The organism is Roseobacter sp. TSBP12 (assembly GCF_009129705.1).
GTDB lineage: Bacteria > Pseudomonadota > Alphaproteobacteria > Rhodobacterales > Rhodobacteraceae > Celeribacter > Celeribacter baekdonensis_A.
This window is the reverse complement of the sequence record NZ_PYIB01000004.1, coordinates 169828-227498: the sequence shown is the minus strand read 5'-3', so window position 1 is coordinate 227498 and position 57671 is coordinate 169828. Positions and strand designations below refer to the sequence as shown.

The window sequence follows — 57671 nt, the reverse complement described above, 5'->3', positions numbered from 1 at the left end:
CTGCGTGATGGTCGGGTGACATTGGACACTCAGTTTTCTGTCTCAACCCGGGCCAAAAGCATTGGCGGCTCCACCATGTTTCTCAACGAAACCGATCGTCCCAGTGTCGAAGACCTGATCCAGGGCATCATCGTGCTGTCGGGCAACGACGCCTGTGTCGTGGTGGCAGAGGGGCTTGGCGGTACCGAGGACAATTTCGCCCGCCTGATGAATGACCGCGCCAAGGCGCTTGGCATGAACAATTCGACCTTTGCCAATGCCTCCGGCTGGCCCAACCCAAATCAACGGATGTCAATGCAGGATCTGGGTACGCTGGCGATCCGCTTGATCACCGAATTTCCGGAATATTACGGCTATTTTGGTCAGTTGGAATTCCCCTATGACAACCGCGCGCCGCAAAACCGACACAACCGCAACCCGCTGTTGAAACTTGGCATTGGTGCAGACGGGCTGAAAACCGGCCACACCGAGGAGGCCGGATATGGTCTGGTCGGCTCGGCCACGCAAGGTACACGCCGGGTGGTGTTTGTGCTCTCGGGGCTCGACTCGATGGCGGATCGGGCGCAGGAATCTGAGCGTGTCGTCAACTGGGCCTTTCGCCAATTCGCCGAAAAACCCATTGCCGAAAAGGGCCATGAATTTGCCAAGGCGCAGGTCTGGATGGGTGATGACACCGAGGTCGGTTTGGTCGCGGGCGAAGATATTTCGGTGCTCCTGCCCGGCTCCCAACTTGAGGACGGCAGCGCAAAGGTGGTCTACACTGGCCCATTTGAGGCCCCGATCACCCAAGGCGATGTTTTGGCCGAGCTGGTGATCGCACGCCAGGACCTGCCCGAAGCGCGCATTCCCTTGATCGCAGACCGCTCCATCGCGCGCGGCGGGTTGGTCCCGCGCTTGCGCACCGCCTTCGTGGTGCTTAAGGACAAGTTGGAGGGACAAACGGGATTGGCCGTGTCCGAATAGACGAACCAACACCGACAGGAGCGCCATGTTCATCAGTTTCGAGGGCATCGACGGGTCCGGCAAGTCCACCCAAGCCCGGCTTTTGGCCGAGACTCTGCGCGCGGCGGGCTTTGACGTGATCCACACCCGCGAACCGGGCGGCTCCAAAGGTGCCGAAGAAATCCGCGCGCTGGTGCTCGAAGGCGACCCGGATCGTTGGTCGGCGGAGACCGAAATTTTGCTCTTCACCGCGGCGCGCCGCGATCACATGGAAAAAACCATCCTCCCCGCGCTGAACGCCGGACAGGTGGTGATCTGTGATCGCTTCGCCGATTCCACCCGCGTGTTCCAAGGCGTCACCCGTGGCGATCTTCAGGCCAAGGTCAACCGTTTGCATGACGAGATGATCGGGATCGAACCGGACATGACCCTGTTGTTTGATATGGACCCCGCCCTTGGATTGGCCCGTGCCAAGGGCCGCCAAACCGTCGAAGAGCGGTTTGAAGATTTCGGTCAGGATTTTCAGGAAAAATGCCGCGCCGCGTTTTTGGCACTGGCGCAGACCTACCCACGCTTCACCGTGATTGACGCCGGACGCGACATTGACGTGGTGGCGCGCGAGGTGGCCGATCTGGTCACCACCCGCCTGAGCGCAGGCACGCCACAACAGGCCCAGCCATGAGAGCCCCCGTTGGCGAGATCGAAGAACTGCCCGAGGCCGATTGCGCCCCCGGAGCGCCGCATCCGCGCAAAACCACGACGCTGTTTGGTCAAGCCCATGCCGAGGCCGCTTTCCTTGAGGCTTTCACCTCGCATCGCCTGCATCACGCCTGGCTGATCACCGGCCCGCGCGGCGTCGGCAAGGCCACGCTCGCATGGCGCATTGCCCGGTTTTTGCTGTCTCAACCGGTTGAGGGCCAAGACGGGCATACCGGAGAGGGGGCGGGTCTTTTTGGCGAGGCCCCGCCTGTCCCCACCCATCTCGACATCGGCCATGACAACCCGATCTATCGCCGCTCGGCACAATTGGCTGAACCGCGTCTGTGCCTGATCCGGCGCACCTGGGATGAGAAGAAAAACAAATTCGGCGCCGGGATTTCCGTCGATGAAGTCCGTAAGCTCAATGGGTTTTTCCAAATGTCGGCCGCCGACGGCGGGCGCCGCGTGGTGATTGTCGACAGCGCCGATGAGATGAACGTCTCCGCCGCCAACGCCCTGCTCAAGACCTTGGAAGAGCCGCCGAAACATTCCACGCTTTTGCTGATTTCGCATCAACCGACCCGGCTTTTGCCGACCATCCGCTCGCGTTGTCGCGAATTGCGTCTTGGCCCGCTTGTGCCTGATGATTTGGCCCGCGCTCTTGACGCGGCGGGCTTTGACGGCGCAGAGCAGTCAGACGCATTGGCTGAACTGTCAGCCGGATCAGTTGGGGAGGCGCTGCGCTTGACGAATTTGGACGGATTGGCCGCCTATCGCGATGTGGTGGCGCTGTTTGCCACCCTGCCCCAGTTGGATCGGGGCCGGGCGTTGAAATTGGCCGAGGCCTGTGTCGGTCCGGCCAATGTGGACCGTTACGAATTGACCCTTGGGTTGATGGATCGGTTTTTGACCCGTCTGGCCCGCACCGGAGCCGGACGTCCGCCGATTGTCGAGGCCGCCCCCGGTGAGGCCGATGTGATGCGTCGCTTGGCCCCCGATGGCTTTGCTGCCCGCGATTGGGCGGTGTTGCAACAAGAGCTTTCGGCCCGCGCCGCCCATGCCAAGGCCGTCAACCTTGACCCCGCCGCCTTGATCCTAGATATGGTATTTAAGATCAATGACACGGCCACCCGGATCGCTGGATAAGGCGGTTGCGCAGGGTGCGGCCAGACAGATTTAGAGCAGCCCCATGACCACGCCTCCCCTCATCACTGACAGCCATTGCCACATTGATTTCCCTGACTTTGCCGAGGAATTGCCCGCGGTGATCGCCCGCGCGATGGACGCAGGCGTGCACCGGATGGTGACGATCTGCACCAAGCTGAAAAACGTCGACCAAGTCAAAGCCATCTCCGAGGCCTATGCGCCGGTGTTTTGGGCGGCGGGCACCCATCCGATGTCCGTGGCCGAGGAACCGATGGTGACGGTTGAGGACTTGGTGGCACTGGCGCAGCACCCGAAATTTGTCGCCATTGGCGAAACAGGTTTGGATTATCATTACACCGCCGAGAGCGCCGAGGTGCAAAAGCACAGTCTGCGCCTGCATATCGAGGCGGCGCGCCAGACCCAATTGCCGCTGATCATCCATGCCCGTGGCGCGGATGAGGACATGGCGCAACTGTTGACCGAAGAATACAAGATCGGCGCTTATCCCTGCGTCATGCATTGTTTTTCCTCTTCGCGCGCCTTGGCGGAGGCGGCGCTTGCGTTGAACTGTTACCTGTCGATGTCTGGGATCACGGCGTTTCCGAAATCCGGTGAGCTCCGCGATATTTTCCGCGACGTGCCAAAAGACCGCATTCTGGTCGAAACCGACAGCCCCTATCTGGCCCCGCCGCCGCATCGCGGACGGCGCAATGAACCGGCCTACACCGCCAAAACTGCCGCCATCGCCGCCGAGACCTTTGGCATGGACTACGCCGCGTTTGCCGCCCTCACCGAGGCCAATTTCGAACGACTGTTCACCAAGGCCGTGCTCCCCGAGGGTCCGAAATGAGCGCGCGTTTTACTATTTTAGGCTGTGGCTCCTCGGGCGGTGTGCCGCGCATTGGCGGGATTTGGGGCGATTGCGATCCGAACAACCCTAAAAACCGCCGGATGCGCTGTTCCGCCTTGGTCGAGCGCGATGGCCCCGGCGGCACCACCACCGTGTTGATCGACACTTCACCCGACATGCGCGAACAGTTGTTGATGGCGGGCACAGCGCGGCTCGATGGGGTGATTTACACCCATCCCCATGCCGATCACGTCCATGGTCTCGATGACCTGCGCCAGATCGTGTTCAACATGCGCGAGCGGGTCAAAGTCTGGGCCGACAGTGAGACGGAAAACGATCTGATCTCACGCTTTGGCTATGCCTTTGTGCAGCCCGAGGACTCGAATTATCCGCCGATTTTGGACCTTCATGCCATTCGCGGCCCGGTGACCATCGACGGTCCCGGCGGGCCGATCACCTTTACACCGATCCCGGTCAATCACGGTCAGATCGACGCCCTTGGCTTTCGCATCGGCGATCTGGCCTATATCCCAGATGTGCTCACAATCCATGAGGCCAGTTGGCCCCTGCTCGACGGGCTTGATACCTTTGTGATCGACGCGCTGCGCTATAAACCACATCCGTCCCATGCCCATTTGGCGCTCACATTGGACTGGATCGACCGCCTTGCCCCCCGCCGTTCCGTGTTGACCAATATGCATGTCGACATTGATCACGATACGGTCGACGCCGAGACCGCCGATCATATCACCCCGGCCCATGATGGCATGGTCTTGCCCATCACGGGCGCGATCTGACATGCAAGCACTGATCGACGTCATCTTGCCGGTGTTCATTGTCATTGGCTTTGGCTATGTGGCGGCGTGGCGGCGGTGGGTGGCGGATGCGACCATCGACGGGGTGATGAAATTCGCTCAAAACTTTGCCGTGCCGACGCTGTTGTTCGCCGGCATTGCCCGGATTGATTTGGCGCATAATTTTCACCCACCAATCCTGATCTCCTTTTACGCAGGGGCGTTTTCGGGCGGGATTTTTGGCTTTTTGGGCGCGCGCTACCTGTTCAAACGCGATCTGACCGACAGTGTCGCCATCGGCTTTATCGGGTTGTTTTCCAATTCGCTCCTGCTTGGCATTCCGATCACCGAGCGCGCATATGGGGCCGATGCGCTGAGTTGGAATTTCGCGATCATTTCGATCCATGCGCCGCTGCTCTATGCCATTGGCATCACCGCGATGGAGCTGGCACGCACGGCGGGTCAGGGTCTTTCGGCGATGCGATTGATCCGGCAAATCGGCACTGCGATCCTGCGAAATCCCTTGGTTTTGGGCATTTTGGCCGGATGGATCGTCAATGTTGGCGGCATCCGCTTGCCGCAACCGATCTGGGACGCGGTGTTCATGATGAACAAAGCGGCGATCCCGGCGGCGCTGTTCGGGTTGGGCGGTGTGTTGCTGCGCTATCGGCCCGAAGGCGACATGCGCGTCATCGCTTGGGCGGTGTTCGCCTCACTCGTCCTGCACCCGGCCGTCACCTATGGCTTGGCGCATTTTGGCTTTGGTCTTGCGACCCCGCCTCTGCGGTCCGCCACGATCACCGCCGCCATGGCACCCGGCGTCAATGCCTATCTGTTCGCCAATATGTACGGGGTTGCGAAACGAGTGGCCGCCTCGTCGGTGTTGATCGCCACGGCACTGTCGATCATCACCATCTGGTGTTGGCTGGCGATCTTGCCATAATGGCGCAACGCGCCCCGGTCAGATAGGGATACGCGGGCGGACCGTATATCTGTGTTGTCACAAGCTCGGCCTTGACGGGATCAAAACCGGCACATGGCACACGCAAGATCGCTTCGAGCGCGGGGAAAAGACCGAAAAGTTCGGCCCTTGCCACGCGGTCAAACCCCGACAACGCAAAGCGTCCGGGATAAAGGCTTTCCGACAGGGCCCCATTTGCGACGATCACCGCATGACGCGGCAGCAACAGGTGGTGATAGCACACCTCCCGTTTGCCACGCGCCACGCGCACCCCCGCCTGTGTCGACAACAGATGTTTGGCACGTGCAAAAACCCGGTGCGCGCCCGCATCCGGGCTGAACCGGGGGTCAGGCACATAAATCCCATGTTGCGGCGAAACCAAAAGATCGCCGCGATTGCCAAACGTGCCGTCGCGGATCAGCACCGGCAAAAGTTCGGGATGTTCAGCCAAAATATCACGCCCCAGGCAGCGCTTGCCATGCCACAACACCGGCTGCGGTCCGGCCCCAAGCGTCGCTACCAGATCCCCCGCACGCAAATTTTCGACAGGCACTTCACCCGAAGGGGTCATGATCCGGGTGCCCGAGACATAACAGGGAATGCCGATGGAATAGAGTTCCGGCGCGGTATCGACCTGTGAGGGCGCGACGCCCCAAAGCGTGACGCTTTCGCCATTCGGAAAGGTCAAAACCGCGCCACCGGCCCCATCATCGCCGACCACCACATCCCATGCATTGACCGGATTGCCATTGGTGTCGGTCAAGGCGGAGACATCAAACTGATCATTGGTGAGGCCGTTTAGATCATCATCCCCCATGTCAAAATCAGTAATGGCATCAAAACCTGAGCCGTCCTGAAGGACGAACACATCCTCCTCAGACCCGCCCGAGAGCGTGTCATTCCCGGTGCCACCGTCGATGATGTCATAGCCTTCACCACCATAAATAATATCGACGCCATCGCCGCCATAAAGCTCGTCATGACCCGTTTCACCGGCGATAAAGTCGTCCCCCGTGCCGCCATAAATCTCATCATGACCGCCGCCGCCGTAGAGGGTGTCGTTGCCGCCTCCGCCATAGAGCGTGTCATCGTAAACGTATTCCGAGCCGCCGACGTCATCAATGAGATCATCGCCTTTGCCGCCATACACCGTGTCGCCGTCCGACTGGGTCGCGCCGCCCGTTCCATAGTAAATCGTATCGTTGCCATCGCCGCCATAGACGGTATCGGCGCCGCCGCCGGAGTAGACGGTGTCATTCCCGCCCCCCGCTTCGATCTGATCGGAAAAGCCACCCCCGTCATAGGTCTGGCCTGTTGCGGCATCATAGGGCGACCAGGAAAAATCACTGTAATTGGGGACGGTTCCCAAACTGGTATCGACGTTGTCCACGGCGGAGACCGAATAGGTGACGCCGGGAACGATGGGTGGGTTGGTGAGGATCGCTTGCTCACCGCCGCCAATTTCGACCACATAGACATAGACAATATTGCCCTCGCCATCGGAGAGGGTGATGCGATCTTCGAGGTAAATCCGACCGCTGGCTAAGGTATTGCCAGACGAATCTTTAATGGTCCCCAATTGGTTGCTGTCACTGCCAACCTCATCAAAATTGGCGTCACCGTGAAAGAGCCCCTCATCATCGGTGACGTTGACCTGAAGATAATCAGTGGCCGCGTCCCAAGTGGGCGCAAGTTGGATGACATCGCCCGGAGCAACCGTTGCAGAGCCCGTGGACGAATAAAAATCACTTAGAGCATATCCCCGAAGAGTGTAGGTCGACATCTTCCCCCCAAAAAGGCCGCATTAGGGCCCAGCACAGCGGGATTAACGTTAAAAAACCAGTGCTGATAAAAGGTGAATCCGCGCCGACAACCTTGCTAAAATTTGATTTTATTGCCGCCGAATGGCGTGAGATTATGGGGTGGGACCAAAGGCCTGTGACGGCAAACTCCGCCGCCCCCCCCTGAATAAGCCTCCAAATTTCACATGAATTGCTCAAACCTGCCCCAATCCCGCCTCAAACCAGCGTCAGAGCATTAACCAAGATCCGCAAAGGTGTGCTGAAACGCATGCTTTGTGCGGGCGTTGGATTTTGACCTCGTACCCAGTGGACTCCCATGGCCGTCTATGACCTGAATTTTTATACGATCACCCCGACGAGCTTTATGTCGACCTCGACCGGATCGACATTCACCTATGCTGGCCCCAGCGTGGCCGCAGGCTCGGCGTTGATCAACGACACGGGCACAGGCGTCAATCAAACGGCGCTGACCGACGACAATGCCGGGGAAAGCGGCACAACTGGCACCGTGACCGTAGGGGCGAACACCTCCACCGGATCGAATATTGACGCCGAAGCCGTTTGGACCGTCAAGGACATGACCACGGGCGAAGTGTTTCAAATCGCCTCCCTCGATGTCGAAAATGGGGCGGCGGCAGGCACATATACCCTGTCTGAATCGCCGCTGATTCCGGGACATACCTATCAGGTCGTCGCCTATGACGCCCTGCCCGATGCCACGGATTCAACCCCGGATCAGGTGTTCAGCTATGCCGATTACACCGATGGGATCATCGAAGGCACCGCGGGCGACGACACGATCAACAGCACCACCACCCAAGACCCCCAAGGTGAAATGGTGGATCAGGGCATCGCGGTTGAAAGCACGTTCAGTTGGGAAACCCTCGGCTCAGACGGCAGTTCGATTGCGGGTGGCCTGTCGACCGACATCAACGGTGTGCAAGTTGATGTCAGCTATACCGACCTGGGACCGGGCCAGTCTGCCACCATATCAAATGAAACCCTTTACACCGAAAACAGCGATTTCGACCGGGACAGCTCGGTGCTTTTGCTGGGCGACAACAGTCCTGGCGGCGGCTCTGACACCTCCAGCCTGACCTTCGATTTCTCCTCTGCGACCGGGGCTATGGCCGACGAGGTGCAAAATGTCTCTTTCCGGATCAGTGATCTCGACGTTTACAGTTTCACGGATACGATCACCATCACGGCGGTTGATGCCGACGGCAATCCCGTTGCGGTCACGATCACCTCCGAAGGGGCCGTCTCCGTTTCGGGCGACACGGCCACCGGCACCGCAGATGCCACCGGGATCACCGCCGGAAACGCAAACGGCGCGATCTTGGTCGAAATCTCAGGGCCTGTCTCGTCGTTTACCATCACCTATGGCAATGCCGACACCGGATATCAGGGCGTCAATATTTCTGACGTCACTTTTGATGCGATCTATGCCGATTATGACGATGTGATCGACGCGGGCGCAGGCGATGACACGATTGACGCGGGTCTTGGCGACGACACGGTCTACGCTGGCACCGGCAATGATGTCCTTGATGGCAGTGACGGCCATGACGCGCTCTTTGGCGAAGACGGCAATGACATGCTGATCGGCGGCGCTGGCGACGACACGATGGACGGCGGCACAGGCGATGACACATTCATCGGCGGCGCAGGCAGCGACAGTATGAGTGGTGGCTCCGGTCAGGACACCGTTGATTACTCCGCCTCAAGCGCGGGGGTGAGCGTCAATCTGGCAACCGGCACCTACTCCGGCGGCGATGCGACGGGCGACACTGGCTCCGGCATTGATGGCATCATCGGGTCGGAGTTTGACGACACTTTGACCGGCTTCGACGGCCAAAGCACCGACGGTGCCAACAGCTATACCAACGTCTTTTATGGTGGTGCGGGCAATGATTACCTCGATGGCGCTGGCGGTGACGACGAACTTTATGGCGGCACGGGCAATGACACGATCATTGGCGGCGCAGGGGCCGATCTGATTGATGGCGGCGACGGCGACGATACGATCTACGCCGGTGGCGGCGACACGATCACCGGCGGCGAGGGCAATGACACGATCATCCTCGACCCGTCGCAGTTGGACGGCAATGCGATCAATATCGTCGGCTCTGAAACCGGTGACAGTGGTGCGGGCGATGTGTTGGACCTGTCTCAGTTGGGCTCCAATTTCGTGCACGGCTCAATTGTCTACGACGCGGTCGATCCCGAAAGTGGCTCCCTGACATTGGTCGATGGCACAGTCATCAATTTCTCCAACATCGAAACCGTGATTTGCTTTGGCAAAGGCACCCGCGTGGCCACACCCTATGGCCCGCGTCGGGTCGAAGACCTGAAGCTCGGTGATCTGGTATTGACGCTCGATCATGGCCCGCAACCGCTGCGCTGGATTGGCGCGCGCGAAGTCCCCGCCGTCGGCCGGTTTGCCCCGATCGAGATTGCCAAAGGCGCTTTGGGCAATTCCGACACCCTGATCGTCTCGCCCCAGCACCGGATGCTGCTGAAAGGCTGGCAGGCGGAGATGCATTTTGGTGCCTCCGAGGTCTTTGCTGCCGCCAAGCACCTGATCAATGACAGCACGATCCGGCGCCGTATCGGCGGGATTGTCACCTATTACCACCTGATGTTTGACGCCCATGAGGTGATCTTTGCCGAAGACGCCCCCTCCGAAAGTTTCCACGTCTCGGATTACTCGCTCACCGGCGTGGCAGATGCAGCGCGCGACGAGCTATTTGGCCTGTTCCCAGAGCTGCGCGCCCTGCCCTCAGGCCATGGCGACACCGCACGCAAATGCCTCAAAGCACATGAGGCGGGACTTTTGGTCGCCTAAAGCCACTGAATGGAAATCTGGTGCGTTCAAGCCAACAAATCTCGACCGCGTCTACACGTCATGAACAAATTTTGGGGATGGTCTGCACTTTCCATAGGAACGTGTTTGGTGCGGGTGGAGGGACTTGAACCCCCACGCCTTGCGGCGCTAGAACCTAAATCTAGTGCGTCTACCAATTTCGCCACACCCGCGTGGCGCTTCAATTAGCAAACTGCCCCCCCCGATGCCAGCCACAAAATACGGGTATCGCGGGGCAAATCATAAAAAATCCTATCCCGTAACCAAATATTACCATATTCTGGGTCATAGTACTGAGGCAGTAGCATAATAAGGCCCTGACATGACCGATAACGGCAGCGGGCACGAGAATGAGCGTAATGAGGGGAGGACTCCGCCTCAGCGACTTCGCGTGCAGGACATTTTATCCAATTACGCCAATGGCTTGCCCATGGGGACTGAGGTTATGACAGCTGATGGCATCCTGCCCGTTGAATACCTTGAACCGGGTGATCGGATCATCACCCGCGCCGGAATGCGTCGGTTGCGCGACATCGACACGCTGGCGCCGAAACGATTCAAATTGGTATTTGAGCGCGAAGAAGCGATTTACGCGGGTGGCATTTTGGTGATGAGCGAGAGCGGATTGCCCTTCGCCGCCTGATCTTCGGCCGAATTCCTGACAAAAGTGACGTATTTTTCGGCGCGCCTTAGAAAGAGACCTCTCTTTCAGGCGCGCTTTTTCGTGTCTTGCTGTTGTACCGCCCCGGATTTTGCGGATTTGGACCCGAAAGCCTGAAAGAATGTGCCGCATCCTTCATTGCAGCCCAAATACTCATAGCCCAAGCTGACGAAACACCTTCGGCAATTCCTCTGGCAAATCTTCCGCGATCAAACCGGGGCCAAAGCTGCGCGCGGCCTCGGTGTGAAGCCAGGCGCCGGTCTCGGCGGCTTGATGCGGGGAGTGCCCACGCGCCAAAAGCCCGGTGATGATCCCGGCCAACACATCGCCAGACCCGGCAGTGGCAAGCCATGGGGCGGCCCGCTCATACACGGCGGCGTTGACGGTAGCGTGGCCATCGGGAGAGGCGATCACGGTATCGGGGCCTTTGAACAAAACCACGCTCCCGGCGCGTTTGGCGGCCTCACGGGTGGCATCGAGTTTGGAATAGGCCGGACCTGTGGTGGCGGGCGCGTCGAGTTTGGCGGCAATGTCCGGGAACAGCCGTTTGAATTCCCCGGCGTGGGGCGTGAGGACGCATGTGTCATGTAGGGCGGCAAACAGGCCTTCGTCCTGCGAGAGCGCCGTGAGCGCATCGGCATCAAGCACCGTAGGACGCTTGGCGGCCAGCAGAACAGGTAGAAACGCCCCGGCCCGATCAACACCAAAGCCCGGACCGACGCAAAATGCGTTGATACGGCTGTCTTTGAGCGTTTCGGTCAGCGCCTCAGCCCCATCAATCTCCGCGAGCATAATGGCGGTCAAATGCGCCGCATTTTCAATCAGAGCCTCATGAGCTGTACCAAGGGTCACAAGCCCCGCCCCGACCCGCAGGGCCGCACGGGCGGCGAGACGCGCCGCACCGGTTTTGCCCGAGGGGCCAGAGAGGACGAGGGCATGACCATGGGTGTATTTGTGTTGGCTCGCCCGTTTTGTCAGAAAATCTGGTTGCGAACTATGATTGATCGAAAGAACGTACGAGGGCTCCATTGCATGTCTCAATCCAATCTCCGCGACGACCGTTTTGCCGCAGCACTGAGGGCCATCCGCCAAAACGTGACCCAATTTCTTTGAATGAAACGAGACCGTAAGATTTGCGACGTTCGCAAAATCTAATGGCTGATCGTCCCCCAGCCATTTTCCAGAGTCAGCACATAATCCACTTGGCACATCTACGGCAACAACGCGCGGCCCACTATGCCGCACCTCCCAATGGCTCTGGCAGGTGTTAAGCAACATTGAGAGATGTCGGCATGACAAAAAGGGTCGCGTAAGACCCGTGCCAAAAAGCGCATCGACCACAATGGTCGGCTGATCATCTGTCGGAAATGACCCATCAAACGCTTCATCCTCACAGGGCGACACGCCCCCCATTCCCCCCCACCGCTCATAATTCACCCGCGCATCCGGCGGGAGGTTTTCGGGGTCGCCATAGAGAAACACCTCCACGCCCCAGCCGCGCTGTTTCAGGAGGCGGGCGATGACAAATCCGTCGCCGCCATTGTTGCCGGGACCACAGAGCACGACAGCTTTATAAGAACTCAGGGCAAGCTCGGGCCATTCGTCCAGGATGGCGTCCACGACACCCTGCCCGGCGCGTTCCATCAGGGTCAGTCCGGTGACCGACCCGGAGGCAATCGCGGCCTGTTCAATGGCGCGCATTTGGGCCGATGTCAGAAGTTCGGTCATCGTTTTGGCCTCCGCTCAACTGGTGCGACCGCGCCTGAAGGCGCAGTGGGAATGGCGCGCATTTGGGCACTGGTCAAAAGTTCCGCCATAGTTTTCCTCAAAAGTTTTATTTTTGCACATTTTAAACTCTCATCGCACAAATTATAAGCAGAGCCATGCGAATCCTGTGGGGCTTTCTCGCTTAGTCCAGCCTAGTCGATTGTGGCGGCAGATGAGAAATGGTCTGACAGTCAGCGAACCAAGTTTAGGGAGTCGAAGGTCGATGAAAAAGATCGAAGCGATCATCAAGCCCTTCAAGCTCGACGAAGTGAAAGAGGCGCTACAAGACATTGGCGTTCAGGGTCTTTCGGTCGTCGAGGTGAAGGGGTTCGGGCGCCAAAAGGGCCACACAGAACTGTACCGCGGTGCAGAATACGTCGTGGACTTTTTGCCGAAAGTGAAAATCGAAGTTGTGCTGGCCGCCGATCAGGTCGACAGCGCGATTGAGGCGATTGTTGCGGCGGCAAAAACCGACAAGATCGGTGACGGCAAGATTTTCGTCTCTCCGGTCGAACAAGCCATTCGTATCCGCACCGGCGAGTCTGGCCAAGACGCGTTGTAAGGGGGGCATGGGGCGGAGTGAACTGCCCTCATGTCAATTCATGTTTTCTAACTCAGAGGGAAAAGGTCACAATGAGCATCCAAGACGTTCTCCAGACCATCAAAGACGAAGACGTTCAATACGTCGACGTGCGGTTCACCGATCCGCGCGGCAAGCTGCAGCACGTCACACTGCGCTACACCGAAATCGATGAAGGCTTTTTTGAAGACGGGTTTATGTTCGACGGGTCGTCGATCGCCGGTTGGAAATCCATCGACAAATCCGACATGAAACTGATCCCGGACCCGGACTCGGTTTATATCGACCCGTTCTACGCGGAAAAAACCATGTGCGTGCATTGCTCCGTGGTCGAACCCGACACTGGCGAAGCCTATGAGCGCGACCCGCGCGGCACCGCACAAAAAGCCGAAGCCTATCTGAAGTCCTCCGGCATCGGTGACGCCTTCTACTGTGGCCCGGAAGCTGAATTCTTCCTGTTCGACGATGTGCGATTCTCCGTGTCGATGAACAAAGTGTCCTACCAGATCGACGCGCTTGACGGTGCGTGGAACTCCGACACCGAATACGAAATGGGCAACACCGGCCATCGTCCGGGCATCAAGGGCGGCTATTTCCCGGTCAACCCGATTGATGACGCTCAGGACATTCGTGGCGAAATGCTGACCACCATGGCCAATATGGGCATGAAAGTGGATAAGCATCACCACGAGGTGGCCTCTTGTCAGCATGAGCTTGGTCTGATCTTCGGAACGCTGACCACACAGGCGGACGAGATCCAGAAATACAAATACGTCGTGCACAACGTCGCCCATGCCTATGGCAAATCCGCGACCTTCATGCCGAAACCGATGTCTGGCGACAACGGCACCGGGATGCACGTCAACATGTCGATCTGGAAAGACGGTAAACCGTTGTTCGCAGGCGACAAATATGCGGATCTGTCGCAAGAGGCGCTGTATTTCATCGGCGGCATCTTGAAACATGCCAAAGCGTTGAACGCGATCACCAACCCGTCCACCAACTCCTACAAACGCTTGATCCCGGGCTTCGAAGCTCCGGTTCTGCGGGCGTATTCCGCATCCAACCGCTCGGGCTGTGTGCGTATTCCGTGGTCGGAATCCCCCAAAGCCAAACGCGTCGAAGCTCGTTTCCCCGACCCGTCTGCCAACCCGTACCTGTGCTTTGCGGCCCTGTTGATGGCTGGCCTCGACGGCATCAAAAACAAAATCGATCCGGGCCCCTCGTCCGACAAAGACCTCTACGATCTGCCGCCAGAAGAATTGGCCGCGATCCCGACGGTCTGCGGCAGCTTGCGCGAAGCACTTGAAGAGCTGGAAGCCGACATGGACTTCTTGCTGGCTGGCGACGTGTTCACCAAAGACCAGCTTGAAGGCTACATGGCCCTCAAATGGGAAGAAGTGTACGCCTACGAGCACACACCGCACCCGATCGAGTACAAAATGTACTACTCCTGCTAATCGCAGTCGGTTGTATAAAGATTTGGAAAGGGCTCCTTCGGGGGCCCTTTTCTTTTGAGGTCTTTTAACGCCAAAACTTTGGGCACATCTTGCGTCCCGAACCACGCTCCACCATGATTGGCACATGATCCATCTCCGCCCGCATCACCTTTTGTGCCTGCTCACCTATGTGGGCAAAGGGTATTCCCCTGATTTTGTTCAAAACTATGACCGGATCGCTGGGCGGATGTCCGAAGGAGAGGAAATTGAAATCGTGGACGGGCCGGATGACATTTGCGCGCCGCTTTTGACTGAGGACGGCGCGCATTGTCATGGGGACAGCGTGGGCGCGCGCGATGCCTTGGCGGCGCGCGATGCGGGGGCTTGGCTGGGGCTTGAGATCACGGTCGGGGTAAGGCTGACCCTGAATGCCACCCGGCTTTCGCAACTGAGGGCGGGGTTTGCCAGTGGGCATGTCCGCATCGCCTGCCAAGGGTGCGACTGGGCCGATCTGTGCACGGATGTGGCGCAGGGCGGCTTTGCGGGCGTGCGGTTGACGGGGGCCCTCTGAGCAACGGCCCCCTGTCCGCCCTTTACTCTCCGGGCGAAATTCCCCTTGAAACCGATATTGCGCCTTGGCCTGATGAACATATCTTAAGGGGGAGTAATCATGGTTTTAGAAATCACCAGAGTGACGAAAGTCGTCAATCACAGCAACTCATCCATCGAAATCCGTCAGTTTGAACGCGGCGATGTGTTGACCCTGCCGAAAGGCGGCGTCGTGACCTGCGACATCCCGATCCCGTGGCACAGCTTCACCCACCCGGCGGATAAATTCATGCGGGTCTTTTTCTATGCCAGCCAGCGCTATCATCTGTTGTGGCAACGCGATCAGCATATTTTGACGGGCGACATCAACAATGGTCACCCGACATGGCCGAATGGCAGCGTTCTGGGCCCGCGTGATCTCTATATCTATGGCAGCACTGCGCAAACCTATGGCATTCGGCTTTATGATGCGGGCAAAAGTCCGCCACCACTGGCACTCAACCCGGTGCCGAAACGCGGCATGAGTAGATTTTCGACGGCTGAGGCCGAAGTGGATGCGCCCGAGCCGGCACAGCCCGCCCTGTTGGCAGAGGCCCCCGACTATATCCGCGTCCCGCCCCCCGGCCCCGCCCCGCAGCATGCCGACTAAAGCGTTTGACACAAAGCAAAAGGACAGCGCGACCGGAAAGCGATCATGGCGCTTGTGCCCCCGGCCCACGCATTCAATACGCTGTACCGTTTAATCCAGCACCGCCCGAGGCGCGCGCCAATATTCGGTCACGCTGACGTAATCCTTGCGCGGGCCGATCACGCGCCAACGCGCCCGCCAAATCGGCCACTTCGAAAAATCATAGCGCACCTCGTAGCGATCCGGGGTGCAATCATGGTAAGCCTCGGGATGGGTTTGGCACGGATCGAAACTGTGAAAATATCGGCCATCGTCAAAAAACACCGTGATCAAAGCGCCTTCTGCGCGCCAGAGATAACGGCGGGCCGCCTCAAACGGTGTGTCGACGCCGGGCATGTACAAAAGCCCGCGTTCCTCTTGCATAAGCCCTTCTGAATCCAAGGTAAAATCACATGTTCCCGCAAGCCGTGCCGCACCCTGTCCAGAGGCGGCACGGCGGTCGTCGATCTGGCGCGAGATCGTCCAAAGTCCTGTAAAATCGGCAAGCTGAAGCGTCATGTCTCCTCTATAGCGCGGGCGCACACAGGATCAAAGGAGATGAGAGAGGCCACACCGGATCACGGCAAGGGCGAATCCATGCTGACGTCTGGCAAGGCCGCACCAACCAGACCACGCGCATGTCGGTCCGCAACAATAATATCCAATTGTCGCGCCACATCGCGCACGGCCTGAATATGTTCGCTGGCCCATTGGCGGCGATGTTGATGCACCACGGACACGCCGCCAACCGCCTGTCCGTTCAGACGATAGGGCACGCCGATATAGGCCATGATCCCCATTTCGGTGACCGCATCACTGTCTTTGACCAGCGGATGAGAGAGCGTATCGTCGATGATCAATTCATGGTTCATCTCGATCACAAGATGGCCAATGGTCAGACGGGGCACGAGCAATGTGTCCAGCTTCCGGTCCACGGGGTGACTGGTGTTGGCCAAAACCTCAAGATTCGGCGCGACTTCGCCGGCACGGGCACGAAAAATCACCACCCCGGAGGGCAGAATCTCGTCATGCAGCTGCTGCGCAAACCTCATCAGCTTGGGGTCGGCAAAATCAAACACAGCGCTTGTCCACTTCCCATCCACACCATTCACACGTCACCCCAACAAGATACCACGTTCTTGCCCAAACCCCAAAGCGATTTGATCGTTTCCTTGTATATGATCCTCATGCATGGTCACACCTGCCGGATGCGCATAGACTTGCTCTTGGCCCCTCAGACGCGTATGAGGCGCGCGAGCGTTTGCGTACACGAAAGGACTGCCATGATCCCCCGTTACTCCCGCAAAGAGATGGTCGACATCTGGGAACCCGCCACCAAATTCAAAATCTGGTACGAGATCGAGGCCCACGCCTGTGATGCGCAGGCCAAGCTCGGCGTGATCCCGCAGGCAAACGCCGACGCCGTCTGGAAAGCCAAAGATGTCGAATTCGATGTCGCCCGCATTGACGAGATCGAAGCTGTCACAAAGCATGATGTCATCGCCTTTCTCACCCATCTGGCCGAACATGTCGGCTCTGATGAGGCCCGGTTCGTGCATCAGGGCATGACCTCCTCCGACGTTTTGGACACCTGCCTGAACGTCCAGCTTGTGCGCGCCGCCGACATCCTTTTGGCGGATATGGACAAATTGCTCGCCGCGCTGAAAACCCGTGCGCTTGAGCACAAGATGACCGTCCGTGTTGGTCGCTCCCACGGCATCCACGCAGAACCCACCACGATGGGTCTGACCTTTGCCCGTTTTTATGCTGAGATGGACCGCAACAAGGCCCGCCTTCAGTCCGCCCGTGAAGAGGTGGCCACCGGCGCCATCTCCGGTGCGGTCGGCACATTTGCCAATATCGACCCAGCCGTCGAAGAGCATGTCTGCGCGCAACTCGGCCTCAAACCCGAACCGATCTCCACCCAGGTCATTCCGCGTGACCGTCATGCCATGTTCTTTGCCACCTTGGGGGTCATCGCGTCTTCGATTGAAAACGTTGCCATCGAGATCCGCCACATGCAGCGCACCGAGGTCCTTGAGGGGGCCGAGTTTTTCTCCGCGGGGCAAAAAGGCTCCTCGGCCATGCCGCATAAGAAAAACCCGGTGTTGACCGAAAACCTCACCGGTCTTGCCCGTCTCGTCCGCATGACCGTAATCCCCGCGATGGAAAACGTGGCACTCTGGCATGAACGCGACATCTCGCATTCCTCCGTCGAACGCGGCATTGGCCCGGACGCCACCGTGACGCTCGATTTTGCCCTCAACCGTCTGGCCGGTGTGGTCGAAAAAATGTTGATCTTCCCGGACAACATGCTCGACAACATGAACAAATTCCCCGGCCTCGTGATGAGCCAGCGTGTGCTTCTGGCTCTGACTCAAGCCGGCGTGTCGCGTGAAAACGCCTATTCCATGGTGCAACGCAACGCGCTGAAAGTTTGGGAAGAGCGTCTGGATTTCCGTGACCTCCTCTTGGCTGACGAAGAGGTTGTGGCCGCCTTAGGCGTCGACGGCATCAACGAGAAATTCGACATGGATTATCACACCAAACATGTCGACACGATTTTCAAACGGGTGTTTGGCGCCTAAGCGACGCCCGACGCTCCAAAACCGGCTGATTCTGTGATATGCTCTCCCAAAGGCCACCGCTTTTGGGAGAGTTTTATGTTGAAACGCAGCTTCACCGCCCTCGCCTGCCTGATGTCCCTATCCAGTCCGGTTTGGGCTCAGGACCGCACCTGCCCGCACGAACAAAAACTGGCCTCCTGTGCCGAAGGGCTCGTCTGGGACAGTAAAATCGGTACCTGCGTCGAACAGGTGATGGGCTGATTTTGGCGTGACGCGGGCTTGAGTTTGGCCGCCGGTCAATCACAGATCAAAATTTAGATAAAATCCTGCGCAATCGGGCCGTTGACCCGTATCTGGTAGCGTTGCGTTAAGGTTGATCGCCCAATGTAGCCCCGTACTTCGGTGAATCACCAAACACCCAAATCAAGAGGCGCGCGTGGCAGGATTTCCTCAAATTTCGGATGACATGGGGTCTCTTCCTGACCTCGGGTCGATCGGCGATTTTGGCAACATGGGAGATATGGGCGGGTTTGACATGCCCTCGCCCATCTCGCGGATGCCCGCCAAACTGTCCAAACGCGCGAAAGCCGCGGTCATCGTCAAACTGCTCGCCGCTCAGGACATCAAATTGCCCTTGGCCCATTTTCCCGAGGAAATGCAAGTCGAATTGGCCCATCAACTGACCGATCTGCGCTATATCGACAAGGACACGCTGGCCGCTGTCGTCGAAGAATTCTTAGAGGAGCTTGAGGCCATTGGCCTGTCCTTCCCCGGCGGGCTTGAGGGCGCGCTCAATGTCTTGGATGGTACGATCTCGGCCACCACCGCCTCAAAACTGCGTAAAAATGCCGGGTTTTCTTTGACCGGTGATCCGTGGGAGCGCATTTCCGACATCGACATTTCCCGCCTGATGCCTGTGCTGCAAGAGGAAAGCGTCGAAGTCGGCGCGGTGCTTTTGTCCAAACTCAAAGTCTCAAAATCGGCACAGTTGATGTCGATGTTACCGGGTGAACGTGCGCGCCGCATCGCCTATGCCATTTCTCTGACCTCTTCGATCTCTCCGGCCGTGGTTCAACGCATCGGCATTTCCATCGCCTCGCAACTGGACGCCCAACCGCCGCAAGCCTTTGCCGACCACCCGCCCGAACGGGTCGGCGCGATCCTCAATTTCTCCAGTTCCGCCACCCGTGACGGGGTGCTTGAGGGCTTGGATGAGACCGATAAAGCCTTTGCCGAAGAAGTGCGGCGCAATATCTTTACCTTTGCCAATATCGCCACCCGTATTGATGGCCGAGATGTCGCCAAAGTGGTACGCGGGGTTGAACAAGACATGCTGATCAAAGCCCTCGCGGGGGCCACGGGCGAAGCGGCGGCCTCCACCGACTTTATCTTGTCCAACATGTCCAAACGCATGGCTGATGGCCTGCGCGAAGAAATCGACACCCTCGGCAAGGTCAAAGAATCGGATGCCGAGGAGGCCATGAACGCCGTTGTTGCCGTCATCCGTGACCTCGAATCCACTGGGGAGATTTTCCTTTTGACCGGCGACGAAGAGTAAGCTGCGCAGGTCGACCGTCCCTGATGCAAATGCCCATTGCATTTGGACCATATGGACAAATCCGATCCTCAGACCTAGCGTCACGCCATGATATGGTTCTCAACTCTCACCGCGCAGTCACGCGGCATTCTTTTCATGCTCACCTCGGTGACATTTTTCTCACTGATGGATGCCGTGGCCAAACGGTTGAGCGGGGAGATCGACCTGTCGCAAATCCTGTGGGCCAGATACGGCGGGCAATTGTTGATTTTGGTGGTGCTTTTTGCGCCAAGGCTCAGAACCTTGCTCAAAACCCAACATCCAAACCTCCAAATTCTGCGCGGGCTCCTGCAACTCACGGCCGCCGCATGTTTTTTCGCAGCGCTGAAAACCCAAGGGCTGGCCGAAGCCACCGCCGTGGCCGATCTGGCCCCTGTCTTGATCACACTGGGGGCCGCGGTTCTTTTGGGCGAAACCGTTGGCGCGCGCCGCATTATGGGGATCATCGCGGCCCTGATCGGCGCGTTGATCATCATCCGACCTGGGGCCGCGGTGTTTTCTTTCGCCTCGCTTTGGCCCTTGGGGTCGGCGGTCTGTTTGGCGGGCTATGCCCTGTCGACACGCTACATCGGCCTCAAGGAAAACCCGTTCACCGCCCTGCTCTATTCCGGTCTGATCTGCACCGCGATCATGAGCCTGATTGTCCCGTTTCGCTGGATTGCTCCGAGCAGCGAGGCACTGATATTGATGGCTGTGATGGGCGCGCTCGGCGCGGTTGGGCAATGGATGATGATCCGGGCCTATGCGGCGGCGGAGGCCTCCGCCATCGCGCCGTTTTCCTATGCCGGATTGCTTGCGGCCTCGGGCTGGGGCATGGTTTTCTTTCACCAACTGCCCGATTTTTGGACTGTGGTCGGCGCTCTTGTGATCGTGGCGGCCGGGCTTTATGTCTGGCACCGCGAGAAACAGAGCCGCGTCTCTCCGACTGTAAACCTGCCCCCAAAGTGAGCCTGCCATGAAAATCAAACGCGCCGATGTCGAGGGGTCCTTGGGACAGTACCTTGAAAATCTGCTGATCCGTGGGGTTTTGGGTGCCGCACTCGCACTGCCCTATCAAACGCGCGTGCGGATGATGGGCTGGGTGATGGCGCATGTGGTGGCACCCTTGGCCGGATATAATCGGCGGGTGCGCGAAAATCTGGCGCATGTGATGCCCGAACTGCCAGAATCTGAGGTCAAACGGCTGACGCGTGCCGTGGCGGACAATGCCGGTCGCACATTGATCGAGATTTATTCCGGCGTGGATTTCATCGACCGGATGAAGGATGTCACCTTTGAGGGCCCCGGCGTTGAAATCATTGAACAGGCCCGCATTGCGCGGCGGCCGGTGATCCTTTTGACCGGGCATTTTGGCAATTACGACGTCCCCCGCGCTGCGTTGATTGCCAAAGGCTATGACATTGGATCGCTCTATAACCCGATGAAAAACAAGTTTTATAACGCCCATTACGTCAAGGCGATTGGCACCATCGGTCAGCCGCTGTTCCCGCGCGGACGCAAAGGCTATGCCAAATTGCTGGCCCATTTGAAATCCGGCGGGATGATTGGGTTCTTGGTGGATGTCTATGTCCATGCCGGGCCGATTTTGACGTTTTTCGGCAAACCCGCCCGCACCGCTTTGTCCGCGGCCGAACTGGCGTTGAAATATGATGCGCTTTTGGTGCCCATCTATGGCATTCGGCAGCCGGATGGGCTGACATTCCGGGTGCAAGTCGAGGCCCCCGTTCCGCATGGCGATCCGGAGATGATGACGCAGGCGCTCAACGACAGTTTGGAGGCGGTGACCCGTCAGCATATGGAACAGTGGTTTTGGATCCATCGACGGTGGAAACCGGAGCGTCTGGAAGACCAATTGGCCGAAATGGCGCATGCGCAAGACGAAACGCCCGAGGCATAGGGCCGCTTTGGCGCCCTCAACAGCTCACATCAAAATATCGGCAATCACCCCAACCGTGATCGCACCAATCGGCTCGCCGGTCGCCGGATCGGTGATTGTGGCCGAAATCTGCGATTGTGACACGCCTGTCGAGGCATCGAACTCAATATCGCCAACATGGATGGCATCCATACCGACCAAAAATGTCTGTTGGAATTTCGCCTCATCGCCCTGCCAGTAATCCGACGTCGGCAAAGAGGCCGCCACGTTCAGGCCTTTGGCATCCATGATGAAAATCTCGGCAATAATGCCCCCGTTGTCAGCAATGCTATGGACGAAAAAATCCGCGACATTGTTGTGGATCACCTGATCGACCATAGGTTGATCCTCTGTGCCCACTTGGGCCCGCCACGTCTTATCAAGTTGAAGGATGTCGGCCTCACTCAGACCGGCGGTGGTTTCGTTTTGATCACGAATGGCCCCCAGAAGTGTGGGTTCAGACAGCCAGGGCAGGATCGTTTGTTCAAAATAGGCTTGGAGCGCCAGTTTTGCCTCGGGCGAATTCAACCCGACAGAGGCGGCGGAGACCGGCGCGGCACTGAACAGCGTCATCCCCAGACAGGCGCAAGCGGTGGCCAACGCGTGAGGGCCAGTTTTCGTCCGTGCAGCAGCGAGAATCAGGGCAAGAAAGCGGAACAGCGGCATGTGACCTCCAAAGTGGGATGCGCGACAAGGGGTGTCTCTTTTCAACCGCAAGCCTAATCGCAAATCCTTTAGAGCCTGTTAAAGTACTCACATGTCTGAAAAGGGGACGCGCGTCAGTCAGCGCGGGCGACCGAGAGGATCGGACCGGGACCTGCGGCTTGCAGGATCACAGCGGTGCGATCTTTGCCAGGAACATCGAGGGTCACGGAGAATGGCGCCGTGCCATCCCAATCGGCCACAGAGGTCCATTGGGTGACGACATTGGTGTAATCCACCACACGCCCGGCATTTTCGCCGCGTTCAATGTCGACACGCGCATATGGGAGGTAACGCACGAGGTACATCCGCATCAACGGCGGCAAGGGCCCGGTGGGGAGAGCCGTCACGGTCAGGGCTGAGCCTGCACGGAGTACAGAAAGGGTGACAGGGGCGGCGGGGCTGGCGTGATGATGAGCGACGAGATCGGCCAAGCGCATGGGTTTGGCACCGACGAGGTGATCCAGCCCCTGCACAATCATTTGCGGCGTATAGATGGTACGTTTCCCGGCGGCATGGGCATAGGCTTTTTGCCGGTCGGTGAATTGTGGTTGGGCAAAGGCATCGCGCCACCCGATATAATCCCAATAATCGACATGCAGCGAGAGCGGCAGAACATCGTCGCGGGTGGCAAGTTCAGCCATCATGGCATCGGCGGGAGGACAGGAGGAACAGCCTTGGGAGGTGAAAAGTTCGACGACGACCAGAGCGGACCTGCTCTGTGTGGCACTGCCTTGAATGTCCTGGGCGACAAGAGCGCCCGGAAGTGTTCCGGTGATCACACCGGAAAGGACCGCGAAGGTGAGGCCTGCCATAAATTGTCGCATGATGTCTCCGTCTTTGTCCCTTGCATAACGATGTGAGAACGCAGGTGCCAATCAAGGTTTTGCGAGAAACCGTTACAGTGGCGTAAAGACCGCAGGGGCAAAACACGCCATGCGCGCCCCGATATATCCGACTTCTTTCATAAGAAAAGCGCCAATTCGCCCGGATTGAGCGACGCGAGGCGGGCACGTGGGTTTTTTTGTATACCATTGCACACAAAAATGCATCTCCCCTCTTGAATGGACTCGGCCAATAGGCCAAAAGCAGGGCAGCATAACCCTGTTGACACTCTAAGGGAGGCCAACCCCATGACTGTAGTTGTCGGTCAAGATACCGCAAAAACCCGCCGCGAACTCACTGTGAACGGCAAGAAAATCGCCTATTATTCGATCCCCGCTGCGCAGGACGCAGGATTTGGCGATTTCTCCAACCTGCCCGCCTCACTCAAAGTGGTGCTGGAAAACATTCTTCGGTTTGAAGATGGCGGGTTCTCCGTCTCCACCGACGACATCAAAGCCTTTGCTGAATGGGGCGCCAATGGCGGCAAAAACCCGCGCGAGATCGCCTATCGCCCGGCCCGCGTGTTGATGCAGGATTTCACCGGCGTGCCCGCCGTGGTTGACCTTGCCGCCATGCGTGACGGCATCAAATCCCTGGGTGGCGATGCCAAAAAGATCAACCCGCTGGTGCCTGTCGACCTTGTGATCGACCACTCGGTGATGATCGACGAATTCGGCAACCCGCGGGCGTTCCAGATGAACGTGGACCGCGAATATGAGCGCAACATGGAACGTTACCAGTTCCTCAAATGGGGTCAGACCGCGTTTGAAAACTTCCGCGTTGTGCCGCCCGGAACCGGCATTTGTCACCAGGTAAACGTCGAATACCTCGCACAGACCGTTTGGACGGACACCGACCAAACCGGCGTCGAAGTGGCCTACCCCGATACGCTCGTCGGCACCGACTCCCACACCACCATGGTCAACGGCATGGCCGTTTTGGGCTGGGGCGTGGGCGGGATCGAGGCCGAAGCCGCGATGCTCGGTCAGCCGATTTCCATGCTGATCCCGGAAGTTGTCGGTTTCAAACTGACCGGCGAAATGGTCGAAGGCACCACCGGCACCGACCTCGTGCTCAAAGTCGTCGAAATGCTCCGCGCTCATGGCGTGGTTGGCAAATTCGTTGAATTCTACGGCGAAGGCCTGGACAAACTGCCAATCGCACAGCGCTCCACCATCGCCAACATGGCACCGGAATATGGCGCAACCTGCGGCTTCTTCCCGATCGACAATGAAACCCTGCGCTACCTCAAACAAACCGGCCGCGACGAAGATCGCATCGCTTTGGTTGAAGCCTATGCCAAAGAGAACGGGTTCTGGCGCGGTGCGGATTATGCCCCGATCTACTCCTCGACGCTTGAGTTGGATATGGGCGAAATCGTTCCAGCTATTTCCGGCCCGAAACGTCCGCAAGACTACGTGGCCCTCACTGAGGCGGCTCCTGCCTTTTTGGATGTTGTGACCGAATATCGCGGGATCGACACCAGTGCTGCGGCTGAAAAAATGGCCTCCGAAGGTCCTGCCCCCTCTAACGGGAAATCCAAAGATCCGCGCAAATCGCAAGCTGTCGACGGCCAAGACTACGCCCTGCGCGATGGCTCCGTTGTGATCGCCTCGATCACCTCTTGCACCAACACCTCCAACCCTTATGTGATGATCGGCGCGGGCCTTGTGGCACGCAAAGCGCGCGCATTGGGTCTGACCCGCAAACCTTGGGTCAAAACCTCGCTGGCCCCTGGCTCTCAGGTTGTGACCGAATATCTGGATGCGGCAGGTCTGTCCGAGGATCTGGACGCCATCGGCTTTAACCTCGTCGGCTACGGCTGTACCACCTGTATCGGCAACTCCGGTCCGCTTCAGCCAGAGATCTCCAAAGCCATCTCAGATGGTGATTTGCTGGCCACCGCTGTGTTGTCGGGCAACCGCAACTTTGAGGGCCGGATCTCCCCTGATGTGCGCGCCAACTACCTCGCCTCCCCGCCCCTGGTGGTGGCCTATGCCATCGCCGGTGACATGAACATTGACCTCACGTCCGAACCGCTTGGTCAGGACAGTAATGGCAACGACGTCTACCTCAAAGATATCTGGCCGACGAATGAGGAAATCTCGGAGCTGGTTGAGAAAACCGTGACCCGCGAAGCCTTCCTCAGGAAATACGCCGATGTGTTCAAAGGCGACGAGAAATGGCAGGCTGTGGATGTCTCCGGCTCTGAGACCTACGATTGGCCGCCGACCTCGACCTACATCCAGAACCCGCCTTACTTCCAAGGCATGGCGGCGGAAAAAGGCACGATCCACAACGTCAAAGACGCCAAAGTCCTTGCCATCCTGGGCGATATGGTCACCACCGACCACATCTCTCCGGCAGGCTCCTTTGCGCAGACAACGCCCGCAGGGAAATACCTCATTGATCGCCAAGTTCCGGTCCGTGAATTCAACTCCTACGGCTCGCGTCGCGGCAACCACGAGATCATGATGCGCGGCACTTTCGCCAACATCCGCATCAAGAACGAGATGCTCGATGGGGTCGAAGGCGGCTACACCAAGGGTCCGGATGGGCAACAGGCGGCCATTTATGACGCCTCCATGGCCTATCAAGAGGCCGGCACTCCACTGGTGATCTTTGCTGGCGAACAGTACGGCGCGGGCTCCTCGCGTGACTGGGCGGCCAAAGGGACGGCACTTTTGGGTGTCAAAGCCGTTATCGCCGAAAGCTTTGAACGGATTCACCGTTCCAACCTGGTTGGCATGGGCGTGGTGCCGTTCGAATTCACTGGCGATGACAACCGCAAATCTCTGGGTCTGACCGGCGACGAAACCGTCTCCATCACTGGCCTCGACACGGTCACCCCGCTGGCAACCCTGCCCTGCGAGATCACCTATGCGGACGGCACTGTGAAGGTCATCCAAGTCAAATGCCGCATCGATACCGCCCCTGAGATCGAATACATCGAAAACGGTGGTGTGCTGCATTACGTGCTGCGTAACCTCGCCAAATCGTAAGGTTTTACGCAGGTTGAGATAGAAAAGCCCCGCTTAGGCGGGGCTTTTTGTTTGAGTATTTGAGACTGCGGTGAAGGGAGTTAGACTGAACAAAAAACCCTCACATGCATTGGAAACCACGCATGACCGAAGACACAGATTATAAGTTAGATTTTTTTAAACGACTTGGCCTGGCCGATGAAACAGGGCGGCTTGATCTGGAAAAAACAAAGGCGGCATACTGCCAAGCGCATAAGAACCGCGATTTTGAAATTGAACTCTACTGGAAACGCGCAACGTATTTTTGGGGCTTCCAAGTTTCGTTTTTGCAACTGTCGGTATCGTTTTAAGCGCGGCAACTTTGGGGGTGTGGCAGCACAGCTATATGGCCCTGATCAGCTTAACCGGATGCATTGTTACAGCCCTATGGGCCATGATGTCCAATGGAGCTAAATTTTGGCAGGCGAATTGGGAAGCCTATGTTGATATTTTGGAACCCTATGTTGTTGGCGATATCTACAAGTTCTTTCCATCCAGAAAAAAATTAGATCGCCCATATAGTGTGTCGAAAGTAAACAGCTACGTCATTCTCGTGATTGGGGTTTTCTGGTGCATCGCCTATTTGGCATTCGGATCGGCAGCGATCTATCAAGTTGAAGGCAGCCCGCCTGCAATGGCCTGTACGCTTGTTTGTTTCATACTCGGACTGCTCGCACTCAGCTTTTTTACTGTTCAATTACGTGGAAGCTATGCTTGGAAGGGTTTTAAGAACGGAGATCCCGATGATGACACCTTCGATAAGCCCGTCATAAGCAGCGAAACTTTTCAGCTCTATAAAAGACCTCACATTTTCGAACCTCACAGCAAAAAATAACCTGTCACAAAAGCCCCACCTCCGCGGGCACCGACACACCCATCGCGCCCGCAATCACCGCAAAATCATCGCGTGACACCGCAAAGACACCCCGTCGAAACGGCATGCCCCAATGGGTTTGATCCGGGATAAATTTAAGGCGTGGTAGAAGCGGACGAATGGGGGCTGGTCTGGCCGTTGCAACATAGGCAACATCGCGGCGATAGGGGCAAAAGCCGGGGGCTTGTTGCGCTTGGTAGACCGGGCTTGTCACCTCGCCTATGGCCACGAACGCCTGTACCGGTGCGCCCTCGCCCAAGCCCTCGCGCGGCGCGTAATAGGCGATCCAATCGCCAATAGAGAGCCGTTGCACTGGCGCCTGTTTGCCATGGCCGAGTTGGGCAAAGCCTTCCGCCACCCCTTTCGCCACATGGGTGCCAGCAGCGACGCCGATCCAGTATTTGCGCATGATTTGCCTCCTTGATGAGGCATCTTTCCCCATCCCCCCTGACACAATGTGTCAGTAGCCGAGCGGTCAGACGTCTGTTCTGCCAGACGTCCGATCTCAATCCGCCAGGCGAATGGGAAACTCGGCCAGTGCCTTGGCTTGATCCGGGGTCAAAGCCTCGGGAAGGACCACTTGCGTATGGATGGTGAACACCACCGCCCGTGTGTTCGGCAGGCGCACAAGGCTTTGGCGCTCCACCCGGATATAGCGCGACTGATGTGATCCATGGCGCAAGTCGCCCTCTGAGCGTGGATCGCTCAGAGGCGCGTCCGAGCGCGAGGCGGTGCCGCGCATCAGCCCCCGTCCCGGCTGCACCCCGTCCAAAAGCCGCTGCACCCGCGCGGCCAGTTCCGGCGTATAGGCCGCAATCGGTTGGTGAATCCGCAACATCGGTTTCATGAATTTCTCCGACAGACGCCAACCCGAGGGAAAACACAGCGCGCCGCCGGTCAGCACGCTTTGCCGGCTTGCGCCGCTCGGGTCCGGTTGCATCAGGCAGAAATCATTTTGCATCAGCCGGGCGAGGGTCTTGATCGGCGCGCCCCGATTCAGCGGCACGGTGACGCCATCGGGACGGGTCACCGCGTCTTGTGAGGCCGCAAACCCCAAGCCCGGCAAAAGCCCCAACACCATATCATATAATTCCTCGGCGGCTGGCCGGGCGCTCTCATCCAACCCCATGACCTCATCGGGCTGGGTCGCAATCAAATGATCGCGCAACGCCATTTGCGCACCGTAGGCCGTATCGACCTCAAGCCAAGTCTCAAGCTCAAACGGCACCACCCCCGGCAACCGCCGGGTGCGCGGGTCCACCCAGGGGGCAAAGCTCAGTTTTGTCTGTAGAATCTGTTCCATAGACCCTAGACTGCACCGGAAACAGGGGCGCGGAAAGAGGCCAGATCATATCATGGATGAGGCCAGCAAGATCAGGGTTTGAACACGCTTTCCAAGGCCGGGGCGGTCAGCTCAAACTGTCGATCCGAGGTGATATAAGCATCGCCATGCAGCCGCGCGATCGGTTGATAGGTCTCGGGGTCCACATAGCGGCCTTCACTGTCCAGACAGTCCCGACGCACATGCATCCGCACCACCTCAAGGATCACCAAAACCCGGTTCGGCCAGTCCAAAATCCGCTCCACCCGGCATTCAAACACGCAAGACGCGCCCACAATGCGCGGCGCGTCAACGGCATCACAATCCGTGGTCTCGACCCCAGCCAAGGACAGCTCATCCACACCATTGGGCACCGACAGCCCGGCGATCAACATCGTGTCCGCCAAAGCCATATCGACCATGTGAATGGCGCAGACGCCACTGCGGCGGATATTGGCGGCAGTATCTTTTTCCTGATCCGGTTTAGAGGCGATGCCCAGCACCAAAAGCGCGGGATCGGAGGACATGACGTTGAAAAACGACATCGGAGCGGCGTTGTTGCTACCGTCCGCATTGCGGGTCGTGACCAGGGCGATGGGCCGAGGGCCAACAAAATTGGTCAACAGGCGATAGCGATCGCGGGCGGGAAGTGTGGTGAAATCGAACTGCATCGGGACCTCTCCATCGGTTCGGCCCAAACAAGCAGACTGCGCGCGGATTGGCAACGCGCCGAGGGGCCTCCCCCGGCGCTTGCGTGATTTATGCCATCTCGGTGAGGCTTTTTTGCGCCTCGGCCTCATACGCGGCGGTTTGCGCGATGGCCGGCTGAGCCCCACAGCGGGCCACCCAGTCCTTGATCACCGGCACGTCTGGCAAAGCCTGCGGGAACCACAAGAACGGCGAGGCCACAAGCAGATCGACGACGCTATAGCGCGCGCCCAAAAGGTAATCGCGGCCCTCTAACCCTGCCGCCAGCGCAGTGATTGCCTCCGGCAAGCCACGAAAGGTTGAGGTCAACACCGGATGGCTGATCTCGGCGACATTGAGCACAAAGACCGGTTCCAACACATTCCCATACCACGCCATCCAAGACAGCATCGTCGCCCGCCCCGGCGCCCCAACTTTGGGCGCGAAATCGGAGGGAAACCGATCACAAAGGTACAGCATGATCGCATTGGTTTCGCGGATCGTCTCGCCGTCTTCGGTGACCAAAAACGGCACCTTGCCCTCAGGATGGGGATTGTTTGGATCGCGCCCGCCCGAACCGTCCTGACGCGGTATGTCGGTGAGGCGGATGTCGATCTGATCCATGACATCGAGGGCCGTCAACAGGGTGATGATCCGTGTCGAGCGCGAATTGGGAGAGTGATAAAGCGTCAGCATGGGATGTCCTTTTTGCTTTGCGTATGACCAACACTCTGGCACCCTGCTGCTGACAGTTTCCGTCAGGAGACATGTTGGAGGATGAGGCGAAAGGAGCACATATGAGCAAATCTGACCGCCTGTTTCGTGTCATGCACCTGTTTCGCTGCCTGCCCGCCCCGGTCACGGCGGCCCGGATGGCGGAGGAGTTGGGCGTCTCTGAACGCACGCTTTACCGCGATATTGAGAGCCTGCGTGTTGCAGGCGCGCGGATCGAGGGTGAAGCGGGGTTGGGATTTACCCTGTCCGAGGACATCGCTTTGCCTCCCCAGACATTAAGTCAGTTGGAGATTGAAGCGTTGGTCCTGGGCCTCTCTGAGGTGCAACATCGTGGCGACCCGGCGCTGGCACAGGCGGCGCGCGATGCATTGGCCAAAATCACCGCCACCCTGCCCGAGGACAAGCAACGCCACATCCATCATGCCGTGGGCCTTGTGCATCGCTATCAAACACCTGCGGTGCCCTCGGTGGATATGTCCGATCTGCGCGAGGCCTGTTGGCAAGAGCGCGCGATCCAAATCACCTATCGCGACCGCGCGGGTGTGATGAGCGACCGCGTGATCTGGCCCTTGGCCATTGTCTATCTGGACCACGAATTGATGCTCTTGGCGTCTTGCCAACTCAGACGGGCATTTCGGCAATTCATCGTCAGTTCGATCGCCGGTTTCACACTTTTGGACGAGAGTTTTCGCCCCCACCGCGTCCGACTTTTACGCAACTATATTGCCGAATTGAAAACCCGCCATGTGATCGCCCCGGCCGGTGATCGCCCCAGCCTGTGACAACGGCGTAAAATCATCTAGAACGGCAAGAGGTAGCGTTTAAAGCACCGCTTTGACCGCCTCGGGTGGCCGCCCCAGCGCCACACCTTTGGCTGTCTCGACAATCGGCCGCTCCATCAGGCGCGGATGGGCGGCAATGGCGTCCAAAATCGCCTCTGGGTCTGATGTCGCACTCACACCCATCTCCTTTGCCTCCGCCTCGTTGGCCCGCAAAAACGCCGCCGCAGACAGGCCGGAGCGGGCCACAAGCTCGGCCAATTTGGCGCGTGACACCGGGGTCTCAACGTAGAGCACCACCTCGGGCGTGATCCCTTCGGCCCGCAAAAGCGCCAAGGTTTCGCGGGATTTGGAACAGCGGGGATTGTGATAGATCGTTGTCATGGCGCGCCTTTTCAACCTGAGTTTGAAACGCAGAATGGGTCGAGACGTCCCAGGGGGCAATATGAACAAATCAGGAAACCGATTGTTTTCGTTCCACCCCTGTTCACGGTTATCACACGTTAACCTTTCGCCCCTAAATATAAATTCATGAAACACCTGCTCTCTCATATTCCGCTGCCCACTGGCGAAGTTTTGTTGCTCGTCCCGTTCTTTGCCGTGATGATTTTGGCGGGATAGCGCCTTTTCCACATGCCCTGCCCTCTCTCAGGGCCCGATATTGCGATGTTCTCGCGACCCGGCTCATCACCATCCCCCTCATCCCTCCGGGTGGTGGTGAGCCGGGACATTTACGCATCCTTCATAATCATCTTGAGAACGTCGATGCTTGAAACCGCCTAAACACATGGTAGGGTCGCCCAAATCGCGAATGGGAGGACCATCATGACAGACCGAAAACTGGGCTTTGACACGCTGCAAGTTCACGCAGGCACCGAACCAGATCCCACCACCGGCGCGCGCCAAGTGCCGATTTATCAAACCACATCCTATGTCTTCAAAGACGCGGCCCATGCGGCGCGCCTGTTCAACCTTGAAGAGGTCGGCTACATCTATTCGCGCCTGACCAACCCGACGGTGATGGCGCTGGCCAACCGGATTTGCGCGCTTGAAGGCGGCGCGGGGGCCGTGACCTGTTCGTCCGGTCACGCGGCGCAAATCATGGCGCTGTTTCCGTTGATGATGCCGGGCTGCAATGTTGTCGCCTCGACCCGGCTTTACGGCGGCACGCTGACGCAGTTTTCCCAGACCTTCAAACGCTTTGGCTGGTCGGCGAAATTCGTCGATTTCGACGATTTCGACGCGGTGCGCGACGCGATTGACGACAACACCCGCGCGATTTTCTGTGAAACCATCGCCAACCCCGGTGGCGTGATTTCCGATCTCGACGCGCTTGGCGCGATTGCCAAATCGGCGGGCTTGCCGTTGATCGTCGACAACACAACGGCCACGCCCTATCTGTGCAACCCGATCAAACACGGCGCCACTTTGGTGGTGCATTCGACCACGAAATACCTCACCGGCAATGGCACGGTGACCGGCGGCTGCGTGGTCGACAGCGGCACGTTTGACTGGGCCACCTCGGGCAAATTCCCGTCCCTGTCCGAACCCGAACCCGCCTATCACGGCCTTGATTTCGTGGACACATTTGGCCCTGCGGCCTTTACGTTCCATTCCATCGCCATTGGGTTGCGTGATCTCGGCATGACGATGAACCCGCAAGCGGCGCATTATACGCTGATGGGGATCGAAACCCTGAGCCTGCGGATGCAAAAACACGTCCAAAACGCGCGTGAAATTGCGAGCTGGTTGGAAGGCGATGATCGGATCGAGGCGGTGACCTACGCTGGCCTGCCCTCCTCCCCCTATTACGATCTGCAAACCCGGATTTGCCCGCGCGGGGCGGGGGCATTGTTCACCGTGGCGCTCAAAGGCGGCTATCAGGCCTGTGTCGATACGGTCGCGAAGCTCGAATTGTTCTCGCATGTGGCCAATTTGGGCGACACCCGCTCGCTGGTCATTCACCCGGCGTCCACGACCCACAGCCAGTTGACCGAAGCCGAATTGATCAAAGCGGGCGCAGGCCCGAATGTCTTGCGTCTGTCGATCGGGATTGAGGATGCCAATGACCTGATCGCGGATTTGGACGCGGCACTGTCTTAAATCTTATCCCTATAAAATTGCAAAACCCGCCAGACTCTGGCGGGTTTTTCTTTGCGCATATGGACGATTGAACTTTGTTTGTAGAGCGCACAAATCTCAGTTTGCGTCACCCGCCGCCTTCGCGATCTCGGGTTTGATGTATTTTTCCATGATCTCAACCGTGATCGGCCCGGCAAAGCGGTAGGAGATTTTTCCTTCTCCATCAATGACATAGGTCTCTGGCACGCCATAGACACCCCATTCAAGCGCGGTGCGCCCCGGCTCATCCGCGCCAATCGCTGTGTAGGGATTGCCGAGATCGTCGAGAAAGCCCAAAGCATTCGGCGCTTCGTCTTTGTAATTGATGCCATAAATGGTCACACCCGCCTCTTGCAACATCTTGAGTTGCGGGTGTTCGGCGCGGCAGGGCGCACACCAAGAGGCCCAGTAATTGACCAGTTTGACGCCGGGCAGGTCCAGCATCTCATCACTCAAAGGCGGCAGATCGCCCAAAGGCGTGACCGAGGCGATGGAGGGCGTGTCGCGCCCCAGTTGCGAGCTTGGCAATTGCTGCGCATCTTCGCGCCCCATGCCGAACCTAGCAAGACCGAAAAAAACCAGCGCAACAACAAGAGGTAAAGCCATTAAAGGATTGATCTTAGCCATGAGTGCGACGCTCCTCTGCCTGTTTCAACAGGCGTTTCATTTTCACGGATCGCGCCAAAGAGCGCCAAATCAGCCCCGCCAAAAGCAAAACTGTGATCCCGTAAGCGGCCAAAACATCGCCCGCGTATTTTCCCAAATCTGGCATCATTGGCCTTGGACCCTTTCGCGCATCTCCAACGCATGTAAACGCCGCGCGCGGATTTCGGTCCGGGTGCGCAGCAGGACAAGCGTGACAAACAGTAATATGAACCCGGCAATGGCGACCAAGGCCGGGTACCAATAGACATCGGCGACGTTTTCCTGCGCATCGAGTGACAATGACGCGCCTTGGTGCAGGCCTTGGTTCCAGAAATTCACCGCATAGCGCGACAACAACGCAAAGACCGAGCCGACAAGGCATAAAACCGAGGTCAGATCGGCAGCAGTGTCGGGATTTTCAATCGCCTCCCAGAGCGCCATGTATCCGATATAAAACAATAAAAGGATGAGAAACGAGGTCAGCCGCGGGTCCCATTCCCAATAGGTCCCCCACATCGGCTTGCCCCAAATCGCCCCGGTGATGAGCGCAATCAACGTCATCGTCATGCCAATCGCCGCGGCGGATTTCGCGGCCAGCGCGGAGACATGGTGACGGCGCACGATCCAAATCAGAGAGGCCACCAACATCATCCCCCAGATGTTGATCGCCATCATCGCGCTTGGCACATGCAGGTAAAAGATTTTGACCGTTGCGCCCTGACGATAGTCATCGGGGGTAAAGAAAAACCCCCAAACCAACCCAATGATAAAAATACAGGCCGAGAGAACCGACAAAAGCGGCAAAGCCCGGTCCGTCCACGCCATGAATTTTCGCGGGTTTGCCCATTCCCAGATGGATGCCATTGATCCTCATCTCCCTTGATCGCGCGTCACCTTACGGGCAACGGCGCGCTATCTCAACTCACCTTAAAGCGACCCGAATGGCGGCGGCTGCGGCAAAGGGCAGCAAAGCCACCGATCCGGCGGTGATCCCGGCCTGCATCGCCAAAGGTGTCGCCACCAAAAACCCGCCCGCACCGCGACGGATCACTTCGGCGCCAAAAATCAGGGTCGGGATGTAAAGCGGCAGAACCAAGAGGCTCATCAACAAGCCGCCGCGTTTGAGCCCCACGGTCAGCGCCGCGCCAAACGCACCAATGAACGACAGTGCGGGCGTGCCGATCAGCAGCGTGACCATGAGCCAACGGTAGGCGGCACTGTCCAGATGCAACAAAAACCCCAATGCGGGGGCAGCAAGCACCAAAGGCAGGCCGGTGGTGATCCAATGCGCCAGCGCTTTGACCGCGACCACGCCTTCAAGTGGGATTGGTGCGGTGGCCAGCAAATCAAGCGACCCATCCTCGAAATCCAGCGCAAAAATCCGGTCGAGCGAAAGAAGGCAGGCAAGCAGCGCCCCAACCCACAAAATCCCCGGCGCAATCGCCATCAGGCGTTCGGAATTTGGCCCCACGCCAAAGGGCACCAGCGTCACCAAAATCAGGAAAAACCCAAGACCCAAGCCAAATCCGCCGCCAGACCGAAACGCCAATGCGAGGTCGCGCCAAAACAGCCGGATCATAGAAACGCCTCATCAAAATCGTCGCGCACCACGTCCATGCGGGCTTTATAGGGGGTGACGTCAAACACGGTTTCTTCAAAGCCCAATTGGATATGGGTGGCGATGATGGCCGCGCCGCCAGAGGCCAGATGGGCTTTGACGGCCGCCGCGAACAGCGCCACCGAGGCCACGTCCAGCGACACGGTGGGTTCATCCAAGACCCAGACCGGGCGGTGGGTGACCATTAGCCGCGCCAATCCCAAACGACGCTTTTGCCCGGCGGAGAGATTGCCCGCCGGACGCTCGGACAAGCTGTCCAAATTGAAATCACGCAGAGCCGGTTCAATATCGCGACCGCCATAAACCCCGGCCCAGAACATCAGGTTCTCGCGCACGGTCAGCGTTGATTTCAACCCGTCCGCATGGGCCGCATAGGCAACCGTATCAGGGGCAGCGTCAACCGTGCCCTCGTAGGGCGGTTGCAACCCGGCGAGCGTGCGCAGCAACGTGGTTTTGCCCACGCCATTGGGGCCACGCAGCACCAAAATCTCGCCTGTCGACACGTCGAAATTCAGCCCCTCAAGAACTGGCATCCCGCCGCGCGCCACCGTCAGATTTTTCACAGAAATCAGCTTCATCCGCCCACCCTACTCGGCCTTACCCGCGTCTCACACCGCTAAAAGTGCAACTGCGACACGACGCCCCTCGGAGGCCAGTACATTGTAGGTGCGCGCCGCTGTGGGAGTGGCCATCGGTTCAAGCCCGATCTCTGCCGCCTCAAACACTTCGCGAAACTCTTTTGGCAAATGGGTCATGTCTGGACCTGTCCCGATGATGATGAAATCAATCTGGTCCTTCAACTCCAACAGGCTGTCACGGTCGGCATAGCCGCCCCAAGGCACCACCTTGGCCCCACACAAAAGCACAGCCCCCTGATGCACCTGTCCGGCGATGCGGAACATGCCGGGGCCATAGCCCTCCACTGGGATCGCGTCTTCAAAAGGCATTTCGTTGAAGTGCATGATACGGCTCCTCTTCGTGGCTCATTTTGTGGCAAAAAGGCCCGCGCGGGCGGCGGACCTCTTTATCGTGACTTAAATACTCATCCTAAGGCGACGCGATCACACCGCGCTGCCGTCCGTTTGGATGCCCGGAGTCGGCTCTTTCTTGTCCCAGTCGCGTTTGACGCCAAGCCACAACAAAATGTTGGAGGCGACAAACACCGACGACCATGTCCCAACCACAACGCCCAGCGTCATGGCGAACACAAAGCCCCGGATCACGTCGCCGCCCAGGACCAAGAGCGCGATGAGCGCCACCAAAGTGGTGCCCGAGGTCATGATCGTGCGCGACAGGGTTTCGTTGATCGACAGGTTCAACACCCCGCCCAGTTCGAGTTTCTTATACTTGCGCAGGTTCTCCCGCACCCGGTCAAACACCACCACGGTATCGTTGAGCGAATACCCGACGATGGTCAAAAGGGCGGCGATGATGGTCAGGTCGAATTGAATGCCCAAAATCGCGAAAATCCCGATGGTGATCGCCACGTCATGGACCAGGGCGATGACCGCGCCCAAGGCAAATTGCCATTCGAACCGCAGCCAGATGTAGAACAACACGGCGACGATGGCGGCGGCCACAGCTTCGACCGCGGTCCAGATCAATTCGCCCGACACCTTCGGCCCGACGGATTCGACGGAGGGGAAGGTGATCGACGGATCGACGGTTTTAAGCGCGGCTTCGACGGCCGCGATGGTTTCCGGCGTGATCGCTTCGACCTCGTCCTGGGCCTGAATGCGGACCATGGCGACATGTTGGTCCTCGGCGAAATTCGGGTCGAACACTTCGGTGATCGAAATGTCGCCCAGCCCCAGCGTCGACATGGCACTGCGGTATTCGGCAACATCAACGGCGGTTTCGGATTGGGTCCGAATGGTGGTGCCGCCTTTGAAATCAATGCCGAAATTCAGGCCCATGGCCAAGAAGGCGACAACAGAGACCACGACCAACACCGCGGAGAGACCAAAGGTCGCCTTGGCGCGTTTGAAAAAATCGATGGTGGTTTCGCCCGGCACAAGTTGGAAACCCTTGAGCGTCCAGCCTTTGCGGTTTTTGCGACCGTACCACCACACGACCATGGCGCGGGTCACATAGATCGCGGTGAACACCGAGGTGATCAGACCCAGAACCAGCGTCACGGCAAAGCCTTTGACCGGGCCAGAGCCCATGACAAACAGGATCGCGGCGGTGATAAAGGTGGTGATGTTGGCGTCAATAATGGCCGAAAGCGCCTTTTCATAGCCAAGCTCAATCGCGCGCCCCACACCTTTGGCGGTTTTCAATTCCTCGCGAATACGCTCGAAAATCAACACATTCGCGTCCACCGCCATGCCGACGGTCAGGACGATCCCGGCGATGCCCGGCAGGGTCAATGTGGCGCCAATGGCGGAGAGAAGGCCAAACAACAGCCCGACGTTGATGATCAACGCGAGGTTGGCGAAGAGGCCAAACAACCCATAGGACACGCCCATGAACAAAAGCACGGCGGCAAAGGCGACGACCGTGGCGATGCGTCCGGCGGCGATACTGTCGGCGCCGAGTTCCGGCCCGATGGTGCGTTCTTCCAAAAAGTTGATCTTGGCCGGCAGTGCGCCCGCGCGCAGCAACACCGAAAGATTGGTGCTTTCCTCTACCGTAAAGGACCCGGTGATCTGGCCCGAACCACCGCGAATGGCATCTTGGATGCGCGGAGCGGAGATCACCTCGTTGTCGAGCACAATGGCAAACAAAGCGCCGACATTGGCCGCCGTGTAATCGCCAAATTTGCGCGCGCCGGTCGGGTTAAACCGGAACGACACCGCCGGGCGACCGTTTTGGTCAAACACTGGCTGGCTGTCGGTCAACTCGTCGCCGGACACAACGGCGGTGTTTTCGAGGATGTAATACACACCCGGCTCATTCACAGAGGGCGCGATGAAATTGCGCGCGCCGGGGGCCTCATCAGGATTGGTGGTGCGCCCCACGACCGGGTTAAAGGTCAGTTTCGCGGTGGTGCCGATCAGGGCTTTGAGTTCGGCGGCGGAGCCGATGCCCGGCACCTGAATAAGAATGCGGTTTTCGCCTTGGCGCTGGATTGTCGGTTCGCGCGTGCCGACCTCGTCCACACGGCGGCGGATAATTTCGAGCGACTGCTGCAAAGTGCGATCATCGGTGGCGGCTTTTTCAGCTTCCGACAATTGAATGGTGATCACGTCCCCCGTGGCGGACACGTCGATGTCATTTTGCCCCGCAGAGGTCAGCGACACCACCGGCGTGCCGAGTTTGCGGACACTCGCGAGTGCGGCTTCCATGCCGGAAGGTTCGGAAATACGCACGCGGAGCTGGCCCGCAGGCGCGTCAATGCGGCGGATCGTGCCCACCGTGGCGCGCTCATCACGCAACGCATCGCGCACATCCGGCCAAAGCGCATCCATCCGTGCGCCGTAGACCTCGGCAACCTCAACTTCGCCCAAAAGATGCGCCCCACCGCGCAAATCAAGGCCCAAATTGACCAGATTGGACGGCAAAAACGACGGCCAGGCGTCGCGCGCTGCGGCGCGTTCGGGCGTCTCGCCGGATTTTTCAATCGCTGCAATGGCGTCATTATGGCCTTCGACCCGCGGGTAAAAGGCGTTTGGCAGCGCCCCCAAAAGGCCAAGGGCGACGAGCCCCCAGATGACGATCCGTTTCCAAAGAGGGAGTTGCAGCATGTTGGGAGCCTGAGCGATTTGGTCTGAAAAGGGAAAGGCCCGCGCGTGTGCCCGGGCCTTGGATGTTTTTGGGACTTAAGCGGCCGGTTCGGTTTTTGACACCACGTTGGCCAGCGTGCCTTTTTGAACGCGCACTTTCACGCCCTCGGCAATCTCGACCTCAAGCGTGCCATCTTCGCGCACTTTCGCCACTTTGCCCATCAAACCACCTGCGGTGATCACCTCGTCGCCCCGGCGCACAGCTTCAATCATCGCGCGATGCTCTTTGGCTTTCTTTTGCTGCGGGCGGATCATCAGGAAATACATGATCGCGAAAATCGCAATCAGCGGTGCGAATTGCATGATCGGGTTAGCGGCAGCGCCACCGGCAGCTTGAGCATAGGCAGGAGTTACGAACATTTGGTCGTCCTTTTGTCAGTCATTCATCTGTCAGAGCGGCCCCTCGCCACCCCATAAAGTCGCCGCGCACCCTATAGTGGGCCTTGGACCTTGGCAAGCAATGCCCGCCACGTTTCACGCGCCTGTCATCCGTCGATAAAACGACATCAAAAACGGCTCACAAAAACCGCCCGCCGCGCTCGATCACTTCGATCTTGTAGCCATCCGGGTCGGTGACGAAAAAGAACTTGGTCACGCGGGTGCCCGCAGGCGCGAAATCGACGATCTTGCCGGGATTAAGCCCAGCCGCCTCCATCCGCGCATGTTCCTCGGCGAGATTTTTAACCGAAACGGCGAAATGGCCGTAGCCATTGCCAAGATCATAAGGCTCGGTGGTGGATTTGTTGACGGTCAGTTCCAGTTCAAAGGCAGACTCGGGGTTTGACAGGTAGATCAGCGCAAACTCCGGGAAGTCCAATTTCTCCGCCACATCTAACCCAAACGCCGCCTGATAAAACGCCACCGAGCGCGCTTCCTCTAAGACACGGATGCAGGAATGGATGGCTTGGGCTTGCATGGGCGTATCTGTCATGGGTCTCGGTCCTTTGGGCTTTTCATAGAGGTGGTTTGAGCTTCATATGGGGAGGCCATACCCATTTGCATAGAGCCTTTCGATGACTGATTTTATGACCCGCCTGACCCAGATGCTGTCCACCCCATGGGTTCCATGGATCATTTTAGGCGTAATCTCTGTGGGGGTCTTGCTTGGGCAGGTTCAGAAACACGTGCCCGATGATCCGATTGCTCGAATTAAAAAAACATTTGGCGCCGAGGACATGCCGCATGGTGTAGCTTGGCGATTGTCCTTTTGTGGATCGCACTCGGTGCGGTTCTGGCTGCGGGACTTTTGACGCTCTTGGCCGAAATCGCATGGAGTACCCTGCGGCCCGAAACAGCGGCGGGTGAGAGCGACTTTCGTTTTCTGCTCACCAAGACAACAGCGCTTACCGCCGTGCTGGGCGGTTTGATCGCCCTGCCCTTTACGGCTTTGCGTCTCAAACACACCGCCACCCAAACCCGCCATGCCGAGGATGTGTTATTCAATGAAAAACTCAATGACGCCAACACCGACCTTCATGCGCGGTATCAAACGACAGAAAAGCAGGAAGACGGCACATATGTCGACATTTGGAAAGACGACATTATACGGAGAAACGGCGCGATTGATCGGTTGGAAGCCCTGGCGATTGAACGGCCAGTGATGGCTCCCCGGATTGCGCGAATGTTGTGCGTGTATTTGAAAGAGATGTCGCGGGAATATCCGGCAGAGCCAGCCCCGGAAGATGTCAGGGAGATTTTTCCGTGGGTTCACAACCTCAGCGTCAAACGCTCCGACATGGAGAGCGCCGCACAGGTCTTGGGACGCATGGCAAAAGCGACCGGGATTGATCCCCAAATCCTCGCCATCGACCTACGTGGTGTCAACCTTCAGGCGATGGATCTGAGTGATCTAAACTTTGCCAAAGCGAACTTGGGAGAAGCCCACGCCGATGGCGCGTTTTTATTCAATACCACCCTAAAGGACGCGCACTTACACTACGTGTCTCTTGTAAAAGCAATTGCAAGAAATGTTGACTTCACGAATTGTATTATGGAGTCAAGCTACCTCATTGGTGCCAACCTTCGTGGCTGCAATTTTGAAAATGCTTGCCTTAACGCGTCCGACCTAACTTATGCTGACGTCGACCAATCCTACTTCAAATCGACATTCTTCGATGGAAACACCAACTTTGACGTCAGAGACATTGGTCGAGCTTCGTTTAGAGACACAGACTTAACTGATTTGGAAATCGACGTTCAAATGTTTGAACATGCGTTTGGCGACGCATCTGTTCTCATTGAGCCGTTTCCAGAGCATTGGCCAGACTATGAATTAGACGACGAAGAATTCGAACGAGAAAACGAGGAATGCACCGTGTTTGGCATGGGCGCCTACATCCCCCCGCAACTCCGCACACCGCCCGAACAACTCGCCGTTGATCCCCCCTGCCCGCTGAGGCATAAGCCTAGCTAAGATCAAATCACTTCTGAGGACTCCCCCGATGCATGACATCAAGGCCATTCGCGAAAATCCTGACGCATTTGACGCTGCTTTGGCGCGGCGGGGGTTGTCTGGGGTGTCGTCCGAGGTGCTGGCACTCGACGCGGATCGGCGTGCCAAAATTGCGGCGGCAGAGGATGCCAAGGCGGAACAGAACAAGGCTTCTAAACTTGTGGGTGCGGCCAAGGCCAAGGGCGACGAGGCGGAATTTGAGCGTCTGCGCGCGCTTGTAGCCGACAAAAAGGCAGAAATTGCCCGACTGACGGACGAGGCCAAGGACGAGGACGCCCGGCTCACCGACATGCTGGCCCGCATCCCCAACCTGCCCGCCGCCGACGTGCCCGAGGGCAAGGATGAGAGCGAGAATATCGAGATCAAGCGCTGGGGCAATGTGCCCAGCTATGACTTTGATCCGAAAGAACATTACGACATCACAGCCGTCTCCAAAGCGATGGATTTCGAGACCGGAGCCAAGATTTCCGGCGCGCGGTTTGTGGTGCTCAAAGGCGCTGTGGCGCGCATCCACCGGGCACTGTCGCAATTCATGCTCGACACCCATGTGGACGAAAACGGCCTGACGGAGATCAACACGCCGGTGATCGTCAAAGATGAGGCGATGTATGGCACCGATAAGTTGCCGAAATTCGGTGAGGACAGCTATCAGACCACCAACGGCTGGTGGTTGATCCCGACCTCCGAGGTGCCGCTGACCTATTCGGTGGCTAATGATATTTTGGACGAGGCCGCGTTGCCGATCCGCATGACCGCGCATTCGCTGTGCTTCCGCTCCGAGGCCGGGTCGGCGGGCCGCGACACGTCGGGCATGTTGCGCCAGCACCAGTTTGAAAAGGTCGAAATGGTCTCGATCACCCACCCGGACGCGAGCGACGCGGAGCAAAAACGCATGTTGGCCTGTGCCGAGGGCATCCTTGAAAAGCTCGGAGTGCCTTACCGCACGGTGGCGTTGTGCACCGGCGACATGGGCTTTGGCGCGCGCCGCACCTTTGACATCGAGGCGTGGTTGCCGGGCCAAAACACCTATCGCGAAATCTCCTCGGTCTCGACCACGGGCGATTTCCAAGCCCGCCGCATGAACGCCCGGTTCAAACCCGCCGATGGTGGCAAGCCGGAGTTTGTGCATACGCTCAATGGCTCGGGTCTGGCCGTGGGGCGGTGTTTGATTGCGGTGCTGGAAAACGGTCAAAACGCCGATGGTTCAGTGACATTGCCCGACGTGCTTGCGCCATACTTGGGCGGCAAATTGACCCTGACCGTCGAGGGCGTCTTGGCCTAACGGGCCAACCGCACCTCGCATGATCGTCTGACAAACGGCACCCTTGCCATTCCAGCCCCGCTATGGCCACCAGTTTTGGCGGCTATGACTCCTTGCTCTTTCCGGTTCCACAGGGCAATGCACAAGGCAATGTACCGCTCTATCGGCTGGGCAGGGCTTGGGCTTTGATCGCGAGTGTGATACACAATTGGGGTACGCATTGGGGCGAGGCCATTGTCGCCGCCTTCGCGGCGATGATCCATTTGCCGCCGTCCGCAAAAACGCGCGCAGAATCGTGATTTGAGCCGGAAAGACCTATGTCCAAACCATCAGGCCATATCGCCCAACATGGGTTTCCCGAAGATCAACGCCCCACAGTCGCCGCCCTGTTTTGGGAGGCGTTCAAGGCCAAGCTAGGTCTGTTGATGCGACCGGAAGAGACGGCGCTGAAATTTCTCACCCAGGAGGCCGATCCGTTACATGCCCTGTGTGTTCTGGACGAAGAGGGCACGCTTTTGGGCGTTGCGGGGTTTAAGACCGACACAGGCAGCTTTGTCGGTGGCGGGCTGTCGGACTTGGCACAGGCCTATGGCTGGCTCGGGGCGCTTTGGCGCGCTGTCGGCCTCTCGCTATTAGAGCGCGACCTTCAGCCCGGCGTGTTGACCATGGACGGTATCTTTGTTGCCCCGCAGGCCCGCGGAATGGGCATTGGCACCACGCTTTTGCAAGCGATCAAAACCGAAGCGGCGGCACAGGGCTGCCATGCCGTCCGCCTTGATGTGATCGACATCAATCCCCGCGCCCATGCGCTGTATGACCGTGAGGGGTTTGTCGCGCAAAAGACCGCACAGATCGGGCCGCTGCGTCATCTGTTTGGATTTCAAAGCGCGACGGAAATGCGGTTTGCTCTTAGCCCGGTTGCGGACGCGGCGCGCAGCCCGTGAGGATGGGCAGCGTAGCATCGAGGTCACAAACCATCTGTGTGCCATCCTCCGTCGCCTCGCCTGCCCCCTTTCAGGTCCGTTTCAACGCCTGTTGTGCCACGTCCATGACGTGATCCGAAAGCGACAGATCCGCCATATCTGCCGCGCTGACCCAAGCGGCCGCCATCGCATCATCATCGGCCAGCGGCACCCCGGATTTATAGGCACAGGCCACGGCGACCAAAAGGAAATGATGCATCACCTCGGCGCCATCGCGATCAATCAATTCGACATGCCCGATCACCTCGCCCGCCGTGGCCGTCACGCCGGTCTCCTCATGGAGTTCACGCGCGGCGGCTTCGACCAAACTCTCGCCAAGCTCGACATGCCCGCCGGGAAAGCCCCAAAGCCCGGCATCGGGCGGATTGCGGCGCTGCACCAAAAGGAATTTGCCCTCATGCAGACAGACCGCCAACACCGCAAGTTTTGGAATTTGAGGCACAGTTTGGCTCATCAAGCTACTCCGCCGCCTTGCGCGCTTTGATCCTTTCTAGCATCGGTTTGAGGTAGCGCCCCGTGTGGCTTGCCTCGACCTCGGCCACCTGTTCGGGCGTGCCGGAGGCGACAATGCGCCCGCCGCCATCGCCGCCTTCAGGGCCAATGTCGATGATATAATCGGCGGTCTTGATCACATCGAGATTGTGTTCGATCACGATCATCGAATTGCCCTGATCGACCAGTTCATGCAACACCTCAAGTAGCTTTTTGACGTCTTCGAAATGCAGCCCCGTGGTGGGTTCGTCCAAGATGTAAAGCGTGCGGCCCGTGGCGCGTTTCGACAGCTCTTTCGACAACTTCACCCGTTGGGCTTCGCCACCTGACAGCGTCGTCGCCTGTTGCCCAACCTTGATATAGCCAAGCCCCACACGCACTAGCGCATCCATCTTTTCGCGGATCACCGGAACGGCTTTGAAGAACTCCTGTGCGTCTTCAACCGTCATATCAAGAACGTCAGCTATGCTTTTGCCTTTAAACTGAATTTCCAGAGTTTCACGATTGTATCTCTTGCCGCGACAGGTCTCGCATTCGACGTAGACATCGGGCAGGAAATGCATCTCGATCTTGATCACGCCATCGCCCTGACAGGCCTCACACCGCCCGCCTTTGACGTTGAACGAAAACCGCCCCGGCTTATACCCGCGGGCTTTCGATTCCGGCAGACCGGCGAACCAATCGCGGATCGGGGTGAAGGCCCCGGTGTAGGTCGCGGGGTTGGAGCGCGGGGTGCGACCGATCGGGCGTTGGTCGATGTCGATGACCTTATCGAGGTGCTCAAAGCCTTTGATCGTCTCACACGGCGCCGGCGTTTCCCGCGCGCCGTTCAGTTTGGTGGCGGCGTTTTTATACAGCGTCTCGATGGTCAGCGTCGATTTCCCGCCACCGGACACGCCGGACACACAGATGAATTTGCCCAGCGGGAACTCCGCCGTCACCTCTTTGAGATTGTTGCCGGTGGCTTTGACCACGGTCAGCGTCTTGCCATTGCCTTTGCGCCGCTTGCTTGGCACCGACACTTCGCGGGTGCCCGCAAGATATTGCCCGGTGAGCGAGGCGGCGTCCGCTTCGATCTCTTGCGGCGTGCCTTTGGAGACGATTTGCCCGCCATGGACCCCCGCCCCCGGCCCCATGTCAAAGACGTAATCGGCCTCGCGGATCATATCCTCGTCATGCTCGACCACGATCACGGTGTTGCCCTGATCACGCAGGTTTTTCAGCGTGCCGATGAGGCGATCATTGTCGCGTTGGTGCAACCCGATGGAGGGCTCATCGAGCACATAAAGCACGCCCTGAAGCCCCGATCCGATTTGCGAGGCCAGCCGGATGCGTTGGCTTTCGCCGCCCGACAAGGTGCCCGCATTGCGCGACATGGTCAGGTATTCAAGGCCAACGTTGTTCAAGAACCCCAACCTCTCGCGGATTTCTTTGACGATGGCGCGGGCGATTTCTTGTTTTTGCGGCGAGAGCGCGTCCATCACACCGAGCGTCCACTCATAGGCCTGTTTGATCGACTTTTCGACCACTTGGCCGACATGAAGCAGTTCGGTTTCCCCATCGACAGCGGAGCCGATCTTAACCGCCCGCGCCGCTTCATTCAGGCGATAACCACCGCACAGCCCACAAGGCCGGTTGTTTTGGTAGCGTTCAAACTCTTCGCGCACCCAATTGCTGTCGGTTTCGCGGTAGCGGCGTTCCATGTTCGGGATCACGCCTTCAAAGCTGCGGGTCACCTCATAGACGCGGCCACCGTCATCATAGCGGAACGGGATTTCCTCTTTGCCAGAGCCGTAGAGAAAGACCTTTTGCACGTCCTCGGGGATGGATTTCCACGGCGTCGAGGCTTTGAAACCGTAATGTTTGGCCAGCGCTTCGATGGTCTGGAGGAAATAGGGCGTTTTGCCTTTGCGCCAGGGCGCGATGGCCCCGTCGGCAATTTTGAGCGCCGCATCGGGCACGACCAAGCGTTCGTCGAAAAACAGCTCGACCCCAAGCCCGTCACATTGCGGACAGGCCCCGAACGGCGCGTTGAACGAAAACAGCCGAGGTTCGATTTCCGAAATGGTAAAGCCCGAAACCGGACAGGCGAATTTTTCCGAAAAGGTCAGACGCTCTGGATCGCCCTCGCCCTCTTTCGGCGCGGTCTCCAAAATGGCGATGCCGTCGGCCAGATCAAGGGCGGTGCGCAGGCTGTCGGCCAGACGGGTTTCCAATCCCTCACGCACCACCAAACGGTCCACCACCACGTCAATGTCATGGCGGAATTTCTTGTCCAATGTCGGCGGTTCATCGAGTTCGTAAAACGCGCCATCGACCTTGACCCGTTGAAAACCCTGTTTGCGTAACTCCAAGAATTCTTTGCGGTATTCGCCTTTGCGGTCGCGCACGATCGGCGCCAAAAGAAAGCCGCGCGTGCCCTCCTCCATCCGCATGATGATGTCGACCATGTCCTGAATCTGTTGCGCCTCAATCGGCTCACCTGTGGTGGGGCTATAGGGCGTCCCGGCGCGGGCAAAGAGCAGGCGCAGGTAGTCGTAAATCTCGGTGACCGTGCCCACGGTCGAGCGCGGATTTTTCGAGGTGGTTTTTTGCTCAATCGAGATCGCGGGCGACAGGCCTGAGATGTGATCCACATCCGGCTTGCCCATCATATCCAAAAACTGGCGGGCATAGGCAGACAGGCTTTCGACATAGCGGCGCTGGCCCTCGGCGTAGATCGTGTCAAAGGCCAAAGAGGATTTGCCCGACCCGGACAGGCCGGTGATCACCACCAATTCGTCACGCGGAATATCCACATCGACGTTTTTGAGATTGTGCTCGCGCGCGCCGCGCACTTCGATAGTTTTGAGTTCGACCATAGCCCACTTGCCCTCTGTCCACACCCGATCTGACCGGACTCTTTGCCCCGGCGCAGCCGCTCCCCATATCTAGGCGAGCGTGGCCTATGTTCCAACAGGAAAATAAGAACGTAACAAGAACTTTTGGCGTCTGTGCTGTTTTTTCCACCATCGGCACGCCCGGACAGGGCTTTGGTGATTTCATCACAGACACACGCTTGCCCTAAGGCCTAGAAGCAGCGCCAAGACATGCAACAGATTGCAAAGGTGAACTGAGATGTTTGGATTGTTTGGCGGTGGGCCGAAAATATCTGTGGATGAGGTCAAAGCCGGGCTGGCGCAAGGCACGATGATCTTGGTCGATGTGCGCGACAAGCAAGAGTTGCACATGACGGGTACAGCCAAAGGCGCGATCCATGTGCCGCTGACGGTGATTGCGGCGAAATGTGATCCGCGTTCGCCCGATTGCCTGCCCGCGTTCAAAGACACGAAACTTACCAAGGTACTGTACTGCGCCTCGGGGGCGCGCTCCTCAAATGCCGCCTCCCTGTTGAAACGGCTGGGCCATGAGGATGTGCAAAACCTCGGCGGGCTGCACAATTGGGTCGCCGCTGGTGGTGAGGTTGTAAACGTCTAACGCGCTTTCACCGCGCGTAAAACACAGAAAAGGCGACCATTTGGCCGCCTTTTATCAGTCTAACATTGAACGGATTATTCTGCGGCCTCAGACACCGTGCCCTCAAACTTCGCACCATCCGGGCGAATGACCGTGTCGGCAGAGCTGGCATCCGGGCCCATGTAATAGCCCCGGCGCGCGGTGAACCGCCCGGCGATGAAGCGCATGAATTCGGTCACCCGCGGCACATGGCGCAGGTCCGGGTGGGTCAAGACCCAAAGCGGCGTATGATCGGTCAGCTTCAGCCCCGGCACCCGCACCAAATGCGGGTCGCTGTCCCCCAGGAAATGCGCGGTGCGAACCATGCCCACGCCCTGACGCGCCAAAGCCATGGCCGTGATCATATCATCGGTACGCATCGCCACCCGACAGCTTGGCAGATCGGCAAAAAGCGCGGTCGGATTGGTCTGCGCCCAGGCCAAAAACGCGATATAAGGCAGATGCGTTTCGGTATCGCGCCCCTCGATCACGTCTTTATACTGTTCGATGAAACTCGGGGCGGCAAACCATCCGGCACGTTGCGACGACATCATCCGGCCCCAGAGGCTTTCCTCGGGCGATTGCGTCACCCGGATTGCCACATCGGCCTCGCGCCGGTGCAGGTTCAACACCTCCGTCGCGCCAACGATTTGCAAATCAATAGCCGGGTGCAGCTCTTTGAATGTTTTGAGATCCTGCGCGAAATGATTGTCGGCCAAAAGCGGCGGGATGGTGACTTTCAACTCGCCTTCTTCGGTCTCGTCGCGAGCGGCGAGCGCCATATCGAGCGCGACCATGCGCGCCTCGACCTCTTCGGCATGGGCAATCGCCACCTGCCCCGCTTCGGTCGGTTGCAGGCCGGAGGCAAGACGGGTGAAGAACCGCACTCCGGCAGTGTCTTCGGCCTTGGCCAATTGCCGCGACACGGTGGCATGGTTCACGCCCAGCACTCTGGCGGCGCCAGACAGGCCACCTTCACGCGCAACGGCGAGAATATAACGCAGAGAATCCCAGTCAGTCATATTGACACATTACATCACATCTATTTGCGCACAAGGGGCGCGCTATCTTGCAGGCTTTGCCCATATGTATTTATGAAACGATATGGTTTTGCAAATAAAAAGCGCCCCGAAGCCGGGGCGCTTTTCTCACTCAAAGCGGCGTCAGCTTAAATATGCAGTGCACGGCCATAGGCGTCGAGCACCGCTTCATGCATCATTTCCGACATGGTCGGGTGCGGGAAGACCGTGTTCATCAGGTCTTCTTCGGTGGTCTCAAGTTCGCGACCGATGACGTAGCCCTGGATCATTTCGGTGACTTCCGCGCCGACCATATGCGCGCCCAAAAGCTCGCCGGTTTTGGCATCAAACACGGTTTTCACCAGACCCTCGGCCTCGCCCATCGCAACGGCTTTGCCATTGCCAATAAAGGGGAATTTGCCGACCTTGACCTCATATCCGGCCTCTTTCGCCTTGGCTTCGGTCAGACCGACAGAGGCCACTTGTGGGTGACAATAGGTGCAGCCCGCAATCGAGTTTGGCTTGATCGCATGAGGGTGCAGACCGGCGATGAGTTCGGCGACCATGACGCCCTCATGCGAGGCTTTATGCGCCAACCACGGGGCGCCCGCGATGTCGCCAATGGCGTAAACGCCCTCGACGCCAGTGCGGCAATAAGCGTCCGTGACCACATGGGTGCGGTCGATTTTGACGCCCATCTCCTCAAGGCCGAGACCTTCGACATTGCCAACGATGCCGACGGCGGAAATCACCGTGTCAAACTCGTGTTTCTCGATTTTACCGCTGATTTCGATATGGGCGACGACCTTGTCTTTGCTCCGATCCAACTGTTTGACACCGGATTTTTCGTGGATGGTCATGCCCTGTTTGACGAATTGCTTTTTGGCGAAAGCGGAGATGTCTTTGTCCTCGACCGGCAACACACGGTCCATGACTTCGACCACAGTCGTGTCAGCGCCAAGCGTGTTGTAGAAGGAGGCAAATTCGATGCCGATGGCACCCGAGCCGATAACAAGCAGCTTTTTCGGCATGTATTTGGGCACCAACGCGTCGCGGTAGGTCCAAACCCGGTCGCCATCGCCCTCAAGCCCCGGCAATTGCCGCGCCCGCGCGCCGGTGGCGACGATGATGTTTTTGGCGGTCAGGATCTCGTCCTTGCCATCATTGGTTTTGACGGAGACCTTGCCTTTTCCGGCCAATTTGGCCTCGCCCATGATCGACGTGACCTTGTTCTTTTTGAACAGGCCTTTGATCCCGGCGTTCATCTGTTTGGCCACACCGCGCGACCGTTTGACGATGGCATCGAGATCAAAACCGATGTTGTCAACGGAGAGGCCGAATTCCTTGGCCCGGTGCATTTGGTGATAGACTTCGGCGGAGCGCAACAGCGCCTTGGTCGGGATACAGCCCCAGTTCAGGCAAATCCCGCCGAGGTTTTCGCGCTCGACACAGGCGACCTTAAGCCCCAACTGCGCCGCACGGATCGCGGCGACATAGCCGCCAGGGCCCGCGCCGATGACCACGAGGTCAAAAGATGTGCCAGAAAATGTGTCAGACATGGAGGGTCCTCCCGAAACCAAAATCAACGCCTTTTCGCCTTCCCGTCTGGGGTCAGCGAAAAGGCCCGCGCCATTTCAATCGTGCCGTCGCATTGCTGTTGATCTGCGATCCCGAGCGACGACAAAACAATTTAGTTTGATACTAAACTATCTTGAAAATCGTGGCAACGGGGCGCGCGCCCCTCAGCCCGAAAGGCTGCGTCCCGCTCAGCGCATAGCTTGAGCGGTAGACGCATAGATAACACGGGAAGGTTTGAAAGCCCGGAAAACCACGCCCGGATCAGGCCGCGCGCGCCGCCGCCATGTCTTTGAGCACCGTACCATAGCCGCCGGAGGTGATAAATTGCGCCTCGGGGTTGGTCGTGCGCCGATCCAAAGCCGCGTTGCGATATGGAAAGCGGCCAAACATGCGGATCACTTCGCGATGCGCCTGCGCGTGACGCAGATTGTCAGGCTCATCCGAGAGGCGTTCAAACATCAGGCGCACACAGCGGTCCTGATCGGTCAGGTTTTCGGAATGCATCAACGGAAGGTAGAAAAACTGCCGTGCGGGCGCATCAATGCGCATGTCCCAGCCCTTATCAATCGCGGCCTTGGCGGCGGTGAGGGCGATCCGGTCCGAGGCAAAGGCGCGTCCCTGCCCGCGGAACATATTCCGCGACATTTGATCATTGAGAATGATATAGGCCAGCGCGCCGGAGGCATGGGTCAGCCAGAGCGAATAGGCGCCCTCCTGGGCCTTTTCCCAAGTAGAGAGGAACTGATCGCGGATGCGCGCGTCAAGGGCCTCATCCACCTTATACCAATCTGCCGGGGTCAACTCATCCAGCCAAAAGGCAAGAATATCCTCTGGCGTTTTCTGCGGGGATTGGGTGTGAGTCTGGGCCATCAGTCGCTCCTCTGGACGGCGTCATCGTTATGAAACCGTTACAATCCAAAAGAGTGGTGCGCAAGTTAATTATAATTACCTAGGGTAATTTGTTATCAATGTTGCTGAAAATGCCAACCTCAAGCCTCATCAGCCGTTTTGAGGCCTGTGATCTGCTCATCCTCATGGCTTGCCTCTTCGGCCCGTTCAATCGCCACCTCTTGGGCGATCTCCCCAACCACAGGCGAGGCAGAAGGCATCACAGCGACATAGGACGTGGTTTCATCCACCGGCACGGCCGCGCGACGGGTCATCCGCCACAGCGCATAGGCGGCCACGCCTCCCATCAGCACTGCCTGCATCAACCAATAGCCTCGCGGACCGATATTGCCCATCAACCAACCGGCGATCAGAGGCCCCCCGACGGCGCCCACCCCGTTGATGAACAACAGCCCGCCAGAGGAGGCGGCCATGTCTTCGGGATCGAGGTAATCATTGGTATGGGCGATCAGCAGCGAATAGAGCGGGTTTGCCGCCCCGCCCGCGACAAAAGCGATGCCCAAAACAAGCACATAGTTGCCGGGAATCAGAATGCCGACGAGACAGGCGACCGTGCCCATGCCCGCAACGCCAAAGATCGCTTTGCGCCGGTCGATGTGATCCGAAATCCAGCCAATCGGCATTTGAAACGCCACGGCGCCAATGTAAATCGCGGCGATAAAGGTGGAGATTTGGCCCAAAGAAAACCCCGCCTGAGTGGCATAAACCGCCCCCATCGCCATTTGCGAGGCAAAGACGCCGCCCATCAAAAACATGCCGACACAGCCCAAGGGCGAGACTTCAAACAGCTTTTTGAAGGTCATCGGTTTGGAGGTTTCAAAGGCGGGTGTGGGCGTCACAGACAACAGGATCGGCGCGAAAGAGATCGAGACCAAGACCGAGGGGACGATGAACAAAACGAACCCCGAGGGGTCACCTTGGGACAAGATCCACTGCGCAACGACAATGCCGACCATCTGAACCAGCATATAGGCCGACAGCGCCTTGCCGCGCACTTCGTTGGAGGCGGCGTTGTTGAGCCAGCTTTCCGAGGTCACATAGACGCCGGAAAAACAGAACCCCAACAAGACCCGCAGAGCGGTCCAGACCCATGGGTCCGCGACCACCGGGAACAGAATCAGCGCGGCAGAGATAAAGGAGCCGAGGGCCGCAAACACCCGCACATGACCGACACGGCGAATGAGCAAGGGGGCGGCACGCGATCCGCCCAAAAAGCCCAGGAAATAGCCTGACATGACGATGGAGATTTCCAAAGTCGAAAAGCCTTCAAGCCCGCCGCGAACCCCCAAAAGGGAGCCCTGCAAACCGTTGCCGATCATCAGTAAAAGAATGCCCAACAGGAGCGGCGAGGAGGAGGCGAGAACTTGTTTCATTCCCGGACCCTATTTGGATTCGAAGAGGAGGGAAACCCGCGCTTTCCGGCGAGGACTTGTTTCGAAGAAATCGGGTCTCTCGCCCTCAGTCGCTTTGCGGCAGCAAAAGCGAGGCATCGCCATAGGAAAAGAACCGGTAGCCCTCAGCGACAGCATGTTCATAGACCGCGCGCATCCGCTCGCGCCCCATCAGCGCCGCCACCAACATCAAAAGCGTGCTTTTGGGCAGGTGGAAATTGGTCATCAACGCGTCGGTAATGCGGAACGAATAGCCGGGTTTGATGAAAATATCGGTCTCGCCCAGAAACGGCGCGATCACGCCGGGCGCGGGCGCGGCAGATTCGATCAACCGCAGCGCCGTGGTGCCGACCGGGATCACCCGCCCGCCGCCTTGCTTGGTGGTGTTGATCTCATGCGCCGCGCCTTCTGAGACCTCGCCCCATTCCGCATGCATTTTGTGATCCTCGACATTGTCGACCTTGACCGGCAAAAACGTCCCGGCGCCGACATGCAGCGTCACATAGGTGAACTCCACGCCCTTTTGCGCCAGCGCCTGGAGCAGCGGCTCATCGAAATGCAACGAGGCGGTGGGCGCGGCTACAGCCCCCATATTGCGGGCCCAGACGGTTTGATAATCCTCTTTGTCCTGGGCATCGGCTTTGCGCTTGGCCTCGATATAGGGCGGCAAGGGCATGGAGCCCGCAGCGGCCAAAGCGGCGTCGAAATCCGCGCCGGTGAGGTTAAAGGCGACAATCGCCTCGCCGTCGTCTTTGGCCACCAAAGTGGCGGACAGTTCATCGGAAAACCGCACCACCTCGCCCTCTTTGATCTTTTTGAGCGGCTTGATCAGTGCCCGCCAGATCATCCCGCCATGCCCCGCCTCCGCCTGTGGCTCCAACAGGGTCACTTCGATCCTGGCCTCTTGATAGCCCTGCGCCGTATCTCGTCCACGTTTGCCGGTCAGGCGCGCGGGCAACACTTTGGTGTCGTTCAACACCAAGCGATCGCCGGGCTGCAACCATTGCAAAAGATCGGTGACATGACCATCGGTGATACTGTCCGGCGTGGCCACCAAAAGCCGCGCCGAAGAGCGCGGTTTGGCGGGCCGTGTGGCAATCAAAGCCTCAGGCAGATCGAAATCGAAATCAGACAGTTTCATAGGGCCTCACCTCAGGCGGATTGGGTTACTCGCCCCCGGCGGGCTTTTTACGAAAGATGTCACGCAACGCCCCCGGCGTCAGGATGGAGAGCGGATTGACCCCAACAGCGGGCGATTTGGCATCCCCCGTCAGCGTATAGGTAAAGCCAAACAGCCCCTCGCCTTTGCGTGCCACGACCTGCCCCAGAGCATTGATAAAATAGACGGGCGAGACGACCCCTTGAAGGTCCACCTGCCCTGCGGATGTGTCATAAAGCCCTTCGAGGGTAATGCCAAGAGAGGGGCCTTCGGCGGTGCCATCGCGGATGCTCAATCGCCCCGGACGCAGGGTGAAATCGCCTTGAACCTGCGAAAACTGAATGCCGCCCGCCCCGGTCATCTGATCAATCAGACCGACAACAGAGACCGCGGACAAAAGCTCGGCCAGCGCCGGGGCGGACTGCACCCGGATGTCTTGGATCACCACTCGCCCGTCGTAGCTGCCCTCTTCGGGCAAGGCGGTCAGGCCAAAACTCAATTCACCACCAGAGGCGCGTTCCAAAACCCCCGCCGCCGTCACGATGGACCCGGCATCTTTCGAGGTTGCGGTGATCGTTGGGCCATAGGGACCGGGACGCACCGTGCCGGTCAAGGTCCCCGCGCCGTTCAGGTCGCCCCGGAAAGACCCTGTCACCCCGTCCGCCAGGGACAGGCGCGCTGAAAAGGCATTCAACTCCTGGCCCTTGGTGATCACAAACCGATCAAGCTGCACCTCTATTGGAATCGCAGCGCCCGTGCCCGCCCCCGATGAGCCGCCAAACGTGGCCTCCGGCAGGTCAAGCCGCCCGCCGCGGATTTCGACTTTGACCGGCTGCCCTGCGCCCTGCCCGACCAAGGAGGCGGGCACATCAAGCCACCCGCCCAGCTTGAACCGATCCACATCCAGCCGGTCAAGTGTGCCTTCAGGCGTCAACGTCACCCGCCCGCCCGTGGCCTCAAGCCCCGCCGCAGAGAGCGCCAGGTTGGTGATATCCGGCCGATCGCCCGCCGTGCCTGAGATCGTAAATGTGCCGCGCGTTCCGGCGGGTTTGCCCCATTTGAGCGGCGCAAAACTCAGCCGCATGCCCGAGAGGTCAGAGGAAATGTCGAATTTCGGCGGCTGGCCTTTACGCAGTGCCACGGACAGGCTCCCCGTCGCGTCGCCCGCCACGGTGCCGTCCGGCAAAGCGATCTTGAACGTGTCCAAAAGCGCCTGATTGAGGGTGATCCGCCCGGTCATATCCGATGAGCCACGATGATCGGGACCGAAGTTTTTGCGCCATTGCCCGGCGGCCTGTGCCGTCCCGATCCGTGCCGACCCCGCAAGGGTCAGCCCCGCGGGATCGACAGTCAGCGCCAATTGATCGGCGGAGAGCACCTGCCCACGCATCAACTGATCCGAGGACACATCGCTCAGCGTGCCATTGAGCAGGAAATTCACATCCTCAAAGGTGACGATCTTATTGAGCGGAAAGGAAATCGCGCCGCGCAGACTGGCCTGCCCCTTGGCCACATCGGGGCCGAAAGCGGCCTCTTTGAGCACCGAAAACGGTTTTTCCGCCACCAAGGACAGCCCCGCCTCAACCGTCGATTGGGTGGCCAACGAGATGTCCAAACGCGCCGGTTTTTCGGTGATATTGGGGATGCGCACCACCGTGCCCGCCATATCAACCGCGCCGCCCATCGGGGGCGTGACTACGCCGCCATCCAAGACCACCGTCAAGGCATTGCCAAAAATCGAGCCGTAACCATGCCCGCCCAAAAGCGGCGGTTGCGCCGGGATATAGCGCAGGTCGAGATCGTCAAAACGCCAATCGAGCGCCAGCGTCGGCGCGCTTTGTCCCGGCACAAACCGCAGCGCCGCATTGAGGTCGCGGTAAGTGGCGGAACGGATGTTTTCGACCATCCAATCGCGGGTTTTGGCGATGGCTTTCGGTGGCCAGAGCGCCATGAGTTCGGCGTTGGTCACAGCATCGACATTTAGATCAAGCCCAGCCTGCCAGCCCTCCGGCGTGGCCGCAGCACGCCCCGTGCCGCGCAGCCATAGATCGCCCTGTTTAAGATCAAGCTGGCCAATCTCAAGACGAAACGGCGCGAGCCGCAATTGCAGATCGGCCATGCCTTGATCGAACACCAAAGGTTCGGAGAACACGCCATCGGGCGCGAGTTTCAGCTCGGACAGCTGCCATTGGCTGGTGAAGACCTGCGGCCAGGCCCCATCAAAATCACGCAGCAAAATATGGCCGCGCCCACTGATGTTGAGCGCGTCGGTTTTGAGGCTGAACTGAGGAAATTCAATGCGTTCTTTGGTGGGATCATAGTCAAAATACCCGCTCGCCCCCTCAAAGGCCAAAGGCTTGGCCCCTTCCCCGGCAACGATCTGACCGGCGCCAATGGCAAGCTTGCCAGAATAGTGCGCCAGCCGCCCCTTTGTATCAAATTCGGCGCGCATGGCGGCGGAGACGGGCGCATCCACCACGGATAAAAACGACAAAGCCGGGCTTTGCAGGGCGAAATCGCGGGTGGGCGCATTGTCCATGCTCAGCGACATGACCGTCGCCAAAGAGCCTTTTTGCGAGGCAAAACTGACCTCGACATCGGAAAGGTCTTCGGTGCCGTTGAACAGTTCGAAATTCAGCGTGATGTCAAAGTTTTCATCCGAGTTGAGCAGGATCACGGCAGCGTCTGTCGCCTGCCACAACCGCCCCGATCGGGCGTCTTCCAGCGAGACAGTGATTTCGCGCGCTTCAACGCGGGAGATTTTCGATAAGGGCTCGGTGGAAAAGGCGCGGTCAATCGCCTCCAACACTTCCGCGGCCGAACCTGCCGTGCCCTGCGCGCCGCCAAAATCCAAGGCAAATGTCCCATCAGCTCGCCGTCGCACCGTCACCTGCGCGCCGGAGAGGCGCAGCGTGTCGGGCCGCAGCCGCCCCTGTTTGAGCGCGTCTTTTGAGAGCACCGCACGCAATTCATTCAGCCGGGCGATTTCTGCGCCAGAGCCATCAATCAAGCCGACATTGCGGGCGGTGACACGCGGAACAAAGGTTTTATCGACCAGGACCACGATCCGGCCGATGGAGATTTTGGCGCCATCGAGATCAGAGTTGATCTTTGTCTCAATGCGCGAGGTGATCATGTCGGGCAAAACGATGGTCCGCCCGGTGAAGGCCAGAACCGCGATGCCGATGAACAGCGCCACAAGGGCCATGAGCGCAAGCGACCACAGGCCAAAGCGATGCGCCGGATGCAGGCGCTTGCGAGCCTCGGCGGAGGTTTCCCCTGTTTCGGTCCCCAAGGGCGGCGCGCCCGCAGCGGAGGCGTCCACAGAGGCGGACGCAGCCAGAGACTCTGCGGCACTCACAGGGGTCTGCGCTTCGGACATCTCCGCGCTGTGTTCCGGGTCGGTGCCCGACGTGCGATCAGACGTTTGCTCCGACGTGTGATCCGGGGGGGGACGCTCGCTCATTTTAACTGCTCTGAGGCTTGTGTTGGTTTTATCTTGTCGTAAAGCGGCCTAAAACGAAACCGAAAGCCTGTGCAACGCGTAAAACTGTTCACCGCGTAAAAGTGTTCACACGACATTATAAGGAGATCGACATGCTTGACCAAGGAACCATGGCCCCGGATTTCACCCTGCCCCGCGATGGCGGCACGGATGTGGCCCTGTCCGATCTGCGCGGGCACAAAGTGGTGCTGTATTTCTACCCGAAAGACAATACGCCGGGCTGCACCACCGAGGCGCTGGATTTCACCGCCCTCAAAGATGGCTTTGCCGCGGCGGGCATTCAGGTTTTTGGCATTTCCAAAGACAGCGTCAAAAAACACGACAATTTCTGCGCCAAACACAGTCTCGGCATCCCGCTTTTGTCCGATGAGAATGGCACAGTCTGCGAAGACTATGGCGTTTGGGCGGAAAAACAGATGTATGGCAAAACCTTTTGGGGCATCGTGCGGGCGACCTTTCTCATTGATGAAGACGGCAAAATTGCCCATGTCTGGCCCAAGGTCAAAGTCA

At 58.5% G+C, this 57671-nt stretch carries 54 protein-coding genes, 1 tRNA gene and 1 pseudogene (2 of these 56 only partly in view); 27 read left to right on the top strand and 29 right to left on the bottom strand.

Going from position 1 to position 57671, the window contains the following annotated elements; genetic code table 11:
- The 6 genes in view from C8029_RS02125 to C8029_RS02100 are tightly spaced (at most 43 nt apart) and all read left to right on the top strand, a layout consistent with a single transcriptional unit that may run on beyond the window.
- On the top strand, positions 1–963 hold the 3' portion of the coding sequence (locus C8029_RS02125) for a D-alanyl-D-alanine carboxypeptidase family protein (RefSeq protein WP_009571415.1). It extends 243 nt beyond the left edge of the window; 963 of the gene's 1206 nt are visible here — the last part of the coding sequence; its start codon lies off the left edge, out of view; the stop codon is at positions 961–963.
- A gap of 25 nt (positions 964–988) precedes the next feature.
- Positions 989–1624: a dTMP kinase gene (gene tmk, locus C8029_RS02120; RefSeq protein ID WP_009571416.1), complete on the top strand. Its 636-nt coding sequence runs from the start codon at positions 989–991 to the stop codon at positions 1622–1624.
- Complete coding sequence (locus C8029_RS02115; protein WP_009571417.1) at positions 1621–2787, top strand: DNA polymerase III subunit delta'; 1167 nt, start codon at positions 1621–1623, stop codon at positions 2785–2787. The genes tmk and C8029_RS02115 overlap by 4 nt, the downstream gene beginning before the upstream one ends.
- A 43-nt stretch (positions 2788–2830) precedes the next feature.
- Positions 2831–3637: a TatD family hydrolase gene (locus C8029_RS02110; RefSeq protein WP_009571418.1), complete on the top strand. Its 807-nt coding sequence runs from the start codon at positions 2831–2833 to the stop codon at positions 3635–3637.
- Entirely contained in the window at positions 3634–4434 is an 801-nt protein-coding gene (locus tag C8029_RS02105; RefSeq protein ID WP_152002126.1) for an MBL fold metallo-hydrolase, read from the top strand. Before C8029_RS02110 ends, C8029_RS02105 begins: the two co-directional genes overlap by 4 nt.
- Position 4435: 1 nt before the next feature.
- On the top strand, positions 4436–5374 hold the full coding sequence (locus tag C8029_RS02100; RefSeq protein WP_009571420.1) for an AEC family transporter: 939 nt from the start codon (positions 4436–4438) through the stop codon (positions 5372–5374).
- Here the strand turns inward: C8029_RS02100 and C8029_RS02095 are convergent.
- Complete coding sequence (locus C8029_RS02095) at positions 5340–7175, bottom strand: Hint domain-containing protein (RefSeq protein ID WP_009571421.1); 1836 nt, start codon at positions 7173–7175, stop codon at positions 5340–5342. The two genes, C8029_RS02100 and C8029_RS02095, sit on opposite strands and share 35 nt — an antisense overlap.
- Positions 7176–7510: 335 nt before the next feature.
- Here C8029_RS02095 and C8029_RS02090 point away from each other — a divergent pair, with 335 nt between their 5' ends.
- Complete coding sequence (locus C8029_RS02090; RefSeq protein ID WP_009571422.1) at positions 7511–10042, top strand: Hint domain-containing protein; 2532 nt, start codon at positions 7511–7513, stop codon at positions 10040–10042.
- A gap of 106 nt (positions 10043–10148) precedes the next feature.
- Here the strand turns inward: C8029_RS02090 and C8029_RS02085 are convergent.
- A tRNA-Leu gene (locus C8029_RS02085) sits at positions 10149–10233 on the bottom strand.
- A gap of 272 nt (positions 10234–10505) precedes the next feature.
- Here C8029_RS02085 and C8029_RS02080 point away from each other — a divergent pair.
- Positions 10506–10703 carry a hypothetical protein gene (locus tag C8029_RS02080; RefSeq protein WP_009571423.1) on the top strand — a complete coding sequence of 66 codons (198 nt, stop codon included), beginning with the start codon at positions 10506–10508 and terminating at the stop codon, positions 10701–10703.
- A gap of 171 nt (positions 10704–10874) precedes the next feature.
- Here the strand turns inward: C8029_RS02080 and C8029_RS02075 are convergent, their stop codons facing one another.
- Positions 10875–12449, bottom strand: coding sequence for a bifunctional ADP-dependent NAD(P)H-hydrate dehydratase/NAD(P)H-hydrate epimerase (locus C8029_RS02075; protein WP_009571424.1), 1575 nt, complete (start codon positions 12447–12449; stop codon positions 10875–10877).
- Positions 12450–12711: 262 nt separating this feature from the next.
- Here C8029_RS02075 and C8029_RS02070 point away from each other — a divergent pair, with 262 nt between their 5' ends.
- The 4 genes from C8029_RS02070 to C8029_RS02055 all read left to right on the top strand — a co-directional run bounded on the left by C8029_RS02070 (position 12712) and on the right by C8029_RS02055 (position 15705).
- Entirely contained in the window at positions 12712–13050 is a 339-nt protein-coding gene (locus C8029_RS02070; RefSeq protein ID WP_074640546.1) for a P-II family nitrogen regulator, read from the top strand.
- Between the two features lie 71 nt (positions 13051–13121).
- Positions 13122–14528: a type I glutamate--ammonia ligase gene (gene glnA, locus C8029_RS02065; protein ID WP_009571426.1), complete on the top strand. Its 1407-nt coding sequence runs from the start codon at positions 13122–13124 to the stop codon at positions 14526–14528.
- A 124-nt stretch (positions 14529–14652) separates the two neighbouring features.
- Positions 14653–15078, top strand: a complete 426-nt coding sequence (locus tag C8029_RS02060) for a DUF1284 domain-containing protein (RefSeq protein WP_009571427.1) — start codon at positions 14653–14655, stop codon at positions 15076–15078.
- 99 nt (positions 15079–15177) lie between these two features.
- Complete coding sequence (locus C8029_RS02055; RefSeq protein WP_009571428.1) at positions 15178–15705, top strand: hypothetical protein; 528 nt, start codon at positions 15178–15180, stop codon at positions 15703–15705.
- Between the two features lie 90 nt (positions 15706–15795).
- Here the strand turns inward: C8029_RS02055 and C8029_RS02050 are convergent, their stop codons facing one another.
- Complete coding sequence (locus C8029_RS02050; RefSeq protein WP_152002125.1) at positions 15796–16242, bottom strand: DUF6314 family protein; 447 nt, start codon at positions 16240–16242, stop codon at positions 15796–15798.
- Positions 16243–16301: 59 nt separating this feature from the next.
- A complete protein-coding gene (locus tag C8029_RS02045; RefSeq protein WP_009571430.1) occupies positions 16302–16802 on the bottom strand; it encodes a GAF domain-containing protein in 501 nt (166 codons plus the stop codon).
- Between the two features lie 204 nt (positions 16803–17006).
- Between C8029_RS02045 and purB the strand changes: the two genes are divergently transcribed.
- From purB to C8029_RS02025, 5 genes are all read left to right on the top strand, one after another.
- Complete coding sequence (gene purB / locus C8029_RS02040; RefSeq protein WP_107718816.1) at positions 17007–18311, top strand: adenylosuccinate lyase; 1305 nt, start codon at positions 17007–17009, stop codon at positions 18309–18311.
- A 75-nt stretch (positions 18312–18386) separates the two neighbouring features.
- Complete coding sequence (locus C8029_RS21940; RefSeq protein ID WP_193217569.1) at positions 18387–18551, top strand: hypothetical protein; 165 nt, start codon at positions 18387–18389, stop codon at positions 18549–18551.
- Positions 18552–18726: 175 nt separating this feature from the next.
- Entirely contained in the window at positions 18727–19848 is a 1122-nt protein-coding gene (locus tag C8029_RS02035) for a flagellar motor switch protein FliG (protein WP_339635996.1), read from the top strand.
- A gap of 87 nt (positions 19849–19935) precedes the next feature.
- Entirely contained in the window at positions 19936–20835 is a 900-nt protein-coding gene (locus tag C8029_RS02030) for a DMT family transporter (RefSeq protein WP_152002124.1), read from the top strand.
- 7 nt (positions 20836–20842) lie between these two features.
- Complete coding sequence (locus C8029_RS02025) at positions 20843–21784, top strand: lysophospholipid acyltransferase family protein (RefSeq protein ID WP_152002123.1); 942 nt, start codon at positions 20843–20845, stop codon at positions 21782–21784.
- 24 nt (positions 21785–21808) lie between these two features.
- Here C8029_RS02025 and C8029_RS02020 read toward each other — a convergent pair whose 3' ends face one another.
- Together C8029_RS02020 and C8029_RS02015 are read right to left on the bottom strand one after the other, a co-directional pair.
- Positions 21809–22468 (bottom strand): hypothetical protein, encoded by a 660-nt coding sequence (locus tag C8029_RS02020; RefSeq protein ID WP_152002122.1) that lies wholly within the window; start codon positions 22466–22468, stop codon positions 21809–21811.
- A gap of 113 nt (positions 22469–22581) precedes the next feature.
- On the bottom strand, positions 22582–23331 hold the full coding sequence (locus tag C8029_RS02015; RefSeq protein WP_009571436.1) for a DUF1223 domain-containing protein: 750 nt from the start codon (positions 23329–23331) through the stop codon (positions 22582–22584).
- A gap of 306 nt (positions 23332–23637) precedes the next feature.
- Between C8029_RS02015 and acnA the strand changes: the two genes are divergently transcribed.
- On the top strand, positions 23638–26391 hold the full coding sequence (acnA, locus tag C8029_RS02010) for an aconitate hydratase AcnA (RefSeq protein WP_152002121.1): 2754 nt from the start codon (positions 23638–23640) through the stop codon (positions 26389–26391).
- A 104-nt stretch (positions 26392–26495) separates the two neighbouring features.
- Positions 26496–27244, top strand: a pseudogene (locus tag C8029_RS02000) (RipA family octameric membrane protein).
- A gap of 4 nt (positions 27245–27248) precedes the next feature.
- On the opposite strand, the gene C8029_RS01995 reads toward C8029_RS02000, so the two are convergent.
- The 4 genes from C8029_RS01995 to C8029_RS01980 form a co-directional block, all read right to left on the bottom strand.
- On the bottom strand, positions 27249–27692 hold the full coding sequence (locus C8029_RS01995; RefSeq protein WP_152002119.1) for an EVE domain-containing protein: 444 nt from the start codon (positions 27690–27692) through the stop codon (positions 27249–27251).
- Positions 27693–27788: 96 nt separating this feature from the next.
- Positions 27789–28586 carry a heme-dependent oxidative N-demethylase family protein gene (locus C8029_RS01990; RefSeq protein WP_009571441.1) on the bottom strand — a complete coding sequence of 266 codons (798 nt, stop codon included), beginning with the start codon at positions 28584–28586 and terminating at the stop codon, positions 27789–27791.
- Between the two features lie 71 nt (positions 28587–28657).
- Positions 28658–29275, bottom strand: coding sequence for a flavin reductase family protein (locus C8029_RS01985; RefSeq protein ID WP_009571442.1), 618 nt, complete (start codon positions 29273–29275; stop codon positions 28658–28660).
- Positions 29276–29363: 88 nt separating this feature from the next.
- A complete protein-coding gene (locus C8029_RS01980; protein ID WP_009571443.1) occupies positions 29364–29987 on the bottom strand; it encodes a glutathione S-transferase family protein in 624 nt (207 codons plus the stop codon).
- Positions 29988–30088: 101 nt separating this feature from the next.
- Here C8029_RS01980 and C8029_RS01975 point away from each other — a divergent pair, with 101 nt between their 5' ends.
- Positions 30089–30808 carry a helix-turn-helix transcriptional regulator gene (locus tag C8029_RS01975; protein WP_009571444.1) on the top strand — a complete coding sequence of 240 codons (720 nt, stop codon included), beginning with the start codon at positions 30089–30091 and terminating at the stop codon, positions 30806–30808.
- 39 nt (positions 30809–30847) lie between these two features.
- Here C8029_RS01975 and arsC read toward each other — a convergent pair whose 3' ends face one another.
- Positions 30848–31189, bottom strand: coding sequence for an arsenate reductase (glutaredoxin) (gene arsC / locus C8029_RS01970; RefSeq protein WP_009571445.1), 342 nt, complete (start codon positions 31187–31189; stop codon positions 30848–30850).
- Positions 31190–31627: 438 nt separating this feature from the next.
- Between arsC and C8029_RS01965 the strand changes: the two genes are divergently transcribed.
- Positions 31628–32908 (top strand): O-acetylhomoserine aminocarboxypropyltransferase/cysteine synthase family protein, encoded by a 1281-nt coding sequence (locus tag C8029_RS01965; protein WP_040402004.1) that lies wholly within the window; start codon positions 31628–31630, stop codon positions 32906–32908.
- Positions 32909–33004: 96 nt separating this feature from the next.
- On the opposite strand, the gene C8029_RS01960 is transcribed toward C8029_RS01965, so the two are convergent.
- From C8029_RS01960 to C8029_RS01920, 9 genes are all read right to left on the bottom strand, one after another.
- Positions 33005–33553, bottom strand: a complete 549-nt coding sequence (locus tag C8029_RS01960) for a DsbE family thiol:disulfide interchange protein (protein WP_009571448.1) — start codon at positions 33551–33553, stop codon at positions 33005–33007.
- Entirely contained in the window at positions 33546–33701 is a 156-nt protein-coding gene (gene ccmD, locus C8029_RS01955) for a heme exporter protein CcmD (RefSeq protein ID WP_009571449.1), read from the bottom strand. Before ccmD ends, C8029_RS01960 begins: the two co-directional genes overlap by 8 nt.
- Entirely contained in the window at positions 33698–34435 is a 738-nt protein-coding gene (locus C8029_RS01950; RefSeq protein WP_009571450.1) for a heme ABC transporter permease, read from the bottom strand. The genes ccmD and C8029_RS01950 overlap by 4 nt, the downstream gene beginning before the upstream one ends.
- 58 nt (positions 34436–34493) lie before the next feature.
- The gene (gene ccmB, locus C8029_RS01945; protein ID WP_009571451.1) at positions 34494–35150 is read right to left on the bottom strand and encodes a heme exporter protein CcmB; all 657 of its coding nucleotides are present in this window, start codon (positions 35148–35150) and stop codon (positions 34494–34496) included.
- Positions 35147–35767: a heme ABC exporter ATP-binding protein CcmA gene (gene ccmA, locus C8029_RS01940; RefSeq protein ID WP_009571452.1), complete on the bottom strand. Its 621-nt coding sequence runs from the start codon at positions 35765–35767 to the stop codon at positions 35147–35149. The genes ccmB and ccmA overlap by 4 nt, the downstream gene beginning before the upstream one ends.
- Before the next feature lie 30 nt (positions 35768–35797).
- Positions 35798–36151 carry an Mth938-like domain-containing protein gene (locus C8029_RS01935; RefSeq protein WP_009571453.1) on the bottom strand — a complete coding sequence of 118 codons (354 nt, stop codon included), beginning with the start codon at positions 36149–36151 and terminating at the stop codon, positions 35798–35800.
- A 99-nt stretch (positions 36152–36250) separates the two neighbouring features.
- Entirely contained in the window at positions 36251–38878 is a 2628-nt protein-coding gene (gene secD, locus C8029_RS01930) for a protein translocase subunit SecD (RefSeq protein WP_009571454.1), read from the bottom strand.
- Between the two features lie 75 nt (positions 38879–38953).
- Positions 38954–39277, bottom strand: coding sequence for a preprotein translocase subunit YajC (gene yajC, locus C8029_RS01925; RefSeq protein ID WP_009571455.1), 324 nt, complete (start codon positions 39275–39277; stop codon positions 38954–38956).
- Between the two features lie 157 nt (positions 39278–39434).
- Entirely contained in the window at positions 39435–39848 is a 414-nt protein-coding gene (locus C8029_RS01920) for a VOC family protein (RefSeq protein WP_193217568.1), read from the bottom strand.
- A gap of 261 nt (positions 39849–40109) precedes the next feature.
- Between C8029_RS01920 and C8029_RS01915 the strand changes: the two genes are divergently transcribed.
- The 4 genes from C8029_RS01915 (at position 40110) to C8029_RS01900 (ending at position 43574) form a co-directional block, all read left to right on the top strand.
- Positions 40110–41330 (top strand): pentapeptide repeat-containing protein, encoded by a 1221-nt coding sequence (locus tag C8029_RS01915; protein ID WP_152002118.1) that lies wholly within the window; start codon positions 40110–40112, stop codon positions 41328–41330.
- A gap of 28 nt (positions 41331–41358) precedes the next feature.
- On the top strand, positions 41359–42651 hold the full coding sequence (gene serS, locus C8029_RS01910; RefSeq protein ID WP_152002117.1) for a serine--tRNA ligase: 1293 nt from the start codon (positions 41359–41361) through the stop codon (positions 42649–42651).
- A gap of 62 nt (positions 42652–42713) precedes the next feature.
- A complete protein-coding gene (locus C8029_RS01905; protein ID WP_152002116.1) occupies positions 42714–42929 on the top strand; it encodes a hypothetical protein in 216 nt (71 codons plus the stop codon).
- Positions 42930–42947: 18 nt separating this feature from the next.
- Positions 42948–43574, top strand: a complete 627-nt coding sequence (locus C8029_RS01900; protein ID WP_152002115.1) for a GNAT family N-acetyltransferase — start codon at positions 42948–42950, stop codon at positions 43572–43574.
- A 70-nt stretch (positions 43575–43644) separates the two neighbouring features.
- Here the strand turns inward: C8029_RS01900 and C8029_RS01895 are convergent, their stop codons facing one another.
- On the bottom strand, positions 43645–44067 hold the full coding sequence (locus tag C8029_RS01895) for an NUDIX hydrolase (RefSeq protein ID WP_009571461.1): 423 nt from the start codon (positions 44065–44067) through the stop codon (positions 43645–43647).
- 4 nt (positions 44068–44071) lie between these two features.
- Positions 44072–46966, bottom strand: a complete 2895-nt coding sequence (gene uvrA / locus C8029_RS01890) for an excinuclease ABC subunit UvrA (RefSeq protein WP_152002114.1) — start codon at positions 46964–46966, stop codon at positions 44072–44074.
- A 256-nt stretch (positions 46967–47222) separates the two neighbouring features.
- On the opposite strand from uvrA, the gene C8029_RS01885 reads away from it, so the two are divergent.
- A complete protein-coding gene (locus tag C8029_RS01885) occupies positions 47223–47582 on the top strand; it encodes a rhodanese-like domain-containing protein (protein WP_009571463.1) in 360 nt (119 codons plus the stop codon).
- A gap of 74 nt (positions 47583–47656) precedes the next feature.
- Here the strand turns inward: C8029_RS01885 and C8029_RS01880 are convergent, their stop codons facing one another.
- The 6 genes from C8029_RS01880 to C8029_RS01855 all read right to left on the bottom strand — a co-directional run bounded on the left by C8029_RS01880 (position 47657) and on the right by C8029_RS01855 (position 57122).
- Positions 47657–48622 carry a LysR family transcriptional regulator gene (locus tag C8029_RS01880; RefSeq protein ID WP_009571464.1) on the bottom strand — a complete coding sequence of 322 codons (966 nt, stop codon included), beginning with the start codon at positions 48620–48622 and terminating at the stop codon, positions 47657–47659.
- A 146-nt stretch (positions 48623–48768) separates the two neighbouring features.
- On the bottom strand, positions 48769–50178 hold the full coding sequence (lpdA, locus tag C8029_RS01875; RefSeq protein WP_009571465.1) for a dihydrolipoyl dehydrogenase: 1410 nt from the start codon (positions 50176–50178) through the stop codon (positions 48769–48771).
- A 280-nt stretch (positions 50179–50458) separates the two neighbouring features.
- The gene (locus C8029_RS01870; RefSeq protein WP_009571466.1) at positions 50459–51067 is read right to left on the bottom strand and encodes a DUF924 family protein; all 609 of its coding nucleotides are present in this window, start codon (positions 51065–51067) and stop codon (positions 50459–50461) included.
- 119 nt (positions 51068–51186) lie between these two features.
- On the bottom strand, positions 51187–52479 hold the full coding sequence (locus C8029_RS01865) for an MFS transporter (RefSeq protein WP_009571467.1): 1293 nt from the start codon (positions 52477–52479) through the stop codon (positions 51187–51189).
- Between the two features lie 85 nt (positions 52480–52564).
- Positions 52565–53638 (bottom strand): tRNA preQ1(34) S-adenosylmethionine ribosyltransferase-isomerase QueA, encoded by a 1074-nt coding sequence (gene queA, locus C8029_RS01860; RefSeq protein ID WP_152002113.1) that lies wholly within the window; start codon positions 53636–53638, stop codon positions 52565–52567.
- 25 nt (positions 53639–53663) lie between these two features.
- Positions 53664–57122 (bottom strand): YhdP family protein, encoded by a 3459-nt coding sequence (locus C8029_RS01855; RefSeq protein WP_152002112.1) that lies wholly within the window; start codon positions 57120–57122, stop codon positions 53664–53666.
- A 131-nt stretch (positions 57123–57253) separates the two neighbouring features.
- Here C8029_RS01855 and bcp point away from each other — a divergent pair, with 131 nt between their 5' ends.
- On the top strand, positions 57254–57671 hold the 5' portion of the coding sequence (gene bcp, locus C8029_RS01850) for a thioredoxin-dependent thiol peroxidase (RefSeq protein WP_009571470.1). 41 nt of this gene lie beyond the right edge of the window; 418 of the gene's 459 nt are visible here — the first part of the coding sequence; its start codon is at positions 57254–57256; its stop codon lies off the right edge, out of view.

Coding starts and splice junctions, on each gene's coding strand:
- C8029_RS21940 (WP_193217569.1), top strand. CDS start 18,387: ATGTTGAAACGCAGCTTCACCGCCCTCGCCTGCCTGATGTCCCTATCC.
- purB (WP_107718816.1), top strand. CDS start 17,007: ATGATCCCCCGTTACTCCCGCAAAGAGATGGTCGACATCTGGGAACCC.
- C8029_RS02110 (WP_009571418.1), top strand. CDS start 2,831: ATGACCACGCCTCCCCTCATCACTGACAGCCATTGCCACATTGATTTC.
- C8029_RS02115 (WP_009571417.1), top strand. CDS start 1,621: ATGAGAGCCCCCGTTGGCGAGATCGAAGAACTGCCCGAGGCCGATTGC.
- ccmA (WP_009571452.1), bottom strand. CDS start 35,767: ATGAAGCTGATTTCTGTGAAAAATCTGACGGTGGCGCGCGGCGGGATG.
- serS (WP_152002117.1), top strand. CDS start 41,359: ATGCATGACATCAAGGCCATTCGCGAAAATCCTGACGCATTTGACGCT.
- C8029_RS01975 (WP_009571444.1), top strand. CDS start 30,089: ATGAGCAAATCTGACCGCCTGTTTCGTGTCATGCACCTGTTTCGCTGC.
- glnA (WP_009571426.1), top strand. CDS start 13,122: ATGAGCATCCAAGACGTTCTCCAGACCATCAAAGACGAAGACGTTCAA.
- uvrA (WP_152002114.1), bottom strand. CDS start 46,966: ATGGTCGAACTCAAAACTATCGAAGTGCGCGGCGCGCGCGAGCACAAT.
- C8029_RS02080 (WP_009571423.1), top strand. CDS start 10,506: ATGACAGCTGATGGCATCCTGCCCGTTGAATACCTTGAACCGGGTGAT.
- C8029_RS01905 (WP_152002116.1), top strand. CDS start 42,714: ATGGCCACCAGTTTTGGCGGCTATGACTCCTTGCTCTTTCCGGTTCCA.
- C8029_RS02015 (WP_009571436.1), bottom strand. CDS start 23,331: ATGCGACAATTTATGGCAGGCCTCACCTTCGCGGTCCTTTCCGGTGTG.
- C8029_RS01950 (WP_009571450.1), bottom strand. CDS start 34,435: ATGGCATCCATCTGGGAATGGGCAAACCCGCGAAAATTCATGGCGTGG.
- tmk (WP_009571416.1), top strand. CDS start 989: ATGTTCATCAGTTTCGAGGGCATCGACGGGTCCGGCAAGTCCACCCAA.
- C8029_RS02060 (WP_009571427.1), top strand. CDS start 14,653: ATGATCCATCTCCGCCCGCATCACCTTTTGTGCCTGCTCACCTATGTG.
- queA (WP_152002113.1), bottom strand. CDS start 53,638: ATGAAACTGTCTGATTTCGATTTCGATCTGCCTGAGGCTTTGATTGCC.
- C8029_RS01885 (WP_009571463.1), top strand. CDS start 47,223: ATGTTTGGATTGTTTGGCGGTGGGCCGAAAATATCTGTGGATGAGGTC.
- acnA (WP_152002121.1), top strand. CDS start 23,638: ATGACTGTAGTTGTCGGTCAAGATACCGCAAAAACCCGCCGCGAACTC.
- C8029_RS02070 (WP_074640546.1), top strand. CDS start 12,712: ATGAAAAAGATCGAAGCGATCATCAAGCCCTTCAAGCTCGACGAAGTG.
- C8029_RS01935 (WP_009571453.1), bottom strand. CDS start 36,151: ATGCACTTCAACGAAATGCCTTTTGAAGACGCGATCCCAGTGGAGGGC.
- C8029_RS01900 (WP_152002115.1), top strand. CDS start 42,948: ATGTCCAAACCATCAGGCCATATCGCCCAACATGGGTTTCCCGAAGAT.
- C8029_RS01980 (WP_009571443.1), bottom strand. CDS start 29,987: ATGCTGACGCTTTATCACTCTCCCAATTCGCGCTCGACACGGATCATC.
- C8029_RS01960 (WP_009571448.1), bottom strand. CDS start 33,553: ATGGCTAAGATCAATCCTTTAATGGCTTTACCTCTTGTTGTTGCGCTG.
- C8029_RS02105 (WP_152002126.1), top strand. CDS start 3,634: ATGAGCGCGCGTTTTACTATTTTAGGCTGTGGCTCCTCGGGCGGTGTG.
- C8029_RS01895 (WP_009571461.1), bottom strand. CDS start 44,067: ATGAGCCAAACTGTGCCTCAAATTCCAAAACTTGCGGTGTTGGCGGTC.
- C8029_RS02050 (WP_152002125.1), bottom strand. CDS start 16,242: ATGACGCTTCAGCTTGCCGATTTTACAGGACTTTGGACGATCTCGCGC.
- ccmD (WP_009571449.1), bottom strand. CDS start 33,701: ATGATGCCAGATTTGGGAAAATACGCGGGCGATGTTTTGGCCGCTTAC.
- C8029_RS02095 (WP_009571421.1), bottom strand. CDS start 7,175: ATGTCGACCTACACTCTTCGGGGATATGCTCTAAGTGATTTTTATTCG.
- C8029_RS02090 (WP_009571422.1), top strand. CDS start 7,511: ATGGCCGTCTATGACCTGAATTTTTATACGATCACCCCGACGAGCTTT.
- C8029_RS02075 (WP_009571424.1), bottom strand. CDS start 12,449: ATGACCGAACTTCTGACATCGGCCCAAATGCGCGCCATTGAACAGGCC.
- C8029_RS01920 (WP_193217568.1), bottom strand. CDS start 39,848: ATGACAGATACGCCCATGCAAGCCCAAGCCATCCATTCCTGCATCCGT.
- C8029_RS01865 (WP_009571467.1), bottom strand. CDS start 52,479: ATGAAACAAGTTCTCGCCTCCTCCTCGCCGCTCCTGTTGGGCATTCTT.
- C8029_RS01995 (WP_152002119.1), bottom strand. CDS start 27,692: ATGCGCAAATACTGGATCGGCGTCGCTGCTGGCACCCATGTGGCGAAA.
- C8029_RS02100 (WP_009571420.1), top strand. CDS start 4,436: ATGCAAGCACTGATCGACGTCATCTTGCCGGTGTTCATTGTCATTGGC.
- C8029_RS01855 (WP_152002112.1), bottom strand. CDS start 57,122: ATGAGCGAGCGTCCCCCCCCGGATCACACGTCGGAGCAAACGTCTGAT.
- C8029_RS02020 (WP_152002122.1), bottom strand. CDS start 22,468: ATGCCGCTGTTCCGCTTTCTTGCCCTGATTCTCGCTGCTGCACGGACG.
- C8029_RS02025 (WP_152002123.1), top strand. CDS start 20,843: ATGAAAATCAAACGCGCCGATGTCGAGGGGTCCTTGGGACAGTACCTT.
- yajC (WP_009571455.1), bottom strand. CDS start 39,277: ATGTTCGTAACTCCTGCCTATGCTCAAGCTGCCGGTGGCGCTGCCGCT.
- C8029_RS02055 (WP_009571428.1), top strand. CDS start 15,178: ATGGTTTTAGAAATCACCAGAGTGACGAAAGTCGTCAATCACAGCAAC.
- C8029_RS01870 (WP_009571466.1), bottom strand. CDS start 51,067: ATGGCCCAGACTCACACCCAATCCCCGCAGAAAACGCCAGAGGATATT.
- ccmB (WP_009571451.1), bottom strand. CDS start 35,150: ATGATCCGGCTGTTTTGGCGCGACCTCGCATTGGCGTTTCGGTCTGGC.
- lpdA (WP_009571465.1), bottom strand. CDS start 50,178: ATGTCTGACACATTTTCTGGCACATCTTTTGACCTCGTGGTCATCGGC.
- secD (WP_009571454.1), bottom strand. CDS start 38,878: ATGCTGCAACTCCCTCTTTGGAAACGGATCGTCATCTGGGGGCTCGTC.
- C8029_RS02030 (WP_152002124.1), top strand. CDS start 19,936: ATGATATGGTTCTCAACTCTCACCGCGCAGTCACGCGGCATTCTTTTC.
- C8029_RS01990 (WP_009571441.1), bottom strand. CDS start 28,586: ATGGAACAGATTCTACAGACAAAACTGAGCTTTGCCCCCTGGGTGGAC.
- C8029_RS01985 (WP_009571442.1), bottom strand. CDS start 29,275: ATGCAGTTCGATTTCACCACACTTCCCGCCCGCGATCGCTATCGCCTG.
- C8029_RS01880 (WP_009571464.1), bottom strand. CDS start 48,622: ATGACTGACTGGGATTCTCTGCGTTATATTCTCGCCGTTGCGCGTGAA.
- arsC (WP_009571445.1), bottom strand. CDS start 31,189: ATGACAACGATCTATCACAATCCCCGCTGTTCCAAATCCCGCGAAACC.